The organism is Micrococcus lylae NBRC 15355 (genome assembly GCF_001570885.1).
Lineage (GTDB): Bacteria > Actinomycetota > Actinomycetes > Actinomycetales > Micrococcaceae > Micrococcus > Micrococcus lylae.
This window is the reverse complement of record NZ_BCSN01000004.1, coordinates 1-57,671: the sequence shown is the minus strand read 5'-3', so window position 1 is coordinate 57,671 and position 57,671 is coordinate 1. Positions and strand designations below refer to the sequence as shown.

The 57,671-nt window shown below is 72.4% G+C and carries 46 protein-coding genes, 5 tRNA genes and 1 pseudogene; 40 read left to right on the top strand and 12 right to left on the bottom strand.

The window, feature by feature from the left end:
* Position 1: 1 nt before the first annotated feature.
* Both MLY01S_RS02000 and MLY01S_RS01995 read right to left on the bottom strand, forming a co-directional pair.
* Positions 2-1,483, bottom strand: a complete 1,482-nt coding sequence (locus tag MLY01S_RS02000; protein WP_067188805.1) for a malate:quinone oxidoreductase — start codon at positions 1,481-1,483, stop codon at positions 2-4.
* Between the two features lie 211 nt (positions 1,484-1,694).
* A complete protein-coding gene (locus MLY01S_RS01995) occupies positions 1,695-3,380 on the bottom strand; it encodes an ABC transporter substrate-binding protein (protein WP_067188804.1) in 1,686 nt (561 codons plus the stop codon).
* Positions 3,381-3,824: 444 nt separating this feature from the next.
* Between MLY01S_RS01995 and MLY01S_RS12900 the strand changes: the two are divergent.
* Positions 3,825-4,110 (top strand): annotated as a pseudogene (locus MLY01S_RS12900) (IS3 family transposase); the annotation flags it as partial.
* A gap of 147 nt (positions 4,111-4,257) precedes the next feature.
* On the opposite strand, the gene MLY01S_RS01985 reads toward MLY01S_RS12900, so the two are convergent.
* The 5 genes from MLY01S_RS01985 to MLY01S_RS01965 form a co-directional block, all read right to left on the bottom strand.
* On the bottom strand, positions 4,258-4,968 hold the full coding sequence (locus MLY01S_RS01985; RefSeq protein WP_167635476.1) for an SGNH/GDSL hydrolase family protein: 711 nt from the start codon (positions 4,966-4,968) through the stop codon (positions 4,258-4,260).
* A gap of 342 nt (positions 4,969-5,310) precedes the next feature.
* Positions 5,311-5,392, bottom strand: a tRNA-Leu gene (locus tag MLY01S_RS01980).
* 64 nt (positions 5,393-5,456) lie between these two features.
* Positions 5,457-5,936, bottom strand: a complete 480-nt coding sequence (gene bcp, locus MLY01S_RS01975) for a thioredoxin-dependent thiol peroxidase (protein WP_067188798.1) — start codon at positions 5,934-5,936, stop codon at positions 5,457-5,459.
* Between the two features lie 132 nt (positions 5,937-6,068).
* Positions 6,069-6,141, bottom strand: a tRNA-Lys gene (locus MLY01S_RS01970).
* Between the two features lie 59 nt (positions 6,142-6,200).
* Positions 6,201-6,665 (bottom strand): hypothetical protein, encoded by a 465-nt coding sequence (locus MLY01S_RS01965; RefSeq protein ID WP_067188796.1) that lies wholly within the window; start codon positions 6,663-6,665, stop codon positions 6,201-6,203.
* A 118-nt stretch (positions 6,666-6,783) separates the two neighbouring features.
* Here MLY01S_RS01965 and ilvD point away from each other — a divergent pair, with 118 nt between their 5' ends.
* From ilvD to MLY01S_RS01915, 10 genes are all read left to right on the top strand, one after another.
* On the top strand, positions 6,784-8,517 hold the full coding sequence (ilvD, locus tag MLY01S_RS01960; protein WP_067188794.1) for a dihydroxy-acid dehydratase: 1,734 nt from the start codon (positions 6,784-6,786) through the stop codon (positions 8,515-8,517).
* A gap of 54 nt (positions 8,518-8,571) precedes the next feature.
* Positions 8,572-9,849: an N-acetylglucosamine-6-phosphate deacetylase gene (locus MLY01S_RS01955; RefSeq protein ID WP_255217995.1), complete on the top strand. Its 1,278-nt coding sequence runs from the start codon at positions 8,572-8,574 to the stop codon at positions 9,847-9,849.
* Positions 9,850-10,033: 184 nt separating this feature from the next.
* Entirely contained in the window at positions 10,034-11,902 is a 1,869-nt protein-coding gene (locus MLY01S_RS01950) for an acetolactate synthase large subunit (protein WP_067188793.1), read from the top strand.
* Positions 11,903-11,905: 3 nt separating this feature from the next.
* Positions 11,906-12,436, top strand: coding sequence for an acetolactate synthase small subunit (gene ilvN, locus MLY01S_RS01945; RefSeq protein ID WP_067188791.1), 531 nt, complete (start codon positions 11,906-11,908; stop codon positions 12,434-12,436).
* A gap of 137 nt (positions 12,437-12,573) precedes the next feature.
* Complete coding sequence (gene ilvC, locus MLY01S_RS01940) at positions 12,574-13,605, top strand: ketol-acid reductoisomerase (protein WP_067188789.1); 1,032 nt, start codon at positions 12,574-12,576, stop codon at positions 13,603-13,605.
* Between the two features lie 167 nt (positions 13,606-13,772).
* Positions 13,773-15,374 carry a phosphoglycerate dehydrogenase gene (serA, locus tag MLY01S_RS01935; RefSeq protein WP_067188787.1) on the top strand — a complete coding sequence of 534 codons (1,602 nt, stop codon included), beginning with the start codon at positions 13,773-13,775 and terminating at the stop codon, positions 15,372-15,374.
* Between the two features lie 113 nt (positions 15,375-15,487).
* Positions 15,488-17,107, top strand: coding sequence for a methionine--tRNA ligase (gene metG, locus MLY01S_RS01930; RefSeq protein WP_371327631.1), 1,620 nt, complete (start codon positions 15,488-15,490; stop codon positions 17,105-17,107).
* Positions 17,108-17,174: 67 nt separating this feature from the next.
* Positions 17,175-18,263, top strand: coding sequence for a 3-isopropylmalate dehydrogenase (locus tag MLY01S_RS01925; protein WP_067188783.1), 1,089 nt, complete (start codon positions 17,175-17,177; stop codon positions 18,261-18,263).
* Between the two features lie 193 nt (positions 18,264-18,456).
* Positions 18,457-19,548 carry a branched-chain amino acid aminotransferase gene (locus MLY01S_RS01920; RefSeq protein ID WP_067188781.1) on the top strand — a complete coding sequence of 364 codons (1,092 nt, stop codon included), beginning with the start codon at positions 18,457-18,459 and terminating at the stop codon, positions 19,546-19,548.
* Between the two features lie 197 nt (positions 19,549-19,745).
* Entirely contained in the window at positions 19,746-20,534 is a 789-nt protein-coding gene (locus tag MLY01S_RS01915; protein ID WP_067188779.1) for a fumarylacetoacetate hydrolase family protein, read from the top strand.
* Between the two features lie 26 nt (positions 20,535-20,560).
* On the opposite strand, the gene MLY01S_RS01910 is transcribed toward MLY01S_RS01915, so the two are convergent.
* The gene (locus MLY01S_RS01910; protein ID WP_067188777.1) at positions 20,561-22,342 is read right to left on the bottom strand and encodes a polysaccharide pyruvyl transferase family protein; all 1,782 of its coding nucleotides are present in this window, start codon (positions 22,340-22,342) and stop codon (positions 20,561-20,563) included.
* 38 nt (positions 22,343-22,380) lie between these two features.
* Between MLY01S_RS01910 and gltX the strand changes: the two genes are divergently transcribed.
* The 5 genes from gltX (at position 22,381) to MLY01S_RS01885 (ending at position 25,557) form a co-directional block, all read left to right on the top strand.
* Positions 22,381-23,937, top strand: a complete 1,557-nt coding sequence (gene gltX / locus MLY01S_RS01905) for a glutamate--tRNA ligase (RefSeq protein WP_067188775.1) — start codon at positions 22,381-22,383, stop codon at positions 23,935-23,937.
* Positions 23,938-23,968: 31 nt separating this feature from the next.
* A complete protein-coding gene (locus MLY01S_RS01900; protein WP_067188773.1) occupies positions 23,969-24,829 on the top strand; it encodes an HAD family hydrolase in 861 nt (286 codons plus the stop codon).
* A 208-nt stretch (positions 24,830-25,037) separates the two neighbouring features.
* Positions 25,038-25,109: transfer RNA gene (locus tag MLY01S_RS01895), tRNA-Gln, on the top strand.
* A gap of 60 nt (positions 25,110-25,169) precedes the next feature.
* A tRNA-Glu gene (locus MLY01S_RS01890) sits at positions 25,170-25,245 on the top strand.
* Positions 25,246-25,481: 236 nt separating this feature from the next.
* A tRNA-Glu gene (locus MLY01S_RS01885) sits at positions 25,482-25,557 on the top strand.
* Between the two features lie 57 nt (positions 25,558-25,614).
* On the opposite strand, the gene MLY01S_RS12310 is transcribed toward MLY01S_RS01885, so the two are convergent.
* On the bottom strand, positions 25,615-28,092 hold the full coding sequence (locus tag MLY01S_RS12310; protein ID WP_067188771.1) for a glycosyltransferase family 2 protein: 2,478 nt from the start codon (positions 28,090-28,092) through the stop codon (positions 25,615-25,617).
* Positions 28,093-28,212: 120 nt separating this feature from the next.
* On the opposite strand from MLY01S_RS12310, the gene MLY01S_RS12305 reads away from it, so the two are divergent.
* The 3 genes from MLY01S_RS12305 to MLY01S_RS01865 are packed head-to-tail and all read left to right on the top strand — an operon-like array spanning position 28,213 to position 32,901.
* Entirely contained in the window at positions 28,213-30,081 is a 1,869-nt protein-coding gene (locus tag MLY01S_RS12305) for a dynamin family protein (RefSeq protein WP_255217994.1), read from the top strand.
* Positions 30,078-31,823 (top strand): GTPase, encoded by a 1,746-nt coding sequence (locus tag MLY01S_RS01870; protein ID WP_067188768.1) that lies wholly within the window; start codon positions 30,078-30,080, stop codon positions 31,821-31,823. Before MLY01S_RS12305 ends, MLY01S_RS01870 begins: the two co-directional genes overlap by 4 nt.
* On the top strand, positions 31,810-32,901 hold the full coding sequence (locus MLY01S_RS01865; RefSeq protein ID WP_167635477.1) for a thiamine-phosphate kinase: 1,092 nt from the start codon (positions 31,810-31,812) through the stop codon (positions 32,899-32,901). The genes MLY01S_RS01870 and MLY01S_RS01865 overlap by 14 nt, the downstream gene beginning before the upstream one ends.
* Before the next feature lie 114 nt (positions 32,902-33,015).
* Here the strand turns inward: MLY01S_RS01865 and MLY01S_RS01860 are convergent, their stop codons facing one another.
* Positions 33,016-33,798, bottom strand: coding sequence for an IclR family transcriptional regulator (locus MLY01S_RS01860; protein ID WP_245232034.1), 783 nt, complete (start codon positions 33,796-33,798; stop codon positions 33,016-33,018).
* A gap of 285 nt (positions 33,799-34,083) precedes the next feature.
* On the opposite strand from MLY01S_RS01860, the gene leuC reads away from it, so the two are divergent.
* The 6 genes from leuC to MLY01S_RS01830 all read left to right on the top strand — a co-directional run bounded on the left by leuC (position 34,084) and on the right by MLY01S_RS01830 (position 40,677).
* Positions 34,084-35,550, top strand: a complete 1,467-nt coding sequence (gene leuC / locus MLY01S_RS01855) for a 3-isopropylmalate dehydratase large subunit (protein ID WP_067188764.1) — start codon at positions 34,084-34,086, stop codon at positions 35,548-35,550.
* Between the two features lie 3 nt (positions 35,551-35,553).
* The gene (leuD, locus tag MLY01S_RS01850; protein ID WP_067188762.1) at positions 35,554-36,162 is read left to right on the top strand and encodes a 3-isopropylmalate dehydratase small subunit; all 609 of its coding nucleotides are present in this window, start codon (positions 35,554-35,556) and stop codon (positions 36,160-36,162) included.
* A 291-nt stretch (positions 36,163-36,453) separates the two neighbouring features.
* Positions 36,454-37,779 carry a UDP-N-acetylglucosamine 1-carboxyvinyltransferase gene (gene murA, locus MLY01S_RS01845; RefSeq protein ID WP_067188760.1) on the top strand — a complete coding sequence of 442 codons (1,326 nt, stop codon included), beginning with the start codon at positions 36,454-36,456 and terminating at the stop codon, positions 37,777-37,779.
* On the top strand, positions 37,779-38,522 hold the full coding sequence (locus MLY01S_RS01840; RefSeq protein WP_082739522.1) for a lysophospholipid acyltransferase family protein: 744 nt from the start codon (positions 37,779-37,781) through the stop codon (positions 38,520-38,522). Before murA ends, MLY01S_RS01840 begins: the two co-directional genes overlap by 1 nt.
* A complete protein-coding gene (locus MLY01S_RS01835; RefSeq protein ID WP_067188759.1) occupies positions 38,519-39,556 on the top strand; it encodes an NAD(P)H-dependent glycerol-3-phosphate dehydrogenase in 1,038 nt (345 codons plus the stop codon). The genes MLY01S_RS01840 and MLY01S_RS01835 overlap by 4 nt, the downstream gene beginning before the upstream one ends.
* The gene (locus MLY01S_RS01830; protein WP_067188757.1) at positions 39,553-40,677 is read left to right on the top strand and encodes a D-alanine--D-alanine ligase family protein; all 1,125 of its coding nucleotides are present in this window, start codon (positions 39,553-39,555) and stop codon (positions 40,675-40,677) included. Before MLY01S_RS01835 ends, MLY01S_RS01830 begins: the two co-directional genes overlap by 4 nt.
* Positions 40,678-40,833: 156 nt before the next feature.
* Here MLY01S_RS01830 and MLY01S_RS01825 read toward each other — a convergent pair whose 3' ends face one another.
* The gene (locus MLY01S_RS01825) at positions 40,834-41,322 is read right to left on the bottom strand and encodes a DUF3515 family protein (RefSeq protein WP_306301686.1); all 489 of its coding nucleotides are present in this window, start codon (positions 41,320-41,322) and stop codon (positions 40,834-40,836) included.
* A 108-nt stretch (positions 41,323-41,430) separates the two neighbouring features.
* Between MLY01S_RS01825 and MLY01S_RS01820 the strand changes: the two genes are divergently transcribed.
* The 4 genes from MLY01S_RS01820 to rsmD are packed head-to-tail and all read left to right on the top strand — an operon-like array spanning position 41,431 to position 46,399.
* Positions 41,431-42,630 (top strand): LCP family protein, encoded by a 1,200-nt coding sequence (locus MLY01S_RS01820; RefSeq protein WP_067188755.1) that lies wholly within the window; start codon positions 41,431-41,433, stop codon positions 42,628-42,630.
* Positions 42,627-43,628 (top strand): DAK2 domain-containing protein, encoded by a 1,002-nt coding sequence (locus tag MLY01S_RS01815; RefSeq protein ID WP_067188753.1) that lies wholly within the window; start codon positions 42,627-42,629, stop codon positions 43,626-43,628. Before MLY01S_RS01820 ends, MLY01S_RS01815 begins: the two co-directional genes overlap by 4 nt.
* The gene (locus tag MLY01S_RS01810; RefSeq protein WP_067188850.1) at positions 43,615-45,828 is read left to right on the top strand and encodes an ATP-dependent DNA helicase RecG; all 2,214 of its coding nucleotides are present in this window, start codon (positions 43,615-43,617) and stop codon (positions 45,826-45,828) included. Before MLY01S_RS01815 ends, MLY01S_RS01810 begins: the two co-directional genes overlap by 14 nt.
* Positions 45,829-45,838: 10 nt before the next feature.
* On the top strand, positions 45,839-46,399 hold the full coding sequence (rsmD, locus tag MLY01S_RS01805) for a 16S rRNA (guanine(966)-N(2))-methyltransferase RsmD (RefSeq protein ID WP_067188751.1): 561 nt from the start codon (positions 45,839-45,841) through the stop codon (positions 46,397-46,399).
* Between the two features lie 140 nt (positions 46,400-46,539).
* Here the strand turns inward: rsmD and MLY01S_RS01800 are convergent, their stop codons facing one another.
* Positions 46,540-47,784, bottom strand: coding sequence for an aminotransferase class I/II-fold pyridoxal phosphate-dependent enzyme (locus MLY01S_RS01800; RefSeq protein ID WP_067188750.1), 1,245 nt, complete (start codon positions 47,782-47,784; stop codon positions 46,540-46,542).
* Between the two features lie 48 nt (positions 47,785-47,832).
* Here MLY01S_RS01800 and coaD point away from each other — a divergent pair, with 48 nt between their 5' ends.
* The 11 genes from coaD to MLY01S_RS12300 form a co-directional block, all read left to right on the top strand.
* Positions 47,833-48,300 carry a pantetheine-phosphate adenylyltransferase gene (gene coaD, locus MLY01S_RS01795; RefSeq protein ID WP_067188748.1) on the top strand — a complete coding sequence of 156 codons (468 nt, stop codon included), beginning with the start codon at positions 47,833-47,835 and terminating at the stop codon, positions 48,298-48,300.
* Positions 48,301-48,398: 98 nt separating this feature from the next.
* Entirely contained in the window at positions 48,399-49,307 is a 909-nt protein-coding gene (gene galU / locus MLY01S_RS01790) for a UTP--glucose-1-phosphate uridylyltransferase GalU (RefSeq protein WP_067188747.1), read from the top strand.
* A 115-nt stretch (positions 49,308-49,422) separates the two neighbouring features.
* A complete protein-coding gene (locus MLY01S_RS01785; RefSeq protein WP_067188745.1) occupies positions 49,423-49,992 on the top strand; it encodes a YceD family protein in 570 nt (189 codons plus the stop codon).
* Positions 49,993-49,994: 2 nt separating this feature from the next.
* Complete coding sequence (gene rpmF / locus MLY01S_RS01780; RefSeq protein ID WP_067188743.1) at positions 49,995-50,198, top strand: 50S ribosomal protein L32; 204 nt, start codon at positions 49,995-49,997, stop codon at positions 50,196-50,198.
* A gap of 73 nt (positions 50,199-50,271) precedes the next feature.
* Entirely contained in the window at positions 50,272-50,934 is a 663-nt protein-coding gene (gene rnc, locus MLY01S_RS01775; RefSeq protein WP_067188847.1) for a ribonuclease III, read from the top strand.
* A 7-nt stretch (positions 50,935-50,941) separates the two neighbouring features.
* Positions 50,942-51,835, top strand: coding sequence for a bifunctional DNA-formamidopyrimidine glycosylase/DNA-(apurinic or apyrimidinic site) lyase (mutM, locus tag MLY01S_RS01770; RefSeq protein ID WP_067188741.1), 894 nt, complete (start codon positions 50,942-50,944; stop codon positions 51,833-51,835).
* Between the two features lie 61 nt (positions 51,836-51,896).
* A complete protein-coding gene (locus MLY01S_RS01765) occupies positions 51,897-53,054 on the top strand; it encodes an LCP family protein (RefSeq protein ID WP_245232035.1) in 1,158 nt (385 codons plus the stop codon).
* Positions 53,047-54,261 carry a glycosyltransferase family 4 protein gene (locus MLY01S_RS01760; RefSeq protein ID WP_082739519.1) on the top strand — a complete coding sequence of 405 codons (1,215 nt, stop codon included), beginning with the start codon at positions 53,047-53,049 and terminating at the stop codon, positions 54,259-54,261. The genes MLY01S_RS01765 and MLY01S_RS01760 overlap by 8 nt, the downstream gene beginning before the upstream one ends.
* Positions 54,262-54,297: 36 nt before the next feature.
* Positions 54,298-56,097: a glycosyltransferase family 4 protein gene (locus MLY01S_RS01755; protein ID WP_067188739.1), complete on the top strand. Its 1,800-nt coding sequence runs from the start codon at positions 54,298-54,300 to the stop codon at positions 56,095-56,097.
* 76 nt (positions 56,098-56,173) lie between these two features.
* On the top strand, positions 56,174-57,415 hold the full coding sequence (wecC, locus tag MLY01S_RS01750; RefSeq protein ID WP_067188737.1) for a UDP-N-acetyl-D-mannosamine dehydrogenase: 1,242 nt from the start codon (positions 56,174-56,176) through the stop codon (positions 57,413-57,415).
* A 101-nt stretch (positions 57,416-57,516) separates the two neighbouring features.
* A partial coding sequence (locus tag MLY01S_RS12300) for an NAD-dependent epimerase/dehydratase family protein (protein WP_157531266.1) occupies positions 57,517-57,671 on the top strand: 155 nt, incomplete at its 3' end.

Below are 57,671 nucleotides of genomic sequence, written 5' to 3'. Positions count from 1 at the left end.
GTCAGTTCAGCTGCAGGGCGGAGTCGGTGGCCGAGCGCACCTCGTCCAGCAGGGCACGGTCCTCGTTGAGCTTGCGGCCGTAGGACGGCACCAGCGCCTCGAACTGCGGCTTCCAGGCGTCCATCTTGGCCGGGAAGCAGCGCTCCAGGAGGGACAGCATGATCGGCGCGGCGGTGGAGGCGCCCGGGGAGGCGCCGAGCAGGGCGCCCAGGGAACCGTCGCCGTGGGTGACGACCTCGGTGCCGAACTGCAGCACGCCGCCCTTCTTCTTGTCCTTCTTCATCACCTGGACGCGCTGGCCCGCGGTGATCAGCTCCCACTTCGAGCCGTCGGCCTCCGGGAAGAAGTCCTTGAGGGCCTCGACCTTCTTGTCCTGGGACTTCAGGACCTCGGTGACCAGGTACTTGGTCAGGTCCATGTTGTCCTTGGCCACGGCGAGCATCGGCACCAGGTTGTGCGGACGGACCGACAACGGCAGGTCCAGGTAGGAGCCCGACTTCAGGAAGTTGGTGGAGAAGCCGGCGTACGGGCCGAACAGGAGGGAGCGCTTGCCGTCGACGAAGCGGGTGTCCAGGTGCGGCACGGACATCGGCGGGGCGCCGACCTGGGCCTGGCCGTAGACCTTGGCCATGTGCTGGGACACGATCGACTCGTCGGTGCAGCGCAGGAACTGGCCGGACACCGGGAAGCCGCCGAAGCCCTTGGCCTCCGGGATGCCCGAGGCCTGCAGCAGGTGCAGGGCGCCGCCGCCGGCGCCGATGAACACGAAGCGGGCGCGGTCGGTGAAGGACTCGCCGGCGGCGCGGTTCTTCACGCCGACCTCCCAGCGGCCGTCGGTGCCGCGGGTGAGGCCGGTCACCTTGTGGCCGAAGCGCACGTCCACGCCGGAGTCGGCCATGCGGGTGACGAGCTGGCGGGTCAGGGCGCCGAAGTCGACGTCGGTGCCGCCGGCCACGCGGGAGGCGGCCAGGCGCTTGCCGTCGTGGCGGCCGTTGATGAGCAGCGGGGTCCACTCGCGGATCTTCTCCGGGTCCTCGGTGTGCTCCATGGTCTCGAACAGCGGCTGCGCGGACATCGCCTCGTAGCGGGCCTGCAGGTAGTCGGCATGGTCGTCGCCCCACACGAAGGACATGTGCGGCAGCGGGTTGATGAAGGACTTCGGGTCCTTCAGGGTGCCGTCCTGCACGAGGGAGGACCAGAACTGGCGGGACACCCAGAACTGCTCGTTGATGCCGAGGGCCTTGGTCGGGTCCACGGTGCCGTCGGCCTGGCGGGGTGCGTAGTTCAGCTCGCACAGGGCGGCGTGGCCGGTGCCGGCGTTGTTCCACGGATCCGAGGACTCCAGGCCGGCCTGGTCCAGGTTCTCGTAGAGGGCGATCGACCAGGTCGGCTCCAGCTTCTGCAGCAGGGTGCCGAGCGTGGCGGACATGATGCCGCCGCCGATGAGGACGACGTCGTGCGTGGTGGTGGTCTGCGTGGTCACGAAAAACAACTCTCCGAGGTCAAGGACGCGGATGCGGGTGCGGGTGGGACCCGGTCCCGACCACCGTGGACGGGAGGTCTGCGGGGTCCGTCCGCTCGGGCCCGAGTCTACTACCGCGGACGCCGCGCCCACGTCCTGTCACCGGCATGACGGGACTCACTCCGACGGGCCGGGTCTGGCGGCCCCGGACGCACTCCGGGCAGGTGCCGCTTCAGTCGGCGGAGAGCCGGACGGAGGAGTAGTGCTCGTCCAGCAGCGGGGAGGTCGGGTAGGCCTGGACCCGGGCGCCCACGGCGGCCGCGGAGATCGGGTAGACCAGCGGCAGCACCGGGAGGTCGAGGGCGAGGGAGGCGAGGATCTGCCCGAACACCTCGCGACGGCGATCGTCGTCCTCGGCCAGGGCCGCGCGCTGCAGCAGCCGCTGCACGTGGGGGTTCGCGTAGTTCGTCTCCGCGGCGTCCGAACGGCAGAGCGGCTCGATGAAGGCGTGGGGGTCGCGGAAGAGGCCGTCACGGCTCATCAGGTGCAGCGCTCGGCCCTCGCGCTCACGGACCGTGCGCTGGTAGTCCTCGTCCGCGGGCACAGGCACGGGCACGATGTTCAGCCCGATCTTCCCGAGGTCCTCGGCGATCCGGGCGTAGACGAGTTCCGGGGTGGGCAGGGACGGCCGGCCGGTGCCGGTCGGGTAGAGGAACTCGAGCGGCTCGCCCTCGTAGCCGGCCAGGTGGAGCAGGTCGCGGGCCTCACGGGGGTTGATGTCGTAGCGCTCGGCGTCCTCGTTGGCCACGCCCAGGGTCGGCGGCACCACGTCATGGGCCATCGAGGTGCCGTCCAGGAAGAGCCCGGAACGGGCGAGGGCCGGCCGGTCCACGCCGTGCGCCACGGCCTGCCGGACGTAGAGCGAGCCCATCACCGGGTGCGCCATGTTCATGCCCAGGTAGAGCACGGACAGCGGGTCACGCTGCAGGACCTGGGCGCCGGACTCCACGAGCGGGCGCAGCTGCGGCGGGGAGACCACGTCGATGACGTCCGCATGGCCGCGGCGGAACTCGCGCAGGCGGGTGCCGACCCGGCCCCAGGAGGCCACGATCACCGGGGACGCCTGCGGGCGCTCACCGCGGTAGGTGGAGCTGGCGACCAGCACGGCGCCTCGGCGCACCGCCGAGGCGGCCGAGAGGGCCGCGTGCGACTCCTGTGCCGTGGCCCAGCGATAGGGCCCCGTGCCGGCGGGGGAGGAGACGCTGCCCTCGGGGGTATGGGCGGTGCGTTCCCAGGACTGGGGCGAGGAGATGGCGAAATGCGGTGCCGTCAAGGCCATCGCCAGATGTCGCAGCGGCGTGCTGAGCGTCAGCCGCAGGGTCAGCTCGTCCTCGACCTCGACGGAGTCCAGACGGCAGTCCTCCTCGCCCAGGTGGGCGCCGAAGACGGAGACGAAGGGGGAGGCGGTGACGTCCTCGCGCTCATCCTTCGCCGCCCAGCGCTCCACGTTGGCCGCCACGGCAGCCGCATCGCACGGGGTGTCATCGGAGAACACCACCCCCTCGCGCAGGCGGAAGCGGTGGATGCGACCGTCGGCGGTCACCTCGTGGCTCTCGGCCAGGGCGGGCACGGCCTTGCCGGTCTCCGGGTCCACGCCCAGCAGGGTCTCGAACACCTGGCGGGAGAGGCGGAAGGTCTCCGAGTCCCACTGCAGGTGAGGGTCGCGGGAGGTGAGACGCCCGGGGGAGCCGACCACCAGGGTTCGGCCGCGGGGTCCGGTCGCCGCGACTGCGCTGGAGGAGGCGCTCGGCGAGGGGGTCGGCGAAGCCGGGCGGCGCAGGTCCTCGGTGCAGCCTGCCGCGGCGAGGGCGAGCCCGGACAGGCCCAGGCCCAGGGCGGCACGGCGCGACAGCTCCATGGCAGGCCTCCCTCGGTGTCGTTCGGTCTGGGCGCCGTCCCTGTGGCGGGGCACCCTGGTGCGGTGTCCTCCGGACGGACGCGGCCGTCGTCGTGACGAGTGCGGGCGGGGGCCTCGAACCCCAGCGCCGCCCCCATGGTGGGGCCCGCGAATCCGCCGTCAGGCGCACCAGCAAGCCGAATGTGAGCGCCACCAGAGGGCGGCGGACACGACACCAGACTACGCGAAAGGTGCCGCAACGACGCCGCGTGTCCTCTGGGGTCAGCCGTGCCGGCGCAGCTGATGCACGGTGAGGTGACATCTGATCTGGCTTGCCCGCAGGGCAGCCTGGACGGATGGTCCTGTGCTCGCTCCGTACCCCCAAGAGTTCCGCGACGCTGTCGTGTGCGTCGCCCGCGCCGGCGACGACGGCGTGACCCTGGCCCAGATCGCCGGTGAGACCTTCGGTCCAGGACCTTTGTGCATTCGCTGAACCGCCACCAGCTGACGGGTTCGATGGGCGAGGCCGGTGCTGCCGGTGTCAACGAGGCCATGGAATGGTTCTTCGCACTGCTGTCAGAAGAACGTTCTGGATCGCAAGAGGTGGAAGGCCGGCCAGGAGCTGCGGATCGCGATCGTCACGTGGATCGAGCCTAAGTACCACCCTGGGCGCCGGCAGTTCCGTCTGGTTCGGCTGACGCCCCTCGAGTACGAGACCATCATGAACCCGGCCGTGAGCCTCGCGGGCTGAGGCCCTGCCGGTCACCTCTCGGAACGAGTACGGACGGCGTTGTCTTCTCGGCCATCGGGCGCGCCGGCGCGGGCGGCACCACGCGGTGGATTGACATCGCGGCGATCCGCGCCGCCAGTAAGCAGTGCGTTCCGATCCTGCCGTGATTCACCGCTCGGCCAGGGCGGCGCGCACCTCCTCAGCCATATTGGCTCCTAGCACTTGCGCGCCGCTCTTGTTCGGGTGCAGGCCGTCCTCGGTGTATTCCGGCACCCAGTAGCCGTCCGCGTCCGTCAGATCACTGAACGGCCATACGTAGAGCCAGCCCTTCTCGTCCGCCAAATCCTGCGTCCGCTCGTTCCAGGCGGCGATGGCGTCGGGATCCAGCCGGTCGATCGGCCCGACACCGACCACAACAATGCCGGACGGCTCCACATCGAGGTGGCTGGTGAAGTCCTCCAGCGCTTCAGCGAAATCGCTCCACTCGCCGCCAGTGTTGATGTCGTTCGTGCCGAGTTCCACCACCACGGTGGACGCCGTCTGCTGCGGGACCACGATGTTGGACGCCTCCGACGCCGCCTCGGTCATCTTCATGCCCGGACGCGCATAACCGCCGACGAAGCGCAGCCCGTCAGGCCCGCCCAGGTGGCTGACCCATGAGGTGGGGCCCGTGTTGCCAGAGGAGAAGTTGCTGGAGTCACCCTGGCTGATGGAGTCACCGTAGACCTCGACCGTGGGCCGGGTGTCCGCCTGGTACTGAAACGGTTTCACGTCGTTGACGGCGCCCTCCGGCGCCGGCTGACGACCGGACCACCACACAGCCACGACAGCCGCCACGGTGATGAGGACGAGCAGGACAAGCAAGACCGGACGCTTCATGTGCCCATCGTAGGCGCGGCCACGCCCCGTCCCCACCAGCACAGCGGGCCCGCACCCCCTCCCGGGCCGGGCCATCGCGGTCATCCGTGACCTCATCACAGATCTGGCCGACCAAGACAGGAGGGGGTCCTGTTCGTGGCACGGCGGGGTGCGACCACACCGAAGGTCATCAGCGGTGCCAGTGCCACGGCGAACTCGAGTCAGGAAAGCAACGGACTGGGGCAACGGCACGGCGGACAGGAGCGCCTGGGCGGCGCGGTCGGTGTCGTGCTGGGCGGCTTCGAGGACGGCCCAATGGGGACAGGTGCCGCGCGCAACCGCATGATTCTGCGGCTGAATGAGTGCGGGCGGGGGGACTCGAACCCCCACGTCGTAGGACACTGGAACCTAAATCCAGCGCGTCTGCCAGTTCCGCCACGCCCGCGCGGACGGGCCGCGCTGGACGGCCCGGTCAGGGTGCCCAGTGTATCGGCCCGGACCGGGGCGGATCAGTCGACCCCGAGGGCCCTGCGCAGGCGCTCCACGTGGCCGGTGGCCTTCACGTTGTACTGCGCGAGGCTGACCTTGCCGGCCGGGTCCACCACGATCGTGGAGCGGATCAGGCCCTCGTAGGTCCTGCCGTAGTTCTTCTTCTCGCCCCAGGCGCCGTAGGCCTCGGCCACCGCATGGTCCTCGTCGGACAGCAGGGGGAAGGTCAGGCCCTCCTTCTGGGCGAAGCGGATGATCTTGCCGATCGGGTCCGGGGAGATGCCGAGCACCACGTAGCCGGCGGCCTTGAGGGAGGCGAGGGAGTCGCGGAAGTCGCAGGCCTGCTTGGTGCAGCCCGGAGTGGAGGCGGCCGGATAGAAGTAGACGATGACGTTCTTGCCGGCATGGTCGTGCAGGGAGACGGGGCGGCCGTCCTGGTCCTGGAGGGTGAAGTCGGGTGCGGTGTCCCCGACGGCAAGGCGGGTGTTCTCGGTGGTCATGGCTCCACTCTGACACATGCGGTCCGCGCCCGCCCCGGGAGGATGAGGCGTTTCTCACACCACCGATCGCGGTGCGGGCGCCCGGGACGACGAAGGGCCCGTCACCTCGCGGTGACGGGCCCTTCTGGTGTGTGCGCCCCCCGGGACTTGAACCCGGAACCTGCAGATTAAGAGTCTGATGCTCTGCCAATTGAGCTAGAGGCGCAGGCCATGCTCCGGACCGTTCCTTTCGGACTCGCTCCGTTGCAACGAGAGAAGACTCTATCAGGCCTTCTTGCGAATGTCCACATCGGCGTAGAGACCGTCGAGCTCGTCCATGAATCCGGACATGAACTCGTGGAAGTCCGCGGCGTCGTCGGACTGGTCCAGCTCGGCCACGCCGGTCTCGGAGAGGTCACCCACGTGCACGCGGCAGCGGGGGGAGACCTCGAACCAGGTGCGGAAGCCCGTCACCGTCTCCAGCTGATAGCCGCTGCCCGTGTCCGCGACGGTGGCCACGTTCCCCAGGGAGACCGTGGAGACCTCGCTCGGGTCCGCATCGTCCTCCACCACCGGGCGTGACGGATCGACCGGGCACAGCACGAGCTCCTGCGGGGCGCGCCGGTAGCCGATCACGTACGGCGTGGCCGTGCCGGAGGTCTGGCCGTAGACGAGGTTGTAGTCGCCGTGGTTGAAGACCCGAGCGTCGAACACGCCGCGCAGTCGTCGTTGGAGGGTGAGCGAGTCCATGTCTCCAACGTACGTGAGGCCGTCGGCGGGGCAGTGCCGTGACAGGTCACGATCCGATTGCATGTCATCTGGCGGACGCGACCGTCTCACTGCCGCACGCCGTCCCTATGATGTGCGCATGGACACCACCTCGAAGGCTCAGGACAGCACTGCAGGGTCGGCGGAGGTCGACGCCAGGCCTCGCTCCCGCGACGTCACCGACGGCAAGGAGCGCACCGCCGCCCGCGGCATGCTCCGCGCGGTCGGCATGGGGGACGAGGACTTCGATAAGCCGCAGATCGGCATCGCCTCGTCCTGGAACGAGATCACCCCGTGCAACCTCTCCCTGGACCGCCTCGCCCAGGCCTCCAAGGACGGCGTCCATGCCGCCGGCGGCTTCCCGCTGGAGTTCGGCACCGTGTCCGTCTCGGACGGCATCTCCATGGGCCACGAGGGCATGCACTTCTCCCTCGTCTCCCGTGAGGTGATCGCCGACTCGGTGGAGACCGTGATGATGGCCGAGCGCCTGGACGGCTCCGTCCTGCTCGCCGGCTGCGACAAGTCGTTGCCGGGCATGCTCATGGCCGCCGCCCGCCTGGACCTGGCCTCCGTGTTCGTCTACGCCGGATCGACCATGCCGGGCGTGGCCCGCCTGACCGACGGCACCGAGAAGCAGGTCACCATCATCGACGCCTTCGAGGCGGTCGGTGCCTGCGCCCGCGGCCTCATGTCCGAGGAGGACCTGCTCCGCATCGAGAAGTCCATCGTGCCGGGCGAAGGCGCCTGCGGCGGCATGTACACCGCCAACACCATGGCCTCCATCGGCGAGGCGCTCGGCATGTCCCTGCCCGGTTCCGCCGCCGCCCCGTCCGCGGACCGCCGCCGCGACGCCTTCGCACGCCGCTCGGGCGAGGCCGTGGTGACCATGCTCCGCCAGGGCATCACGGCCCGGGACATCATGACCAAGCCCGCGTTCGAGAACGCGATCGCCGTGACCATGGCGTTCGGCGGGTCCACCAACGCCGTGCTGCACCTGCTCGCCATCGCCCGGGAGGCGGGCGTGGACCTGCAGCTGTCCGACTTCAACCGCATCGCCGACCGCACCCCGCACATCGCAGACCTCAAGCCGTTCGGCCAGTACGTCATGACGGACGTGGACCGCATCGGCGGCGTCCCGGTGGTCATGAAGGCCCTGCTGGACGAGGGCCTGCTGCACGGGGACACCCTCACCGTCACCGGCAAGACCCTCGCCGAGAACCTGGCCGCGCTCGACCCCGACCCGGTGGACGGCAAGGTCATCCGCACCATGGACGACGCGATGCACCCCAACGGCGGCATCGCGATCCTCCACGGCTCGCTCGCTCCCGAGGGCGCCGTCGTGAAGTCCGCCGGCTTCGACGCCGACATCTTCGAGGGCACCGCCCGCGTCTTCGACCGCGAGCGCGCCGCCATGGACGCCCTCGAGGACGGCACCATCACCGCCGGCGACGTCGTGGTCATCCGCTACGAGGGGCCGAAGGGCGGCCCGGGCATGCGCGAGATGCTCGCGATCACCGGCGCGATCAAGGGTGCCGGCCTGGGCAAGGACGTCCTGCTCATCACCGACGGTCGCTTCTCCGGCGGCACCACGGGCCTGTGCATCGGCCACATCGCCCCGGAGGCCGCCGAGGGCGGTCCGATCGGCCTGGTGCAGGACGGCGACCGCATCCGCGTGGACATCGCCGGCCGCTCCATGGACCTGCTCGTGGACGAGGCCGAGCTGGCCGCCCGCCGCGAGTCCTGGGAGCCGGTGCAGCCGAAGTTCACCACCGGCGTGCTCGGCAAGTACGCCAAGCTCGTCCACTCGGCCGCCGAGGGCGCCTACCTGGGCTGAGGCCCGGGTCCCCAGGTCCTCGAGGCCATGACGCCGACGCCGCCGACCGCCCCCGTGCCTGACGCCGGGGGCGGTCGGCGTGTGCCGGGCGCGGGCCCCTGCATCCTGCGCGCCGCGCACGTCCATGACGGGGACGTGATGCACGACGACGGCCGCCTCGCCCTGGACGGCGACCGCGTCCTGGCCGTGTGGTCCGGTCCGGGTCTGCCGCCGGCACGCTCCGCGTCGACCGTCGTCGACGGCCCGGGGGAGGGCCCTGCGGCCGCGGGCGAGCCGAGCGCAGGCAGGGCGCTCGCCGCACGCCTGGCGGGGGCGCCGGTCCACGATCTCGGCGACGTGGTCCTCGCACCGGCGCCGGTGGACATCCACTGCCACGGCGCCGGGGGTGCGTCCTTCTCTGAGGGGCCGGAGGCGGCCCGCCACGCCGCGGCGACGCTGCGGGCCCACGGCACGGCGCACGTCGTGGCCTCGCTCGTGAGCGAGCCGGTGCCCGTGGTGGAGCGCCAGGTCCGTGCCCTGGCCCCGCTCGTGGCCGAGGGGGTGCTGGCCGGGCTCCATCTCGAGGGGCCGTGGCTCGCCCCGGACCACCGCGGCGCACACGACCCCGCGGCGCTCTGCGCTCCGACACCGGCCGACGTGGACCGGCTGCTCGCCGCCGCCGACGGGGCGCCGCTGATGGTGACACTGGCGCCCGAGCTGCCCGGCGGCCTCGACGCGGTGCGGCGGCTGGCGGAGGCGGGGGCCGTCGTCGGGGTCGGACACACCGCCGCCGACTACGGGACCACGCTGGAGGCCATCGAGGCGGGGGCCACCGTGGCGACGCACCTGTACAACGGCTGCCGCCGACCGACCCACCGGGACCCCGGTCCCGTCCTCGCGCTCCTGGAGGGTGCCCGGGCCGGGCTGGTGACGATCGAGACGATCGCCGACGGCGTGCACCTGCATCCGGCCGTGCTGCGCCGCACCGCCGCCGAGGCGGGCCGTCGGTGGGCGATGGTCTCCGACGCGATGGCGGCCGCCTGCTGCGCGGACGGCGACTACCGGCTCGGGCCCCTCGCGGTGACGGTCGCCGGCGGTGTCGCCCGGATACATGGCGAGGGCCGGGAGCCCGGGGCGATCGCCGGCTCGACGGTCACCCTGGCAGGCTCCGTCGAGCACGCCGTGGCCGCCGGGATCGGCTTGGAACAGGCGCTGCGTGCCGTCACCGCGGTGCCCGCCGACGCGCTCGGCCTCGATCTCGGCAGGCTGCGCCCGGGTGTCCGCGCACAGGTGCTCGTCACGGACCTCGACGGCCGCGCTGTTCACGATCCGGTCATGGATCCCGCATGGTGAGACGTCCCCGCGGACACATGGCCGGGGTCGCCGCGCTGCGCGGATAGTGTGACCCAGGAGACCACCCGTCGCGTCCGTCCCCCACCACAGGGCCGGCCGCGGAGGACCCCCGGCCCCACCAGGTCGGCGGGTCCGCGGATGGACCCAGAGTTCCACCACCCTCCGTCCACCGAGGTGAGCATTCATGAGCACGCCGCAGCGCGCGGGCACGGCCACGGCACCGCTGACGCCCCGCCCGCCCCGTCCCCACCGCTCCGACAACATCGAGCCGCGCGTCCCCGGCCCGTGCCGCACGGTCGAGCCGACCCGCATGACCGGCTCCGCCGGCATCGTCCGCAGCCTCGAGGAGATCGGTGTGACCGATGTCTTCGGCCTTCCGGGCGGCGCGATCCTCCCGACCTACGACCCGCTGATGGACTCCTCGTCCATCCGTCACATCCTGGTGCGCCACGAGCAGGGCGCAGGCCACGCCGCCCAGGGCTACTACCTGGCCACCGGCCGTCCCGGCGTCGCCCTGGCCACCTCCGGTCCCGGAGCCACCAATCTCGTCACCGCCATCGCCGACGCCCACATGGACTCCCAGGCCGTCGTGTTCATCACCGGGCAGGTGAACTCCACGGCGATCGGCACGGACGCCTTCCAGGAGGCGGACATCGTCGGCGTCACCATGCCGATCGCCAAGCACTCCCGCCTCGTCACCCGGGCGGAGGACATCCCGCAGGCACTCGCCGAGGCCTTCCACATCGCCGCCACCGGCCGGCCGGGCCCGGTGCTGGTGGACATCACCAAGGACGCCCAGGTCGGCGAGTTCGAGTTCTCCTGGCCGCCGAAGCCCGAGCTGCCCGGCTACCGGCCGGTGCGCCGCGGCCACCCGCGGCAGATCCGGGCCGCCGCGCGGCTGATCCGGCAGAGCGCCCGACCGGTGCTGTACGTCGGCGGCGGCATCGCGCGCGCCGACGCCTCGGCCGAGCTGCGCGAGCTCGCCGAAGTGACCGGCATCCCCGTGGTGACCACGCTGACGGCGCGGGGCGTCTTCCCGGACTCCCATGAGCTGCATGTCGGCATGCCCGGCATGCACGGCTCCGTCTCCGCCGTGGCGGCCCTGCAGCAGTCGGACCTGCTCATCACGCTCGGTGCACGCTTCGACGACCGCGTCACCGGACTGCTCGCGAGCTTCGCCCCGGGGGCCAAGGTCATCCACGCGGACGTGGACCCCGCCGAGATCTCCAAGAACCGTCAGGCGGACATCCCGATCGTCGGCGACCTCAAGGAGATCGTCCCGGACCTCACCGAGGAACTGCGCCGCGACCCCGACGGTGTGGGCATGCCCGACCTCACCGGCTGGTGGGGCGTGCTGAACCGCCTGCGCGAGACCTACCCGCTCGGCTGGACCGAGCCGGAGGACGGCCTGCTGGCACCGCAGAAGGTCATCCAGCGCCTGTCCGAGCTCTCCGGGTCCGAGGCGACCTACGTCGCCGGCGTCGGCCAGCATCAGATGTGGGCCGCGCAGTTCGTGCAGTACGAGCGCCCGCGCCAGTGGCTGAACTCGGCCGGACTGGGAACCATGGGCTACGCCGTGCCCGCCGCCATGGGCGCCAAGGTCGGCGATCCGGACCGCGTGGTCTGGGCCATCGACGGCGACGGCTGCTTCCAGATGACCAACCAGGAGCTGGCCACCTGCGTGATCAACCGGATCCCCATCAAGGTGGCCGTCATCAACAACTCGTCCCTGGGCATGGTCCGGCAGTGGCAGACCCTGTTCTACGACTCGCGCTATTCCAACACGGACCTGAACACCGGACACGGCACCGTGCGCGTCCCGGACTTCGTGAAGCTCGCCGACGCCTACGGTGCGGTCGGCCTGCGCTGCGAGCGCGAGGAGGACCTGGACGAGACCATTCGGAAGGCCCTGGAGGTGGACGACCGCCCCGTGGTCATCGACTTCGTGGTCTCCAGGGACTCGATGGTGTGGCCGATGGTTCCGGCCGGTGTCAGCAACGACGCCATCCAGGTCGCCCGCGGCATGACGCCGGACTTCACGCAGGAGGACTGAGACATGGTCAACGAGACGGAGCCCACCCAGCGCCACACCCTGTCCGTCCTGGTCCAGGACGTGCCGGGCGTGCTGACCCGGGTGGCAGGACTGTTCGCCCGGCGCGCGTTCAACATCCACTCGCTCGCCGTGGGCGTCACCGAGGTCGAGGGCCTGTCCCGCATCACGGTGGTGGTGGACACGGACCCGCGCCTGCTCGAGCAGGTGACGAAGCAGCTCAACAAGCTGATCAACGTCATCAAGGTCATCGAGCTCGCCCCGGAGGCATCGGTGCAGCGCGACCACCTGCTCGTCAAGGTCCGCGCCGACGCCACGACCCGCGGCCAGGTCGTCCAGGCCGCGGAGCTGTTCCGCGCGCAGGTCGTGGACGTCGCCCCGGAGTCGCTGACCCTCGAGGCCACCGGCTCCAGGGACAAGCTCAACGCCCTGCTCGAGCTGCTCGCCCCCTTCGGGGTCCGCGAGCTCGTCCGCTCCGGCACCCTCGGCGTCGCCCGAGGAGGCCGGTCCATGACCGAGCGGGCCCTGGCCCGCTGACGTCCCCGGCGCCGCCCGGCCCCGGACCCCACCGCCCCGTCGGCCCGCCTCCGAGCGGACCGGCACACCGAACCCGTCATCCGTCAGAGCCCCGGCCGCCGCACCGGTCGGGACCTGTGAACCGAAGGAGAACCGCCATGTCCGCGAAGAAGTTCTACGACGCCGACGCCGACCTCTCGATCATCCAGGGCCGCACCGTCGCCGTGATCGGCTACGGCTCCCAGGGCCACGCCCACTCCCTGTCCCTGCGTGACTCCGGCGTGGACGTCCGCGTCGGCCTGGCCGAGGGATCCACGTCCCGGGCCAAGGCCGAGGCCGAGGGCCTCCGCGTGGTCGACGTGGCCACCGCCGCCGCCGAGGCCGACCTGATCATGATCCTCACCCCGGACCAGGTCCAGGCGGACGTCTACAACGAGCACATCGCGCCGAACCTCCAGGACGGCGACGCCCTCTTCTTCGCCCACGGCTTCAACGTGCGCTTCGGCTACATCCAGGCCCCGGCCGGCGTGGACGTCGCCCTCGTGGCCCCGAAGGGCCCGGGCCACGTGGTGCGCCGCGAGTTCGAGGCCGGCCGCGGCGTCCCCGCCCTGATCGCCGTGGAGCAGGACGCCTCCGGCGAGGCCCACGCCCTCGCCCTGTCCTACGCGAAGGGCATCGGCGGCACCCGCGCCGGCGTCATCGAGACCACCTTCACCGAGGAGACCGAGTCCGACCTGTTCGGCGAGCAGGCCGTGCTCTGCGGCGGCGCCTCCCAGCTGATCCAGTACGGCTTCGAGACCCTCACCGAGGCCGGCTACCAGCCGGAGATCGCCTACTTCGAGGTGCTGCACGAGCTCAAGCTGATCGTGGACCTCATGGTCGAAGGCGGCCTGGCCAAGCAGCGCTGGTCCATCTCCGACACCGCGGAGTTCGGCGACTACGTCTCCGGCCCGCGCGTCATCGACGAGCGCGTCAAGGAGAACATGAAGGCCGTCCTCGCGGACATCCAGTCCGGCGCCTTCGCCCAGCGCTTCATGGACGACCAGAAGGCCGGCGCCCCCGAGTTCAGGCAGCTGCGCGCCAAGGCCGAGCAGCACCCGATCGAGGAGACCGGCCGCGAGCTGCGCCAGATGTTCGCCTGGCTCAAGGACACCGACGACGACTACACCGAGGGCACCGCTGCCCGCTGACCCGGACGGTGCGCCCGCCCTCTGATCGCCCCGGCTGATCCCCGACGACGGCGCCGTCACCCCGTGAGGTGCCGGCGCCGTCTTCATATTCCATTCCTTGCATAGAAATGCGGCTAGGCTCGGCCACGACCCGCCGCATCCGATCCGCACCCCGTGAAGGAAGAACCGTGAGCGCTGCCCAGCCCGTCGTCCTGATCGCCGAGGAGCTGTCCCCGGCCACGGTCGAGGCCCTCGGCCCCGACTTCGAGATCCGTCACACCGACGGTGCCGACCGTGCCCGCCTGCTGGCGGACCTGCCCGGTGCCGACGCCGTCCTCATCCGCTCGGCCACCCAGATGGACGCCGAGGCCATGGCCGCCGCCACGAACCTCAAGGTCATCGCCCGCGCCGGCGTCGGCTTGGACAACGTGGACGTGCCCGCCGCCACCGCCGCCGGCGTCATGGTGGTCAACGCCCCGACCTCCAACATCCTCTCCGCCGCCGAGCTGACCTGCGGCCACATCCTGGCCTCGGCCCGCAACATCGCGCCGGCCAACGCCGCCCTCAAGCAGGGGGAGTGGAAGCGCTCCAAGTACTCCGGAGTCGAGCTGTTCGGCAAGTCCCTCGGCATCATCGGCCTGGGCCGCATCGGCGCCCTCGTGGCCGAGCGCATGAAGGCCTTCGGCATGGACATCCTCGCCTACGACCCCTACATCACCGCGGCCCGGGCGCAGCAGCTCGGCGCCGAGCTGGTCGAGCTCGACGAGCTCCTCGAGCGCGCGGACTTCGTCACCATCCACATGCCCAAGACCCCGGAGACCGTCGGCATGCTCTCGGACGACCAGTTCGAGCGCATGAAGGACTCCGCGTTCGTGGTGAACGTCGCCCGCGGCGGACTGGTGGACGAGGAGGCCCTCGACCGCGCCCTGGCCGCCGGGAAGATCGCCGGCGCCGGCATCGATGTGTTCGCCTCCGAGCCTGCCACGGACCTGCCGTTCTTCGCCCACGACCACTCCACCGTCACCCCGCACCTGGGCGCTTCCACCGCAGAGGCGCAGGAGAAGGCCGGCGTCGCCGTCGCCCGCTCCGTGCGCCTGGCGCTGGCCGGAGAGCTGGTGCCGGACGCCGTGAACGTCGCCGGCGGCGTCATCCACGAGGACGTGCGCCCGGGCCTGCCGCTGGCCGAGAACCTCGGGCGCGTGCTCACCGCTCTGCTGGGCGAGCGCTCGCTCACCGCCGTGGAGGTGGAGGTCGCCGGAGAGATCGCCGCGCAGGACGTCTCCTCCCTGCAGCTGGCCGCCCTCAAGGGCGTCTTCACGGATGTCGTCTCGGACCAGGTCTCCTATGTCAACGCGCCGGTGCTCGCCGAGCAGCGTGGTGTGGAGACCCGCCTGACCACCACCGCCGAATCCAGCTCCTACCGCAACGTGGTCACCGTCCGCGGCGCCACCGCGCAGGGAGACCAGGTCTCCGTCTCCGGCACCCTCGTGGGCCCGCGCCAGCGGCAGAAGCTGGTGGGCGTGGACCGCGCGGAGATCGAGGTGCCGCTGTCCGAGCACCTTCTCGCCTTCCGCTACACGGACCGGCCTGGCGTCATCGGCATCCTCGGCCAGGCGCTGGGAGAGCAGGGCGTGAACATCGCCGGCATGGACGTCTCCCGCGAGGCCGAGGGCGGCACCGCCCTGGCCGTGCTCCAGATCGACTCGGCGCTGCAGCCGGGCACCCTGGACAAGCTCGAGCAGGCCATCGAGGCAGAACGCGCCGCCGAGGTGGACCTCGCCGAGCGCTGAGCCGGTCAGCGGGCAGACCCGCCGCGGCACACCGCAGCCGCCGCGGCCACGGCCCCGGCACGGAAGCGGCCCCGTCACCCGATCAGGGTGACGGGGCCGTCGTCGTTAGAATCGTGCGGGTGAGCACCCAGCGCGATCCCTTCTATGTCACTTCGGCCATCCACTACCCGAACGGCGAGCCGCACATCGGCCACGCCTACGAGATGGTGGGCGCCGACGCCCTCGCCCGCTTCATGCGCCTCGACGGCCGCGAGGTCTTCTTCCTCACCGGCACGGACGAGCACGGCCAGAAGATGGCCCAGGCCGCAGAGAAGCTGGGCCTGACCCCCATGGAGCTGGCCACCCGCAACTCCGCCGCCTTCAAGGCGATGGACGACGACGTGCTGAACGTGTCCTACGACCGCTTCATACGGACCACCGACGAGGACCACCACCGTGCGTCCCAGGAGCTGTGGCGCCGCATGGAGGCCAACGGAGACATCTACCTGGACCGCTACGCCGGCTGGTACTCCGTACGCGACGAGCGCTTCTTCACCGAAGACGAGACCGAGGTCCGCGAGGACGGACAGCGGTACGCCGTGGAGACCGGCACCGAGGTCACCTGGACCGAGGAGGAGTCCTACTTCTTCCGCCTCTCCGCCTACACGGACAGGCTGCTCGCCTTCTATGAGGCGAACCCGGACTTCGCCGGTCCCCGCTACCGCTTCAACGAGGTCATCCGCTTCGTGGAGCAGGGCCTGAACGACCTCTCCATCTCCCGGACCAGCTTCGACTGGGGCATCACCGTCCCCGCCCCGGCCGGAGGCGGGGCGCCCTCGGCCCACCACGTCATGTACGTCTGGGTGGACGCGCTGACGAACTATCTGACCGGCGTCGGCTTCCCGGACGAGTCCTCCGAGTCCTTCGCCAGGTTCTGGCCGGCCGACGTGCACGTGATCGGCAAGGACATCTCCCGCTTCCACTGCATCTTCTGGCCGGCGTTCCTCCTGTCCGCCGGGATCGAGCTGCCCAGGCGCGTGATGATCCACGGCTTCCTCAACAACAACGGCGAGAAGATGTCCAAGTCCCTGGGCAACGTCGTCGCCCCGGCCGAGTGGGCGGCCCGCTACGGCCTGGACGCCGTGCGCTTCTTCCTGCTGCGCGAGTTCTCCTTCGGCGCGGACGGCTCCTACAACCACGATGCCGTGGTGGGCCGCAAGAACGCCGACCTGGCCAACAACCTGGGCAACCTCGCCCAGCGCTCGCTGTCCATGGCGTTCAAGAACTGCGAGGCCGCCGTGCCCGTTCCGGGCGAGCCCACCGATGCCGATCGCGCGATCCTCGCCCAGGTGGACGGCCTGCTCGAGCATGCCCGGGCCGCCTACGCCGTGCAGGACTTCCATGGCTCGCTCGAGGAGACCTGGCGCGTGCTCGGCGAGGTCAACGCGTACTTCGCGGACCAGGCCCCGTGGGTGCTGCGCAAGACCGACGAGGAGCGCATGCGCACCGTCCTCTACGTCACCCTGCAGGCCGTGCGCCGCGTCGCCCTGCTGGTCCAGCCGGTCATGCCGGACTCGGCCACCCGCCTGCTGGACCTGCTCGGCGTCGAGCCCTCCGGCGACGCCGGCCGGACCAACGCCTCCAACGAGGGTCCGCGCTCCTTCTCCGCGTTCGTCGAGGACCTCGTGCCCGGCACCGCGTTGCCGAAGCCGGTCGGTGTGTTCCCCCGTCATGAGGAGCCCGCGGAGGCCTGAGTCCGACATGTGAGAGCCCCTGCCCGGATCATGGAATCCCGGCCGGGGCTCTCCTAGTGTGGCGCCCATGAGCCAGTTTCCCGCCGCCCCGCATGTGCCCGCCGAGGGCTCCATCGACCTCGCCGTCATCGGCGGCGACGGCATCGGGCCCGAGGTCACCGCCCAGGCGCTCGCCGTCCTCCAGGCGGCGCTGGCCGCCGAAGGCGAGGCGGAGGCCACAGTCACCGAGTACCCGCTCGGCGCCGACCACTGGAAGGCCACCGGCGAGGCCCTGAACGCAGAGACCCTCGACGCCCTGCGGCGGCACGACGCGATCCTCTTCGGTGCCGTGGGCGTCGCCCCGGGCGACACCGAGGTCCCCTCCGGCCTGCTCGAGCGCCAGGTGCTGCTCAAGCTCCGCTTCGAGCTCGACCACGCCGTGAACCTGCGCCCCACCACGCTCTACCCGGGTGCGGTCAGCCCGCTCTCCGCGCCCGGTGAAGTGGACTTCACCGTGGTCCGCGAGGGCACCGAGGGCCCCTACGCCGGCAACGGCGGTCAGCTGCGCGGCGGCACGGAGCAGCAGATCGCCACCGAGGTCTCCGTGAACACCGCCTACGGCGTCGAGCGCGTGGTCCGGTACGCCTTCGCCCGCGCCCAGGCCTCGGACCGGAAGAAGCTCACCTTCGTGCACAAGCACAACGTGCTCGTCCACGCCGGGCACCTCTGGAAGCGCGTCGTGGAGCAGGTCGCCGCCGACTTCCCGGAGGTCACGCACGACTACCTGCACGTGGACGCCGCGACCATCCTCATGGTCACCGACCCGGCCCGGTTCGACGTGATCGTCACCGACAACCTCTTCGGCGACATCCTCACGGACCTGGCCGCCGCGATCGGCGGGGGCATCGGCCTGGCCGCCTCCGGCAACATCAACGTCTCCGGCACGGCGCCGTCCATGTTCGAGCCGGTCCACGGCTCGGCCCCGGACATCGCTGGCCAGGGCATCGCCGACCCGACCGCCGCGGTCCTGTCCGCCGCCATGGCCCTGGAACACCTGGGCCGCGGTGCCGCCGCCGAGCGGGTGCACCGCGCCGTCTGGGCCCACCTTGCCGAGCGCACCGCGGGGGAGAAGGTCTCGACCGAGGCCGTCGGCCGGGACATCGCCGCCCGCCTCTGACGACTTCGCCGCCCGCCTCCCACACGGAACGGCGCCGCCGTCCCGGCCCGGCGCGTCCGGAATGTGAGCACCGCCACCGACGGGCATATCATCGTGATAAGGGCCTGGCCTGTCGCCTGCCGCCGTCTGCGCGGTGCGGGTGTGTGCCCCGCCCGAGCCGCCGCCGAATCCGCACGTCAGGAGTGAGCACACCGTGTCCGAGACCACCTTCCGCCGCATCGAGCATCCGTCCCCGCGCACCGACGCCGAGCGCGAGCAGATCCTTGCCGCCCCGGGCTTCGGGCAGGACTTCACGGACCACATGGTCTCGATCGACTGGACCAACGACGAGCAGGGCGGCTCCTGGCACGACGCCCGCGTCGAGCCCTACGGCCCGATCCAGCTGTCTCCGGCCGCGGCGGTGCTGCACTACGCCCAGGAGATCTTCGAGGGGCTGAAGGCCTACCGGCACGCCGACGGCTCCATCTGGACGTTCCGCCCGGAGGCCAACGCCGCCCGCCTGAACCGCTCGGCCGCGCGCCTGGCCCTGCCGCAGCTGCCGGAGGAGCTCTTCCTCGAGTCCATCCGCGAGCTCGTCTCCGCCGATGCCGCCTGGGTCCCCGGCGGCGACGGCGAGGCGCTCTACCTGCGTCCCTTCATGTACGCCTCCGAGGCGTTCCTCGGCGTCCGCTCGGCCAACGAGGTGGCCTACAAGGTCATCGCCTCCCCGGCCGGCAACTACTTCGGCGGCGAGCTCAAGCCGGTGACCATCTGGGTCTCCCGCGACTACGCCCGCGCCGCCGCCGGCGGCACCGGTGCCGCCAAGTGCGGCGGCAACTACGCCGGCTCGCTGGTCGCCCAGCAGGAGGCCGCGGCCCACGGCGCGAACCAGGTGCTGTTCCTGGACCCCACCCATGAGAACTCCGTCGAGGAGCTCGGCGGCATGAACGTGTTCTTCGTGTTCGCCGACGGCCGTCTGGTCACCCCGGAGCTCACCGGCACCATCCTCGAGGGCGTGACCCGCTCCTCCATCCTGCAGCTCGGCCGGGACATGGGCCTGCAGGTCGAGGAACGCCGCATCACCGTCGACGAGTGGGCCGCCGGCGTCGCCTCCGGCGAGATCACGGAGGTCTTCGCCTGCGGCACCGCCGCGGTGGTCACCCCGATCGGTCGCCTCCTGGACGGGGACGAGGTCATCGAGTCCCCCGGCGGCACCGATGTGACCCTGAAGATCCGTGAGACCCTGCTCGGCATCCAGACCGGCACGGCCGACGACATCCACGGGTGGATGCACCGCCTGGTCTGAACCGTCCGGGCCCGGACCTTCCGGGCCGGCGTCACGACGACGGTTCCGTCGCCTTCGAGGCGACGGAGCCGTTGTCATCGCCCCGTCCTCGCCGGTCGCGGGGCGAGAGGCTGCCGAGGCGGGGGAGCGGCCGCCGTCGGGAAGGGCCTGCCGGAGCGGATGCGCGGACGCGGGGGCCGGGGCATAGGGTGGGGTCCATGCGCATCGCACGTTTCGTGGACCAGGCCGAACCGCAGTACGGGCTCGTGGAGGGCCCCGCCGACGCCCCGGAGGAGGAGCTGACCGTCACGGCTCTGGCCGGCGACCCGTTCTTCCATGGGGTCCAGACCACCGGCACCACCCACCGGCTGGCCGACGTCCGCCTCGTCGCGCCGATCATCCCGCGCTCCAAGGTCATCGGCGTGGGCCGCAACTGGGCGGACCACGCCGCCGAGCTCGGCAACGAGGTGCCCGCCAGCCCTCAGTTCTTCCTCAAGCCCAACACCTCTGTGGTGGGTCCGGGCGAGCCGGTCACCCTGCCGTCCTTCTCTGACGAGGTCTCCTACGAGGCCGAGCTGGCCGTGGTCATCGGGACCATCTGCAAGGAGGTCCCGATCGAGCGGGTGAAGGACGTGGTGTTCGGCTACACGGCGGCCAACGACCTCACCGCGCGTGACGCCCAGCGCACCGACTTGCAGTGGGCCCGCGCCAAGGGCTTCGACGGTGCCTGCCCGCTGGGTCCGTGGATCGAGACCGAGCTGGACGTGGAGTCCCCCGTGCGGATCACCTCCGCCGTGGACGGAGAGCCCGCCCAGGACGGCACCACGGACGACATGGTCTTCTCTGTGGCCGAGCTCGTGGCCGCCGCCTCGGAGGCGTTCACCCTGCTGCCCGGCGACGTCATCCTCACCGGCACCCCGTCCGGCGTGGGCCTGGTGCGCGAGGGCCAGCGCGTCGAGGTGGTCGTGGAGGGCATCGGCTCGTTCAGCACGCCGTTCCGGCGCTGAGGCACACCGCTCGCCGGGGACGGCCGTCAGGGGCGTCCGCCGGGGGCGACGACGGTCTGCGGGGCGACCCAGAGCCCCGCGACGTCCTCGCCGCTGAGCGTGAGGGACACCTGCGCCGCACCGTCCCACGGCGCGGCACCCGCGGCGGGACCGTGCAGGGTGAGGCTGACGCGGACCTTCTGACCGCCCCCGGGGGTGTGCAGCAGGATCCGTCGCCGCTGCGCAGCCTCCGGCAGGGGAAGGCGGAGGGCGGCCCCGCCGCAGACCAGCTCGACCGTCGGGCCGTCGCCATCGTGTGCCGGGACGGCGGGGAGCTCCAGGACCGCCGCGGCGCCCGCGGCGGCGGTGAGGACGCCGGAGAAACCCAGCCGACGCCCCGCCGCCAGGGTCTTCTCGGACTCGGGGAAGGCGAGCGAGAGACGGTCTGCCCGTGCCCGGGTCCGGCGGTCCACGTCCCGTGCCGTCAGCCGTCCCTTCTCGTCGGACAGGACCATCCCGGAGAACGCCGCCGGCTCCACGGCCGCCGGCCCCCCGACGGCTCCGGTCCCGAGCGCGGCAGCGGCGGCTGCGGCCCCGACGGCGGGACCCCGCGGGCGGGGGCGGATGCCGGCGGCGACGATCCGCCGCGCCACGTCGTCCACGACGGCACGGGACTGCGCCTCCAGGTCCCGGATGCGCTGCACGCACGTGCCGGGCAACGGTCCGTCCAGGGCCGCACGCAGGGCGTGCTCCAGGGCCGCGGCGTCGGCGTCCAGCGGCAGGCAGGCGGAGGCGCGGTCGGCCTCCCGGAAGTGCCGGCCCACCTTCGGGTCGTAGTCCAGGCCGACCGTCGGCGTCCCGCAGCGGTGCGCGAGCAGACAGGCGTGCAGGCGCATCGCCACGACGGCGTCCACCCCGCGCAGCAGCGCCGTCAGTTCGGCCAGGGGCGGCGGCTCCGCCAGGTCGATGCGCTCGACGTCCTCGGGCAGCAGCGCGGTGAGCTCCGCCAGCGCCTGCGCATCCCGGCCCGGCCCCGCCTGGAAGGGGAGCGTCACCACGGTGAGGGGCCTCGTCGTGGCGACGGCCGCCAGGGCCGCGGCCAGCCGGGTCCGCAGGCGCGCCATGTCCCCGTCGGCCCAGGAGCGCAGGTTCACCGCGACGACCGCGCGGCCCGCTTCCCTGGCCCTGGCGACGGACGCGGCAGGCGAGCGGGCCTCGTCGTAGGAGGGGCCGCCGTCGGGAAGGGAGAGGGAGTACACGAGGTCCGGAGCGAGGCGGACCTCCGGCAGGTCGGCGGCGAACGGCTCCAGGATCCGGGCGCTGTCCTCGTCCCGCACGGTCAGGGTCTCGGCCGTGCGGGCGACCGCGCGGACCGCCCGGGCGGCGTCCTCGCTGCGGATCGGCCCGGCGCCGATCCCGAGGACGTGGACCGGGACGCCCAGCATCTCGGCCAGCATCGCCGGGATCCCGTAGCCGGGCATGGACACCTTCGCCGCGGTGACGAAGCCCAGGAGCCCGCCGGCCCGTTCGAAGGAGTAGTCGTGCCACAGCCCGCCTCCGCCCAGGACGAGGGCGTCGGAGCGGCGGACGTGCTCGAAGGTCGCGGCGTGGTCCAGCCGCGAGTGGGCGGACAGACCCGGCAGCGCCGCCACGTGCTGCGGATGCTCGGCGGCCACCTGGACACGGACCTGCGGGTCCGCGCGCCGCAGCCCCTCATGGATCGCAGACAGCAGGAGGTCGTCTCCCAGATTGCGGGCGCCGTAGTAGCCCACCACGGTGACCCGACGGGGCTCGGCGGCGGAGGCGGCGGTCGGTTCGGCGGAGATCACGGGTCCTCCAGGGCGTCGGGAGTAGGCTGAGGACCACTATGTCTGATGCCATCGCGACCGACCACCTTCCCGCCTCCCGTGCCGCGTCCGCCGACGTCCCCCAGGTGGATGCGGACACCCCCGTCCGCGTCCGATTCTGCCCCTCTCCGACCGGCACCCCGCACGTGGGGCTGATCCGCACCGCCCTGTTCAACTGGGGCTGGGCTCGTCACACCGGCGGCACCCTCGTGTTCCGCATCGAGGACACCGACGCCAAGCGCGACTCCGAGGAGTCCTTCCTGCAGCTCGTCGAGGCCATGACGTGGCTCGGCATCGACTGGGACGAGGGCGTCCAGGTCGGCGGCCCGCACGAGCCCTACCGCCAGTCCCAGCGCAAGGACATCTACGCGGACGTCATCGACAAGCTCAAGGACGGCGGCTACATCTACCCGTCCTACTCCACCCCGGAGGAGACCGAGGCACGCCACCGCGCCGCCGGCCGCGACCCCAAGCTCGGCTACGACGGCTTCGACCGCGACCTGACCGCCGAGCAGATCGCGGCCTTCGAAGCCGAGGGACGCGTCCCGGTCTGGCGTGTGCGCATGCCGGACGAGGACATCACCTTCACGGACATGGTGCGCGGCGAGATCACCTTCAAGGCCGGCTCCGTGCCGGACTTCGTGGTGGTGCGCGGTGACGGGTCCGCGCTCTACACGCTGGTGAACCCCGTGGACGACGCCCTCATGGGCATCACCCATGTGCTGCGCGGCGAGGACCTGCTCTCCTCGACCCCGCGGCAGATCGCCCTGTACCGCGCCCTCTACGCCGTGGGCGTGGCGGCGTACATGCCTGAGTTCGGCCACCTGCCCTATGTGATGGGCCAGGGCAACAAGAAGCTCTCCAAGCGCGACCCGCAGGCCAACCTGTTCCACCACCGGGACAACGGCTTCATCCGTGAGGGCCTGCTGAACTACCTCGCCCTGCTCGGATGGTCGCTGTCCGCCGACGAGGACATCTTCACCCCCGAGCAGTTCGTGGAGCACTTCGACGTGCACAAGGTGCTGGCGAACCCGGCCCGCTTCGACGAGAAGAAGGCCGTCGCCATCAACGGCACCCACATCCGCATGCTCGACGAGGACGACTTCCGTGGGCGCCTGCTGCCCTACCTGCAGGCCGCAGGCCTGATGGCCCAGGAGCCGACCGATCGCGAGAAGGAGATCCTCGCTGCGGCTGCCCCCCTCGTCCAGGAGCGCGTGCAGCTGCTGGGCGAGGCCGTGGACATGCTCGCCTTCCTCTTCACCGCAGACGCGGACATCGCCACCGCCGAGGGTGCCATGAAGGGCATGCCGGCGGACCTGGGCGCCGCCGTCTCGGCAGCCCGCGAGGCCCTCGACGCCCTGCCGGAGGACGGCTTCACCACCGAGGCGATCGAGCAGGCCCTGCGCGCCGCGCTGATCGACGGCCTCGAGCTGAAGCCGCGCCAGGCCTTCGGCCCGGTGCGCGTGGCCGTGACCGGCAAGAAGGTCTCCCCGCCGCTGTTCGAGTCCCTGGAGATCCTCGGCAAGGCGTCCGCGCTGGCCCGCCTGGACCGATTCGCCGCCGAGCAGGGCCTCTGAGCCTGGTGCCGACGCCGAGCGGAGGGACGCGATGACCGACCGCCATGACGGCCGGTCCCAGTCCGGAGCCCCGGAGGCCGACGCCTCCGGGGCTCCGGCGTGGGACGGCGTCCTGTTCGACCTCGACGACACCCTGCTGGACCTGAAGACCGCCCAGCGGGCCGCCTTCACCGCCACCGTCTGCCGACAGTGGCCCGGCGTGGACGCCCTGGGAGAGGGGCCGCTGCGGGCCGCGGCCGTCGACTTCGCCGCAGACGTGCGCGGGCACTACCAGCGGTACATCGCCGGAGAGCTGACCTTCGCGGAGCAGCGCCTGGCACGGGCCGCCGACGCCCTGCAGGGGCTCGGGGCGCCTGGCGCCGCGGCGGTGCCGGATGCGCAGCTCTGGGTGACGGAGTACGAGCACCTCGTGCGCTCCCACTGGAGGCTGTTCCCCGAGGTCGCCGCGGTGCTCGAGCAGGTCCGGGCCTCGGGGCGCCCCGTCGGGATCGTCACCAACAACGTCGAGGAGTACCAGCGCGGCAAGGCCGCGGCGATCGGCCTGGGGTGGATCGACGTGGTCGTGGGGTCCGACACGGTCGGTGCGCCCAAGCCGGATGCGGCCCCGTTCCTGGCCGGCTGCGCAGGGCTCCGCACCGAGCCGGCGCGGACGCTCTTCGTCGGGGACAGCCTGAAGCACGATGTCGCCGGCGCGAGCGGTGCCGGGCTCGTGCCGGTCTGGTCTGTCCGCGATGCCGCGGACACGGCGGACGGCTCCGGGGAGGGCGCCGGCACGGAGCCGGTGGACCCAAGCGGGCATGAGATCCGTCGTGCCACGGCTGCGCCGGTGCGGGAGCCGGAGCGGGGCTGCTGGCGGATCGGCTCGCTCGAGGCATTGCGTGCCTGGCTCTGAGGAGGACTCGGCTGGCGGCGCGCAGGCGCGAGGGGCGCGGCCGGCAGAGGCGTCCGGGCGCGCCGCTGCGACGGATGGTGGAGATCACGCGCCGCCGGTTTTGCACTCGCAGGGAAGGACGTGTAGAGTTCTTACTCGTTGCCGGGGGAACCCGGGAACACACGTTCGTGAATAACGTGCTGACGGTCAGTCAAGCATTGACCGGCAGTGGGGTATGGTGTAATTGGCAACACAACGGTTTCTGGTACCGTCATTCTAGGTTCGAGTCCTGGTACCCCAGCTCGCAGAAGCTGTGGTAGGCTTCTCGAGTTGCTCCGACGCGAGTCGGGACAACGCTCTCGGCCCCATCGTATAGCGGCCTAGTACGCCGCCCTCTCACGGCGGTAACGCGGGTTCAAATCCCGCTGGGGTCACCAACCCGCGAAAGCCCCGGTCTTCGGACCGGGGCTTTCGTGCGTCCGCGATGCCGTTGCGCCGGACGTGCCGTCAGTCCGGCGGGGGCCGTCCGTCCGGGCGCTCGCGGGGCCGGCAGCCGGTCCCGTTGCCGGGGACGGCGCGCCGCTGCCTCGACCGCCGATTTTGCCCGGAGGCGGGGCCCTGCTACATTTGTGGAGTTGCCGCGGACGGCACACGTCGCCCGGAGCAACGGCTCGGCCCCATCGTATAGCGGCCTAGTACGCCGCCCTCTCACGGCGGTAACGCGGGTTCAAATCCCGCTGGGGTCACCATCGTGACGAGAGCCCCGGTCTTCGGACCGGGGCTCTCGTGCGTCTGCCGGACGCGGCTCAGCCGTCGTCGGACGAGGACGGGGCGCCGCCGGCGGCCTGCTCGGCCGCAGGCGCCCCGGTCGGGTACAGGGCCACGATCTCGGCGAGCACGGACTCCGCCTCGGCCCGCTCCTCGGGAGCCACCTGCTCGAGCAGCGGTGCGTACCAGGTGTCGAGGGAGCGCTGCAGCTGACCGGAGCAGAAGGTCTCCAGCAGGTCGTTCTCCTGCAGCCAGGCGAGACGGGCGTGCTCCACCACGAGGTGCTTGTGGAACAGTCGTGCGGAGGCGTCGTTGGTGACGGAGCCGGCCCGGTCCGCCACGTAGACCAGGTGTGCACGGTCCGTGAAGACCGCGTTCTCCGCTGCGAGGAGGACCTCCCAGCCGTACAGCGTGTCCTCGCCGGAGGCCGACTCGACGAAGCGGATGCCGGCCGAGCGCAGGAACTGCGTGCGCAGCACGGCCGCCTGGGTCGACACGGTGGGGAAGTGGCGCCCGCGGAAGAACTCCCGGCGCGCGTCCGCCACCTCACGGTCCCCGAAGGCGTGGCGGGCCATCACCCGGGCGTCGTCGCCGATCTTCACCTGGAAGCCCGAGACGAGGTCCGGCGTCCGCTCCTCTGCCCGGCGGGCGACGTACAGGTCGAGAAGCCGGTCGTAGCCGCCGGGGCTGATCTCGTTGTCCGGGTCGAGGAAGGAGACGAGCTCCGTGCGGACCTGCTCCACGCCCCAGTTGCGCGGACGCGACGCGGAGCCGGACCCGCCGTCCTCGAACAGGTGGACCGTGATCCGCGGACAGTGTTCCGCCAGCGAGCGGCACACGTCCGGGGTGCGTCCGTCCGTGGAGCCGTCGTCCACCAGCATGACGTGCATCCGGGGCCAGCACTCCTGACGGGCCAGCGAGGGCAGAGCCGTCTCCAGCAGGTGCCGTCCGTTGTTGTAGACCGGCAGGACGACGGTCAGGTCGGGACCGGAGGCATGGGCGGTGTCCTCGGCCGGATCCGGATCTGCGAACAGCTTTCCCGGCGGGCAGTCCAGCTCGAACGGGTCCACGGCGAAGGCGCGACCGCCGTCGGGCACGCCCCACAGCCAGGCGGAGGCCGGCGCCGCCGACAGGGAGAGTCCGCTCGTCCAGACGTCGCCGCGGTCGTGGACGCCCACATGGCAGCCGGCCAGGATCTCGGCAAGGGGCTCTCCGTCTGCTTGGCGGCGCTCGAGGTCCGCCATCGTGATCGGCTGGACGACCCGGTCGACCTCCAGGGACAGGAAAGGCAGCACCCTGCTGTGCAGGTACCGACGTCCGTGCCGGTCGCCGGCGCGCAGCGGCACGAGCACATCGACGCCCTCGGCGCGGCAGAAGGCGTCCAGGGCCTCCGGCAGAGGGAAGTCCTCCACGGTGCGGACCAGCAGGTCTGCGCAGGCCGGCGCCTCGGGGACATCCGTCGTCGGCGCGCGGTCGTACAGCGCCAGCACCGTCAGGCGCGGTCGGGTGGGGGAGCCGGACTCCAGCCGGTCCGCGGCCTCCCAGGCGGCCGCCGTCCGGGCGGCCGCCTCGTAGCGGCGCAGGGGGCGGTTCAGGTAGGCGAGGTCCTGATCCACCGGGACCGCATGGATCTGCGGGGCGGTCCGGCGCACCCACGCGCTCTGGTCCGTCACCACCGACAGGCCGTGGGCCAGGAACCCCTCCAGCCGGCGGCGAGCGGCATCGTCTCCGGCGGTCGCGATGACGTGGTGCGCGGCCGCCGCCTCGACGACGTCGTCCGAAGCGGCCGCCAGGGCCTCGCGTCGGATCCACTGTTCGCCCGAGGACTCGAGCGAACGGGCGAGCATGGCGGTGCCGCCGTCCTCGTCGGTGTCCACGGGCCACAGGACGGTGCCGCCTGCGGTCGGATCGAACATGCCCCAGGTGGTGGGGCCCCCTCCGGCGCGGCGCCAGGCCTCGGCCTGCGAGCGCTGGGCGAGCGGCGCGGCACGGCGCAAAAGCGCGGCGACGAACGGCGCCACGCCCGCCGGTGTGTTCCAGGCGGCGCGGGAGCGGTCGGTGAGGGGAGCCACCCCGACATGCTTCAGCCGGATCCGTCCGGCGCCGCGGATCCGCAGGGCCAGACGGAACCGCTCGCAGTCTCCGCGGAGCACGTGAACCGTCGGGGCGTTGGCGGGCACGAAGGTGACCCGTGACTTCGTGCCCCGGTCGTCGAACTCCACCACCGCCACGTCGACGACGATCGCCTTCGTGCTCGGTGCCTCCGTCACGAGGTCGACCGCGAGCCCGGTCGTCTCCCCCCGAGGGGGGAGGCCCGGTCCGGGGCGGGAGAGGTCGCCCAGCGTGCCGGCGTGGACCAGGTAGTCGCTGCCTGCGCGCCGATGCTCCAGGACCTCGGGGGCGTCGTCGGCGCAGCGCAGGTACCGCACGGAGGGTCCGGTCCACGACTCGTCGGAGAGCAGGCCGCCCGACAGCGACGGAGGAGACCAGTGCGGAGGCAGAGCGATGAACGTCACACCGTCCACTATAGGGAGCAGGCCGCGGAGGCACCGTCGGTGACCGGGCACCGACGCGCGGTGCGCGGAGGGGATCTGACAGGGCGTGGCCGGCGCCCGCCCACGTGCCATCATGGGCGGGTGACGAACACTTCCCACCGCGACGCCGCTGCGCTCGAGGCGGTCCAGGAGACCGTCCGGGCCGCGCGCTCCCACGCCGACGCCGTCGAGCTGTCCCTCGAGACCTCCGGCGTGGCCGATCAGCGCGCCCTGCGTGAACGCACGCTGCACCAGATCGACGACTACGTCCTGCCTCGGCTGGACTCGCTCGACGCGCCTCTGCTGGCCGTCGTCGGCGGCTCCACCGGCGCCGGAAAGTCCACCCTCGTGAACGCCCTCGTGGGCCACGAGTTCTCCCGCTCCTCGGCGCTGCGCCCCACCACCCGCCAGCCCCTGCTGCTGCACCACCCGGACGACGAGCACTGGTTCTCCGGTCCACGGGTGCTGCCCGAGCTCGCCCGCGTCCGTGTGCACCGCTCCGTCTCCGCCGGCCCGGTGGAGCCGGACGGCAGTGCCATGGACACCGTGGCCCTCGTGGCGGAGCCCGCGCTGCCGGCCGGCATCGCGATGGTCGACGCCCCGGACATCGACTCCGTCTCGGACGACAACCGCGCACTGTCCCGCCAGCTGCTCGAAGCCGCAGACCTCTGGATCTTCACCACCACCGCGCACCGTTACGCGGACGCCGTGCCGTGGCAGCTGCTGGGTGAGGCCGCCGCGCGCGACATCACCGTGGCCATCGTCCTGGGACGCGTCCCGGACGGTGCCGAGCAGGACGTCGTCCCGGACCTGCGCCGGATGCTCTCCGAGCGCGGCCTGGCCGACTCCCCGGTCCACGTGATCCCGGAGACCCGGTTCGACGAGCGGGGCCTGCTCCCCGAGGAGCACGTCGCAGGGCTGCGCCGGTGGCTCACGGAGCTCGCCGAGGACGCCGCCGCCCGCTCGGCGGTCGCCCGCCGCACGGTGGACGGCGTCCTGGCCCAGCTGGCCCAGCGCGTCGACGCCCTGGCGGACGCCGAGGCCGAGCAGCAGTCTGCGGCCGACGCCCTGGCCCGCATCGTGGCCGAGGCCACCGACCGCGCCGCCACGAAGGTCGAGGAGGCCACGTCGGACGGCACCCTGCTGCGCGGTGAGGTCCTCGCCCGCTGGCAGGACTTCGTCGGCACCGGCGAGTTCTTCCGCGGCCTGGAGTCCGGCATCGGCCGCATGCGCGACCGACTCGCGGCGTTCGTCCGCGGCCGCCCGGCTCTGCCGGAGCAGGTCGAGACCGCTCTGGAGACCGGACTGCACGCCGTGATCGTGGAGGCCGCCGCCGACGCCGCCGAGGACATCGAGCGCCGCTGGAAGGCCGAGCCGGCCGGCAGCGCCGTCCTGTCCGGCCGCAACCTCGGCGCCCTGCCGAGCGGATTCTCGGAGGAGGCGGCCGGCGTCATCCGCGCCTGGCAGCAGGACGTGCTCGCCCTCATCCAGGAGGAGGGCGCCGGTCGACGCACCAAGGCCCGCCTGGCCGCGTTCGGTGTCAACGGCGCCGCGGTGGCCCTCATGGTCCTCTCCTTCGCCTCCACCGGCGGCCTCGTCGGCCTGGAGGTCGGCATCGCAGGCGGCACCGCCGTCGTCGGCCAGAAGCTGCTCGAGTCGATCTTCGGCGAGGACGCGGTGCGACGCATGGCCAAGAAAGCGAACGACCTGCTGGACATGCGCGTCCGACGACTGCTCGACGGCGCCCTGTCCGACCAGTTCCTGCCGCTGGTCGAGCGGAAGCGCACCGCCGAGGACACCGCCGCCCTGCGCCGCCTGGCCCCGTCCCTGCGCTCCGGCCTCTCCGGAACCCCGACGACCGTCGGGGCGCCCGGCACCGACACCGACGCGGCCCGATCCGGCGGGCACCACGCCCAGGACCTGGATGACGAGGCCGTGTCCATCGTGGACCCGGAGGAGGACCACGCATGAGCCGCAGCACCGCCCCGAGCCTGCACGACCGTCTGGCCGCCCTGGGCGAGGCCGCGGAACTCGGCCGTGACCGCCTGCCGGACCCCGTGGTGGACGACGCCCACGCCGCCATGGACGCCGCCTCCGTGCGGACCTCGCTCTCTGCGGACCACACGGTGGTGGGCTTCTTCGGGGCCACCGGCTCCGGCAAGTCTTCCCTGTTCAACGCCCTGACCGGCCGCGAGCTGGCCCGTGTGGCGGCCACCCGTCCGACCACCTCCGAGGCGCTCGCCGCCGTCTGGGGCGTGGGCCGCGGCCAGGACCAGACGGGCGAGGGCGGCGGCGCCGCCGCGCTGCTGGACTGGCTCGGCGTGAAGCAGCGCCACCTTCTGGACGACGCCCCGCACCTGGACCAGGGCCGTCAGGGCTTGTTCGGGATCGGCCGCCGCGAGGGTGCCGACGCCACCGGCCTGATCCTGCTGGACCTGCCGGACGTGGACTCCGTGGTCCGCGAGAACCGCACGGTCACCGAACGTCTCGCCGGACACGTGGACGTGCTCGTCTTCGTGGTGGATCCGGAGAAGTATGCCGACGCCGTGCTGCACCGCGACTTCCTGGCCACCATGGGCTCCCACGCCGCTGTAACCCTGGTGGTCCTCAACCAGGTGGATCGCATCCAGGTGCGCGACCGGGACGAGGTCATCGCCTCCCTGCGTCGCATGCTCACCGGCCACGGGCTGGGAGATGTGCGGGTCATGGCCGCCTCCGCCCGCACCGGAGAGGGCCTGGACGAGGTCGGCGCGCAGATCGCCCGCATCGTCGCCGAGCGCGGCGCCGCCTCCGCACGCCTGTCCGCGGACGTCGCCGCCCACGCGGACGCCTTGGACGCCGCCTCCGGCAAGGGAGAGCCTGCCGGCGTCGGCTCCGGCAGGGCAGAGCGCCTCGGCCGTGACCTCGCCGTGGCCGGCGGCGTGCCCGCCGTGGTCCGTGCGGTCGAGGGGTCCTACCGCCTGCGCGCCACCCGCGCCACGGGCTGGCCCCTGCTGCGCTGGACCCACCGTTTCCGCACGGACCCGCTGCGTCGGCTGCACCTGCTGCCGTCCCGTCCGCTGCCGCAGCGGGACGGGGACGCCCCGGAGCACGATCCGTCGCTGCACCGCACCTCCCTGCCGGAGCGCAGCGGCACTCAGAAGGCCGCCGTGGCCGCCGCAGTCCGTTCGCTCGTCATCGATGCCTCCGCCGGCGCCCCCGAGCCGTGGGAGGCCTCGACCCGCCGGGCCGGCCGCAGCCGCCAGGAGCGGCTGCCGGACGCCGTGGACCAGGCCATCGCCGGCACCGACCTCCAGGCCGGCAAGGGCTCGTGGTGGTGGCCGGTGTTCAACGTGCTCCAGTGGCTGGCCCTGCTCACCGCAGTGGTGGGCGCCGGCTGGCTCGGTGTCTATGCGCTGGCCGCGTACCTGCAGTTCCACCTGCCCGAGGCACCGCAGGTGGAGGGCTTCCCGCTGCCGACGCTCCTGCTGGTCGCAGGCATCGCCCTCGGCATCCTGTTGGCGCTGATGGCGATCCCGCTCGCCCGGCTCGCGGCGCGCGGACGGGGCCGCAGGGCGCGCCGCCGCCTCGAGGAGGCCACCACCGAGGTCGGCCGCCGCGAGGTCATCCGTCCGGTGGAGGAGGAGATCGCCCGGCTTGCGGACTTCCGGGCCGCCCTCGCCCGGGCCCGGGGCGCAGATGCCGGGCGGGGAGGCCCCCGTGCCCGCCGCTGAGCACCACGACGACGGCGCCCGGACGCTCGCCGGTCTGGGCGAAGCCGGAGTGCTGCGCCTGATCGGCCGGGAGCTGGCCGTGGTCGAAGAACGCCGTCCGTGGCCGGAGGGCAGCGTGGGCATCGGGGACGACGCGGCCCTGCTGCCGGTGTCGCCCGGCGGCACCCTCGTCTCCACGGACTCCATGGCCGAGGGCCACGACTGGCTGCCGACCTGGCCGGCCGGCGTCCGCACCCGTGGCTTCGACGTCGGCTGGAAGGCCGCGGCGCAGAACCTCTCCGACATCAACGCGATGGGCGGAGTGCCCACGGCACTCGTCATGGCTCTGACGGGACCGCGGCGGACCGAGGCGGCCTGGATCGCCGGCGTCGCCCGCGGCCTCGCCACCGCCCTGCTGCGTCTGGGCGCGGACGAGTGCCGGGTGGCCGGCGGCGACCTCGGCGGCGCCGACCGTGCGGGACTGGCCGTCACCGTGCTCGGCCGGCCCGGAGCCCACGGCGTGCTGCGCCGGACCATGGGGGAGCAGGACCTCGCGGCGGTCCGCAGCGAGGGCGGCGCCGTGGTCCACGCCGGGAGCGCGCCGGGCTGGGCGGCGGCGGGGCTCGCCCTGCTGCTCACCGACCGCGCCGAGCTTGAGGAGCGCTGGCATGCACTGGCGCCTCAGGACCGTCCCGGTCCACGTGAGCTCGTCCGTGCCGTTCGCGCCCAGCTGCGCCCCCGGCCGCCGCTGGGGGCCGGGCCCGCAGGCGCCGGCGCACTCGCCTGCGGGATGGACGTCTCGGACGGGCTCGGCCGGGACGCGGACCGGCTTGCAGCGGCCAACGGCGTGCAGCTCTGGGCTGACGAGGCCTGGGTCGCCGAGGCGGCCGCACCGCTGCGCAGGCTCGGCCGGCTGCTGGACATCGCCCCGGAGGAATGGGTGCTCGGCGGGGGAGAGGACTACGGTCTGCTGGCCGTCCTGCGACCCGGCCACGGCGTCCCGCCCGGCTTCCGGGTGATCGGTGCGGTGCCGTCGTCGGGACGCGTGCCGGCCGGCCATCGGCTGCTGGGCGAGGCCGGGTGGGACCACTTCGCCTGAACCGCATCGGCGCGCCGAGGCACCGGGGCCGGCCGGCCGCCGGCGGAGCCTGCACACCGACGCACCAGGGGCCCCGACCGAGACGGTCGGGGGCCCTGGCCTGCTATGGGGCGCTCAGGCCTCGCCTGCGCGGATGAGCTCGGTGAGCCGGGTGGCCGCGGCGACCACCGCGTCGGCGTGCACGCGGCCGGGCTGACGGGTGAGGCGTTCGAGCGGCCCGGAGATGGACACGGCGGCGATCACGCGGCCCGAGGGCCCGCGCACCGGGGCGGACACGGAGGCGACGCCCGGCTCGCGTTCGGCCAGGGACTGTGCCCAGCCGCGACGGCGGACCGCGGCCAGGACGGTCGGCGTGAAGACGGCGCCGGCCAGCCCGTCGACGAGGCGTTCGTGGTCCTCCCAGGCCAACAGCACCTGGGCGGCGGAGCCGGCCTTCATGGACATGCGCGTGCCGACCGGAATGGTGTCGCGCAGGCCGACGGGCCGCTCGGCGGAGGCCACGCAGACGCGGGCGTCGGCCTGGCGGCGGAAGACCTGGGAGCTCTCGCCCGTGGCGTCGCGCAGCCAGAGCAGGACGGGGCCGGCGGCGGTCGTCAGCCGGTCCTCACCTGCCGCCGAGGCCAGTTCCGTCAGGCGCGAGCCCAGGACATAACGGCCGTGGAGGTCCTTGCCCACCAGCCGGTGGTGGGTCAGCGCCGCGGCGAGACGGTGGAGGGTCGGGCGGGCGATCCCCGTGGTGGTCACGAGCTGGGCCAGGGTCGCAGGGCCGGACTCGAGGGCGTCGAGGATCGCGGCGGACTTGTCCACGACGCCCACGCCGCTGGGCTCACGGTGGCCCAGCAGGTCCGTCTGGGCGGTCGTGGCCGGACGGGGAGGCAAGGAGGAGGCATTGCTCATGATGTGAGGGTATCCATCTCACCATGCGGAAGTCGCTGTATGACGCGTCTCGTCCGCATCATGACGCGGAATCGGCGGCCCCGGGGTGAGGCGGGGACCTCGCTGCAGTGTCCGCATGGCGGAACCGAGGCGACCGGATGTCGACACGCCTGGGCTCGAGGATGACAGTGAAGACAGTGACGGGCCGCCACCTCTGGCCCCGCACCGGGCCGCCATCCCTGGCCTGGACGACAACCCGGGGCCAGGCCTGATCGGCCCGGCCCGAAACCGACGAAGGAGCGCCGCATGACCGGCACACACGAGACCTCCCGCGGGCGCACGCTGGCGGAGAAGGTCTGGGACGAGCACGTGGTCGTCCGCGGAGAGGGCGAGGGAGCGGCCCGCGGCCGCGACCTGCTCTACATCGACCTCCACCTGCTCCACGAGGTCACGAGCCCGCAGGCCTTCGAGGGCCTGCGACTGGCCGGCCGCCCCGTGCGCAGGCCGGACCTGACGATCGCCACCGAGGACCACAACACCCCGACGCTGGACATCGACCGGCCGATCGCCGACCCGACCTCCCGCACACAGATCGAGGCCCTGCGCTCCAACGCCGAGGAGTTCGGCATCCGCCTGCACTCCCTGGGCGACCGGGAGCAGGGCATCGTGCACGTCGTCGGACCCCAGCTGGGCCTGACACAGCCCGGCATGACGGTGGTCTGCGGCGACTCCCACACCTCCACGCACGGCGCGTTCGGCGCGCTGGCGTTCGGCATCGGCACCTCCGAGGTCGAGCACGTGCTCGCCACCCAGACGCTGCCGCTCAAGCCGTTCAAGACCATGGCGATCACCGTGGAGGGCACCCTCCGTGAGGGCGTGACCGCGAAGGACCTCATCCTCGCCGTCATCGCGAAGATCGGCACCGGTGGAGGGCAGGGGTACGTGCTCGAGTACCGCGGCGAGGCCATCCGCGCCCTCTCCATGGAGGCGCGCATGACCATCTGCAACATGTCCATCGAGGCCGGAGCCCGCGCCGGCATGGTCGCTCCGGACGACACCACGTTCGAGTACATCAAGGGCCGCCCCCACGCTCCCGAGGGCGCCGACTGGGACGCCGCCGTCGAGCACTGGAGGACCCTGCGCACCGACGAGGACGCCGTCTTCGACGCCGAGGTCGTGATCGACGCGGACGCGCTCGAGCCGTTCGTCACCTGGGGCACCAACCCCGGCCAGGGCGTCAGCCTGAACGACGCCGTCCCGCATCCGGAGTCCTTCTCCGACCCGGACGAGCAGGCCGCCGCCGCCAAGGCGCTGCAGTACATGGGCCTCGAGGCGGGAACCGCCATGAAGGACATCGCGGTGGACACTGTGTTCATGGGCTCGTGCACCAACTCCCGGATCGAGGATCTGCGCGCCTTCGCCTCCGTGGTGGAGGGGCGGAAGAAGGCCGAGGGGGTGCGCGTCATGGTCGTGCCGGGGTCCGCCCGCGTGCGTCTGCAGGCGATGGAGGAAGGCCTCGACCGCATCTTCGAGGACTTCGGCGCCCAGTGGCGCTTCGCCGGCTGCTCCATGTGCCTCGGCATGAACCCGGACCAGCTGGAGCCGGGGGAGCGCTGCGCATCCACCTCGAACCGCAACTTCGAGGGCCGCCAGGGCAAGGGAGGCCGCACCCACCTGGTCTCGCCGGTCGTGGCCGCGGCGACCGCCGTGCTGGGCCGTCTGGCGAGCCCGTCCGACCTGCCCGCCCTCGACCGCGTCCCCCAGGAGGCCTGAGCCATGGAGAAGTTCACCACCCACACCGGCATCGGCGTCCCGCTGCGCGCGTCCAACGTGGACACGGACCAGATCATCCCCGCCGTCTACCTGAAGCGGATCACCCGCACCGGCTTCGACGACGCCCTGTTCGCAGGCTGGCGCCAGGACCCGGAGTTCATCCTCAACACCGAGCCGTACTCCGCCGGCACCGTGCTGGTGGCCGGACCGGACTTCGGCACCGGCTCCTCCCGCGAGCACGCCGTCTGGGCGCTCAAGGACTACGGCTTCCGCGCCGTGCTCTCGCCGCGCTTCGCGGACATCTTCCGCGGCAACGCCGCCAAGCAGGGCCTCGTGGCGGCTCAGGTGGAGGCGGCGGACATCGAGCGGATCTGGAAGGAGCTGGAGAACCAGCCCGGCGCCTCCGTCACCGTGGACCTCCTCTCCCGCACCGTGACCTGTGGCTCCTTCACCACGTCGTTCCAGCTGGACGACGAGACCCGGCACCGCCTGCTCGAGGGGCTCGACGACATCGCCGTCACCCTCGGCGAGGAGGAGGCCATCGCCGCCTACGAGTCAGGGCGACCGGACTTCAAGCCGACGACCCTGCCGGCCCGCACGGCCGCGAGCTGACGCAGACCGGGCCCGAGCCGGTCCACCCTCGGGCCCGAGTCGGTCCACCCGGAGGAGCCGTCCCGGACGGACCGCCCCGCCCGGCGCGGTCCGGTGTGACCATTCGCGCACAGCGGACTGCGTGCCGGAGCGGGGCGCCACTGTGTCGGGACCGGCGGTACCGCCTATGCTGAAGGGTGATTCCCGGCCCGGGCGCCCCCGCGCGTCCCGGCTGGCAGAGACCTGGCCCGCCGCCCGGCGGTGGGCATGAACCGACGCTGCGCCACCCCGCGGCGAGGGAGGACCACTGCTATGGCCAAGTTGCTCACGATCCAGGGCGGCAAGCCCCTGACCGGAGAGGTCACCGTCCGCGGCGCCAAGAACCTGGTGCCGAAGGCGATGGTCGCCGCCCTGCTGGGCAACACCCCGTCCGTGCTCCGCAGCATCCCGGAGATCAAGGACGTCGACGTCGTGAGCGCCCTGCTCGAGCTCCATGGTGTGACCGTCGACTGGGACAGCCAGGCCGGCTCCATCACCATGGACCCGGCCGGGGTCAGGCAGGCGAAGTCCGCGGAGATCGACGCGCACGCCGGCGACTCCCGCATCCCGATCCTCTTCTGCGGCCCGCTGATGCATGCGATCGGGGAGGCCTTCATCCCGGACCTCGGCGGCTGCAAGATCGGCGACCGGCCGATCGACTACCACCTCGAGGTCCTGCGCAACTTCGGCGCGGTCGTGGACAAGCGCCCCGGCGGCATCTCCATCTCCGCTCCCAAGGGCCTCCACGGCGCCAAGCTTGAGCTGCCCTACCCGTCGGTGGGCGCCACCGAGCAGGTCCTGCTCACCGCCGTGAAGGCCGAGGGCATCACCGAGCTCAAGGGCGCCGCCGTCGAGCCGGAGATCCACGACCTGATCGCCGTTCTCCAGAAGATGGGTGCGATCATCACGGTCCAGACCGACCGCACCATCCGCATCGAGGGCGTCTCCACGCTGCGCGGCTACAACCACACGGCCCTGCCGGACCGCAACGAGGCCGCCTCCTGGGCCTCGGCGGCCCTGGCCACCGGGGGAGACATCTTCGTGCGCCACGCCTCCCAGCGCGACCTCACCGCCTTCCTGAACACGTATCGCAAGATCGGCGGCGAGTTCGACGTCACCGACGAGGGCATCCGCTTCTGGCACGCCGGCGGTGAGCTGAACCCGCTCGTGCTCGAGACCGACGTGCACCCCGGCTTCATGACCGACTGGCAGCAGCCTCTCGTGGTGGCGCTCACCCAGGCGACGGGCGTGTCGATCGTGCACGAGACGGTCTACGAGAACCGCTTCGGCTTCACCGACGCCCTCGTCCGCATGGGCGCCTCCATCCAGCTGCACCGCGAGTGCCTCGGCTCCATCCCGTGCCGGTTCGGCCAGCGCAACTTCCTGCACTCGGCCGTGATCTCGGGTCCGGTCCGGCTCAAGGGCGCCACCTTCGACATCCCGGACCTGCGAGGCGGCTTCTCCCACCTCATCGCCGCCCTGGCGGCCGAGGGGACCTCGAAGGCCACCGGCCTGGAGATCATCAACCGCGGCTACGAGCACTTCATGGACAAGCTGCTCGCCCTCGGCGCGGACGTCGAGCTCTCGGACGAGTCCTGATGGCGCGCCGGGAGAAGTCCCCGCGCTCGCGGGCACCGTTCGGCGTCCGCGCAGGCTACGCCGCGGCAGCGGCCATCGTGCGTCCCGCCATGCGCCTGCTGACCCGCCAGCAGTGGCTGCACACGGAGCGGCTGCCGAAGACCGGTGCGATCGTCGTGGCCAACCACATCTCCGAGCTCGATCCGCTGGACATCGCCCACATGGTCTACAACCAGGGCCTGGTGCCGACGTTCCTGGCGAAGGCCGAGTTGTGGAAGGTCGCGCCGCTGCAGCAGATCCTCACGGGCCTGCGCCAGATCCCCGTGGAGCGCGGCGGGGACGCCGCCAAGTCCCTGGACACCGCGCGGGACGTCCTCACGGAGGGCGGTGTCATCATCGTCTACCCCGAGGGCACCGTCACCCGCGACCCGGAGGGCTGGCCGATGACCGGCCGCTCCGGTGCCGTGCGCCTGGCGCTGCAGACCGGTGTTCCGCTCGTGCCCGTCGCCCAGTGGGGCACGCAGGAGGTGCTGCCGTACAAGGGCAAGCCGTCGCTGTTCCCGCCCAAGCGTCTGCGCATTGCGGTCGGCGAGCCCGTCGATCTGTCCGACCTGCGTGGCCACAGGCCCACCCGGGAGGACCTCAAGGCAGGGACCGACCGCATGATGGACGCGCTCACCGCTCTCGTGGCCGAGCTCCGCGGCGAGCATCCGCCGGCCGGCAGGTGGGACATGCGCACCGGCCGACGCGAGGGCGCCGCGTGAGCCGCCCCGGACGCGTCGCCGTCCTCGGCGCCGGCAGCTGGGGCACCGCCTTCGCCGCCGTGATGGGCTCCAGCACCTCCCCGGAAGGACGCCGTGCCGACCGGATCGTGCTCTGGTCCCGCCGCCGGGAGATCGCGGACGCCATCACCCTGGGGTATCGCAACCCGGAGTATCTGCCGGACATCGATCTGCCGGAGAACATCTCCGCGGTGACCGACATCCACCAGGCCGTGACCGACGCCGCCGTCGTGGTGGTCGCCGTGCCCGCCCAGCACGTCCGCGAGACGCTCACCACCGTCAAGGACTCCATCGCCGAGGACGCGATCGTGGTCTCCCTGGTGAAGGGCCTCGAACGCGGCACCGGCGAGCGTCCGTCCCAGGTGTGTGCCTCTGCGCTCGGCGTGCCCCCGGAGCGCTTCGCCGTCGTGTCCGGTCCGAACCTGGCCCTCGAGATCGCCCGTGGCGAGCCGACCGCCACCGTCGTCGCATCCGAGTCCGCGGAGACCGCGGAGGCCATCGCCGCGATGACCGCGGGGCGCACCTTCCGCCCCTACACCAACACGGACGTCGTGGGCGTGGAGATCGGCGGCATCGTCAAGAACGTCATCGCCCTCGCCGTCGGCATCTGCGACGGCCAGGGCCTGGGGGACAACTCGAAGGCCTCCGTGATCACCCGCGGCCTGGCCGAGACCACGCGTCTGGCGATCGCCGTGGGCGGCCGCCCGGAGACGATGGCCGGCCTGGCCGGTCTCGGCGACCTCGTCGCCACCTGCGCCTCGCCGCTGTCCCGCAACCGCAGCGCGGGACGCCTCATCGGCACCGGCATGGGCGTGGACGAGGCCGTCGCCTCGATGAAGCAGACCGCCGAGGGCATCAAGTCGGTGTCCGCCGTGGTCGACCTGGCCCGCCGCCACGACGTCGAGATGCCCATCAGCGAAGCCATCAACGCAGTCGTGTCCGGCCGTCTCGAGGTCGCGACACTGGCCGACCTGCTGCTCTCCCGCAACCTGAAATCGGAAGGACACCGCGCATGACCACCTCCGCCGTCACCGAGCGTCCGCGCGTCCTTCTGCTGTTCGGCGGCCGCTCCAGCGAGCATCCCGTCAGCTGCGTGACCGCGGCGAACGTCCTGCGCGAGATCGACACCGAACGGTGGGAGCCGGTTCCGGTGGGTGTCGCCCGCTCGGGCCTGTGGTCCGTCGAGGACATGGACCCCACGCAGTGGAGCCTGCGCGACGGCTCCCTGCCGGAGGTCCCCGAGCCGATCCGTCCGGTCTCGCTGCGCGCGGCCTCGGACGGCACGACCGAGCTCGTGGACGCCGACGGAGCCTGTCTGGGTCGGGTGGACGTCGTCTTCCCGTTGCTGCACGGTCCCTTCGGCGAGGACGGCACCGTCCAGGGCCTGTTCGAGACGCTCAACCTGCCGGCCGTGGGCTGCGGCGTGCTCGCCTCCGCCGTCGGCATGGACAAGCACTTCATGAAGGTCGCCTTCCAGGCCGCCGGCCTGGAAGTCGGACCCTGGGAGACCATCACGGACCGCGACTGGCAGCGCGACGCCGACTCCGCCCTGGAGCGCGCGGGCTCCCTCGAATACCCGCTGTTCGTCAAGCCTGCGCGTGCCGGCTCGTCCTTCGGCATCACCCGCGTGGCCGAGCCCGCCGAGCTGCGCGCCGCCGTGGAGGAGGCGCGCCGGTTCGACCCGCGCGTCGTCGTGGAGGCAGGCATCCTCGGCCGGGAGATCGAGTGCGCCGTCCTGGACGGCCACGGCACGGACGTCCCGCGCGCGTCGTTGCCCGGCGAGATCGTGGTGGTGGAACAGACCGGCGACCACCAGTTCTACGACTTCGAGGCCAAGTACCAGGACGACGACGCCGCGCAGCTGTCCTGCCCCGCAGAAATGCCGGAGGAGGAGATCTCACGCCTGCAGGAGCTCGCCGTGCGGGCCTTCGAGGCCATCGACGGCGCCGGCTTGGCCCGCTGCGACTTCTTCTACACCCCGGACGGCCGCTGGGTGATCAACGAGATCAACACGATGCCCGGCTTCACCCCGATCAGCATGTACCCGGCGCTCTGGGAGCGCAGCGGCATCCCCTACTCGCAGCTGATCACCGAGCTCGTCGAGCTGGCCCTGGAGCGCGGCGCCGGCCTGCACTGAGGACCGGCCCGGCCGCATCCCTCCGCTGGAGGACGGGACGACGACGGCCGCGCACCCGCACCGGTCCCCAGGACGTCGGACCGGTGATCAGCGCGTCAGTGCCGGGGTGCACCCGCGTCAGTGCTCCAGTACACCATGGAGCGCCTCGACGTCGGTTCAGCCGACCTCGTCGGCGTCCTGCAGGTTCACGCAGCCGCGCTCGGCCGGGATGCGGCCGACCGCCGAGGCGAGGGTGACCATGACGCTGTCGGAGCTGACCCGATCTTGGGCGAACAGCACCTCCACGGCGGGGGAGCGGCCGTAGGTGGTGATCCGCCAGTTCTCGCCCTCCTCGCTGACGACCCAGTCGACGCCCTCGGCGGAGATGCACTGATCCGTGGTGGGTGCCGGCGGCTCCACGCCGCAGCGCAGGACGACGGCGGCGGGATCGCCCCAGGCCGCGGTGGCCTGGCTGTCCGTGGGACGGAGCGAGTGGTCGCCGATCTCGTCCGGCATGGCGATCATCGCCGGGGCGCAGGCCGGGTCTGCCGCGTTCTCGGCCGCGGAGACGGAGGCGATGCGGCCGTCCGCACAGCCGGAGACGAGCAGGACGACGCCGGCCAGGACGAGGCCGGCCCGGGCGTTGGAGGCGGGGAGGGGACGCACGACGTCCAGTCTAGTCTCGGGAACGGCCGCTAGCATGGAGGCGTATTCCTGACACGTCCGCGCCACGGGAGCGCGGCCATGACCTCCCGAGCCCCAGGAGCGCACCACGTGAGCCATTCCACTGAGCAGACGACCGAACCGAACACCGGGCGGCGTCCGCGCCGGCGCCGCCGTGGCCTCATGGTGGTCGTCGGCGTGCTGCTGCTGGCGCTCATCGCGGCCGGCGCCGTGGTGGCCGTCTACGTGGGCGGGATCGCGAAGACCGTGGACGACGTCAAGAAGTTCGAGGGGAGCGTGTTCCCCGAGGAGTCCCTGCGCCCGCAGTTCGGCGGCGGTGCGGGGCAGGGCCGCGGCGACGGGGCGGAGGACGGCTCCGGCGGCGGCACTTCCGAGGGCTCCGGCGGAGCCGAAGCAGGCGGGAACAACGGCTCCGTGGTGATGCCCGAGGCCACCGGCCCCGGCGATGTCCAGGGCCCGGAGGCCTCCAGCTCAGACGAGGAGATCGACGGCAAGGCCGTGAACTTCCTGCTGCTGGGCGCCGACTCCGGCGATCTCACGGACGGCGAGGACACGGACATCGCCCGCATCACCGGCATCGGCCGCTCCGACACCATGATGTGGGTCCACGTCCCCGGCGACCGGGAGAACATCCAGGTCATGTCCATCATGCGTGACACCTGGCTGCCGATCCGCGGGCACGGCGACCGCAAGCTCAACGCCGCATACCAGCTCGGCGGCGTGCCGCTGGCGGTCTCCACGATCGAGAACATGTTCCAGGCCCGCGTGGACCACGTGGTCGCCGTGGACATGGTCGGCTTCCGCGACCTGGTGAACGCCCTCGGGGGCGTCGATCTGTACAACCCGCGGGCCTTCACCAGCGGGCGCCATTCCTTCGCTGAGGGCAACATCCACCTCAGCGGCGAGGAGGCCATCGTCTATGCCCGCGAGCGCTACGCCTTCGGCGACGGCGACTACTCCCGCGTGGAGAACCAGCAGCGCCTGGTGAAGGCGATCATCACCAAGGCCATGTCCCGCACGACCCTCACGGACCCCAACTCCGTGCGGAACTCGGTCAACGCGCTCGCCCCCTACCTGACGTTCGACGAGAGCCTCGACTCGGGCAGGCTGTTCGATCTGGCCTGGTCCATGCGCAACGTCCGAAGCGACGACATCAACGTGAGCACCGTGCCGACCCTGGGCGCGGGATGGGCCGGCGATCAGGCCGTCGTGTGGCCGGACTGGGCCTCCATCCGCCGCATCGGCGAGGGCATCCGCACCGGCACTCTGGACGAGGTGCTCGATCAGTGACGCACACCCCCAGGCCCCCGCGCATCGTCCGCTGGCTGGCCTGCTCCGAACAGCTGCTCGGGCAGGCCGCCGAACGGCTGAACGCGTTCAACGTCTTCCCGGTGCCGGACGCGGACACCGGCAGCAACATGCACGCGACCATGGCTGCCGCCCACGCCGCCGTGGACTGCCAGGAGGACGGCCCCGTGGACATCGGTGCCACGCTCGCGCGCGCCGGAGCCGCGGCGCTGTCCTCCGCGCAGGGCAACTCCGGCACCCTCCTGGCCGTCATGGTGGCAGGGATGGCGGATCCGCTGCGCGGCCTGGAGGCCCTGACCGCACCGGCGCTGGCGGCGGCCCTGCACCGGGCGGACACCGCGGCGCGGACGGCCCTGTCCGACCCCAGGGAAGGCACGATGCTGTCCGTCCTGGGCGTCGTCCGGCAGAGCGTCGCGCAGACCCTGCGCCGAGCCGTCGCAGAGGACCGGCCGGTCGAGACGAGGGCCGTGCTCGAGGAGACGGTGAGCGCCTGCGTGCGCGATGCCCGGACGGCCGTGGAGGCGACCGAGTGGCAACTGGACGAGCTCAGCAGGGCCGCGGTCGTGGACGCGGGCGCCGTCGGGCTGCTCCTCGTCTTCGAGGCGCTGCGCGCCGTGATGCTGGACGAGGACCCGGACACCGAGCTCACCGAGGGCCTGCACGGCTATGCGGAGGGAATCACCGCCGAGGCCGCGGGCGCCGAGGGCGGCGTCGAGGTCATGTGCACGATCGAGCTCGACCCCATCGGAGCGGCCACGCTCCGCCACCGGCTCACCGAGGTCGGAGACTCGGTCATCGTGGCGCCGACACGCCGCGGGGAGGACTCCCAGAGCCCCGTCCCGTGGCGCGTGCACGTGCATGTGCCTCAAGCGGAGGCCGTCGAGTCGCTGCTGCACGAGGCCGGCGAGCCGCAGGACCTGCGCGTCAGCGACCTGACCGGCGGCCACGACGACCACGCCCATGCCCATGGCGGGCGCTGAGGCCGGCGTCGGCGCGGCCACCCACCCGTTCGACCTGCCGCTGTCCGGCGTCCTCGGCGGCAAGACGGCGGACCGGATCGCCCGCGAGCTGAAGATCACCACCGTCGGCGGGCTGCTCGACCACGTCCCGCGGCGCTGGATCGAACGCGGCGAGCTGACCCGGATCGCCCAGCTGCCGATCGACGCCGAGGTCACCGTCGTGGCCGAGGTGCGCTCCGTCACCACCCGCCGGATGCGCAGCCGCAGCGGATTCATCGTGGACGTGACCGTGGCGGACCCGGACACCCCCGCCGGCCCCGGGGCGTCCCTGTCCATGGCCTTCTTCAACGGCCACGACGCCCGACGCCGCCTCGTGCCGGGACGGCGTGCGATGTTCCAGGGAAAGACCACGGTCTACCGGGACCGGGTGACCCTGAACAACCCGGACTTCACGCTCCTGGCCGACGACGCCGAGGCCACCGAGGCCGACCTGCGCCCCCTCGCCCTCTACCGCGCCACCGGCAAGCTGCCCAGCTGGGTCGTCCGCACCGCGGTGATGACCGTCCTGGACGCGGTGGACTGGTCCGCCGTGCCCGAGGTCCTCACCGATGACCTGCGCGCCCGCGCCGCCGCCGAGCTGGACCTGCCCGCGCCGCTGCCGCCCATCGATCAGGCCTATCGCGACCTGCACACCCCGGCGGAGCTCGCCGACGTGGGCCCGGCCCGCCGGGCGCTGGCCCTGCGCGAGGCCTGCGTGGTCCAGGCGTCCCTGGCCGTGCGCCGCGCCGATGCCCGCACTGTTCCGGCCACCGCGCGCCCGCTGCGGCCCGGCGGACTGCTCGAGGCGCTGGACGCCCGGCTGCCCTTCGCGCTCACCGAGGGCCAGGAGGAGGTCGGCGCCGCGATCGCCGCGGACCTCGACTCCAGCGAGCCCATGAGCCGGCTGCTCCAGGGGGATGTGGGAGCGGGCAAGACCGTCGTCGCGCTGCGCGCCATGCTGCAGGTGGTCGACGCCGGGGGGCAGGCAGCCCTCGTCGCCCCCACGGAGGTCCTCGCCCAGCAGCACCACCGCAGCCTGCTGGCCCTGATGGGCGAGCTGGCCGAGGGCGGCACCCTCGCCGCCGCGGACGGACCCGCCACCGAGGTCGTGCTGCTCACCGGCTCCCAGCGCACCGCCGAGCGGCGGCAGGCCCTGCTCAAGCTGGCCTCGGGGGAGGCGGGCATCGTCGTGGGCACGCACGCCGTGCTCTCCTCCACGGTGGGCTTCTTCGACCTCGGTCTGGCCGTGGTGGACGAGCAGCACCGCTTCGGCGTGGACCAGCGCCAATCCCTGCGCGAGGCCAACCCCGGCACCCACCTGCTCGTCATGTCCGCCACGCCCATCCCGCGGTCGGTGGCCATGACCGTCTTCGGCGACCTGGACCTCACCGTCCTGCGCGGTCTGCCGCGCGGTCGGCAGCCCGTGTCCACCCACGTGGCCCGCATGGCCCATGGTCCGCGGATCATCGCCCGCGTGTGGGAGCTGATCGCCGAGCACGTGGCCGCGGGGAACCAGGCGTTCGTGGTCTGCCCGCGCATCGACCCGGACCCCGGGGACCCCGCCCATGCCAATGTGGAGGAGATGGTCCGCCGCCTGGAGCACCTGCCGGCCCTGTCCGGCGTGCGCCTGGACATGGTCCACGGCCGCATGGACCAGGCGGAGCAGGAGGACGCCATGCGCGCGTTCGCGGAGCGACAGACCGACGTCCTCGTGGCCACCACCGTGGTGGAGGTCGGTGTGGACGTCCCCAACGCCACCGTCATGGCCGTCCTGGACGCCGAGGACTTCGGCCTCTCCACGCTCCACCAGCTCCGGGGCCGCATCGGCCGCGGTCCCGACCCCGCCGTGTGTCTGCTCGTCACCCGCCTGCCGGACGGACACCCCTCGCTCGACCGGCTCCAGGTCCTCGAGCGGACCGACGACGGCATGCTCATCGCGCAGGAGGACCTGCGCAGCCGCGGCGTCGGCGACGTGCTCGGCGCGGCCCAGTCCGGCATGCAGTCCGGTCTGGCCCACCTGGACGTCGTGGCGGACGCCGGCCTCGTCTCCCTGGCCGCCCACGCGGTCTCCGCCGCGCTCACCGCGGACGCCGGCCTCGAGGGCTGGCCCGGTGCCGTCGCGGAGGTCCGGCGCTGGGAGGCGGCCCACGCCCACGCAGCCGACTACGCCGAGAAGGGATGACCGACCTGCCATGAGCCGCATCATCGCCGGCGCCGCCTCCGGCATGCCCCTGGCCTCCGTCCGTGGTTCAGACACCCGTCCGACCACGGACCGGACCAAGGAGGCCCTCTTCTCCTGGCTCCAGTCCCGCGACTGGTGCGAGGACACGGTGGTGCTCGACCTCTACGCCGGCTCCGGCGCACTGGGCCTGGAGGCCCTCAGCCGCGGCGCCCGCTCCGCCACCCTCGTGGAGCGGGACCGGACGGCGCTCGAGGTCTGCCGCCGCAACACCGATGCCGTCAACCGGGCCCTCGGCCGGCGTGCCGGCACAGCCCTCGGCCAGTCGGTCGAGCGCTTCCTCGCGCGGCGGACGGAGGCCGACCTCATCCTGGCCGATCCTCCCTACCCGCTCGACGGCCCGGAACTCGACGGCGTCCTCGTGTCGGCGGCCGCGTCACTGACCCCCGGAGGGCTGCTCGTGCTCGAGCGCTCCGCACGCAGCGCGCCGCCGACCCGTCCCGAGGGGCTCGAGGAGGTCGACGTGCGCACCTACGGCGAGACCGCGCTCTACTTCTGGCAGGACGTGCGCTGAGCCGTGGCCGTCGGGCACCCCGGCCCTCCGGGCCTGCCACCACGACGACGGCGCCTCGGCCCAGGCGGTCGCCGCCTGGCCACGAGACCGGGGGAGGCAGAGGCCGGGGCCGAGGGGCCGTCGTCGGAAAGGAGGCGGGCTCAGCCGCGCAGCGAGGCCGCGTGCCGGACCAGGCGGTCCATGCCCTCGCCGATGACCGAGGCGTCCTTGCAGAAGGCGAGGCGGAGCCAGGAGCGCATGGTGTCGCCGTCCGCGCGACACAGGGCCGAGACCGGGATGGAGCAGACCCCGGCCGTGCGGATCCAGTCCTCGGCGGCGGCCCGGGCATCCTCCACTCCCCACGGGGAGAGGTCCACCGTGACGAAGTAGCCGGCCTGTGGCACCACCGGGTCCAGCCCGGCGGCACGGAGACCGGAGACGAGCAGGTCTCGTCCGGCGCGGTAGCGCTCACGCTGCTCGGCCAGATAGGCGTCCGCGCGGGGCAGGTACTCGGCGACCGCCAGCTGGTACGCCGGCCCGGAGGAGAACGTCAGGTACTGCTTCACGGCCCTCACCGCGGCGACGAGGTCCGCCGGACCCGTCAGCCAGCCGACCTTCCAGCCGGTGACCGCCAGCGACTTGCCGGCCGACGACGCCGTGAGCACCACGTCTTCGGCACCCGGGACGGCGCGGCCGGTCACGTGTTCGCCGTCGAAGACCAGGTGGTCGTAGACCTCATCCGTGAGCACGAGGACGTCCCGCTCCGCGCAGAGGGCCACCAGGCGGGCGAGCAGCGGCCGAGGGTAGACGGCTCCGGTGGGGTTGTGCGGCGTGTTGAGGATGAGCATGCGGGTGCGGTCCGTGAAGGCCGCAGCGACCTCGTCCGGGTCCGGGAGGAAGGACGGCGGGCCCACAGGGACGGTGACGTGGCGGCCGCCGGCCAGGGCGATCGTGGCGGCGTGGGCGTCGTAGAAGGGCTCGACCGTGACGACCTCGTCGCCCGGGGAGACGAACGCGAGGACCGCGGCGGCGATGGCCTCGGTGGCGCCGGTGGTCACGAGCACCTGCGTGTCCGGGTCCACGTCCACACCCCAGTGGCGGCGGCGGTGCTCGGCGACGGCCTGCCGGAGGGCGGGGGAGCCGGTGCCCGGCGCGTACTGGTTGGAGCCGGTGCGGACGGCATCGGCGGCCAGGGCGAGCAGCTCGTCCGGCCCGTCCTGGTCCGGGAACCCCTGGCCCAGGTTCACGGCGTCGTGCTCGAGGGCGAGGGACGTCATGGTCTCGAAGACCGTCGGCGCGGGGACGCCGTGCCTCAGCAGGCCGGCGGCCTCCGCCGTCGCCCGCCAGCGTGGGGCAGGGGCGTCGGCGGACGGGGTGTGGACATCGTGGGACGACGGGGGTGCCATGGGCTCGACTGTACTGAACGCTCCGGGCACGTGGGATAGGTTGGATCCATGCTCAGAGCCGTCTGCCCCGGATCCTTCGACCCGCTCCACCACGGCCACGTGGAGGTCATCGCGCGTGCGGCCAACCTCTTCGACGAGGTCGTCGTGGCCGTGTCCGTGAATCCGGCGAAGACCTACCGCTTCTCCATGGAGGAGCGCATCGAGATGGTCGAGTCCACCTTCTCGTCCCTGGCGGGCGTCGTGGTCAGACCCATGGGCGTCGGGCTGCTGGCCGAGTTCTGCCGCGAGGCCGGCGCGAACGCCATCGTCAAGGGGCTGCGCAACGGCACGGACCTGGAGTACGAGCAGCCGATGGCCACGATGAACCACCATCTGACGGGTATCGAGACGGTCTTCCTCTCCGCTGATCCCCGCTACACGCATCTGTCCTCCTCGCTCATCAAGGAGGTGCACGGCCTCGGCGGCGACGTGTCCGAGTTCGTCCCGACCGCCGTGATGCAGCGGTTCGTGGGCTGAGGCCCTCTCATCGGCGCGTCATCCGCGCTCGCATAGACTCGACACAGACCACCGCACCCGAACTCGACGGCGGCACCCGGCCGCCTGGAAGGGGAACCATGTCTGCTCCGGACTCCGCCCGCCGCGCCTGCAAGGCCGTCATCCCGGCCGCCGGCCTCGGCACGCGCTTCCTGCCGGCCACCAAGGCGATGCCCAAAGAGATGCTGCCGGTCGTGGACCGCCCAGCCATCGAGTATGTCGTGCGCGAGGCCCGGGCCGCGGGCCTGGACGACATCCTCGTCATCACAGGCCGCAACAAGCGCGCCCTGGAGGACCACTTCGACCGTCACCCGGCCCTCGAAGCGACTCTGGAGAGGAAGGGCGACACCCGTCGCATCGAGATGATCCGCGAGTCGGACCTCGTCGGTGACATGCACTACGTCCGCCAGGGTCAGGCCCTCGGCCTCGGCCACGCGGTCGCCTGCGCCCGGCGCCATGTCGGCCAGGAGCCCTTCGCCGTGCTGCTCGGGGACGACATCATCCACTCCGAGGACGCGCTGCTGGAGCGCATGCTCGAGGTGCAGGCCCGCTACGGCGGCTCCGTGGTGGCCCTCATGGAGGTGCCGGAGGAGGCCGTCTCCTCCTACGGCGTCGCAGCCGTCGAGGCGGTGGAGGGCGAGGAGGACGTCGTCCGCGTCACAGGGCTGGTGGAGAAGCCGGCCCGGCAGGATGCCCCGTCCACCCTCGCCGTCATCGGCCGCTACGTGCTGGATCCGGCGGTGTTCGACGTCCTGGACCGGACTCCCCCGGGCCGCGGCGGCGAGATCCAGCTGACCGACGCCCTGCAGACCCTCGCCGCCGGCGACGGCGAGGGCTACGGCGTGCACGCCGTGGTCTTCAGGGGCCGTCGCTACGACACCGGCGACAAGCTCGGCTACCTGCAGGCCGTCGTGGAGTTCGCCACGGCCCACCCCGAACTCGGCGCGGACATGACCGCCTGGCTCAAGGAGTTCAGCGCCGACCTCTGAGCGTGCCGCGTTGCCGCGAGCTCGCGCGACCGGTTATGATGGACAGTCGGTTCTCCCTGGGCACCGGTGTGCCCGGGGTACGGTCTGCCCCACGAGACGAGAGGAGCGTCAGCAGATGAGTGCACCGCACCGCGACGCCGCCTCCCCGTGGGTCATCTCGGTGAAGGACCTGCTGCACAGCACGGGCCTCCAGCGTGAGGTCGCTGAGCAGTGGCCCGCCCCCGAGGGGCTGTCCATCCCCGTCCTCGGCGTCCCCGCCGGGGATCCCGTGGACGTGGACATCCGCCTGGAGTCCGTGCACGAGGGCGTCCTCGTCACGGGGACGGCGGACGTCGAGCTGCGCGGCGAGTGCGCCCGCTGTCTCGACCCGCTCGAGGTCGGCTTCACCGTCGACCTGCAGGAGCTCTACCTGACCGACCCGTCCGAGACGGACGACGAGGACCAGCAGGCGGTCGTCGACGAGACGATCGACCTGGAGCCCGTGCTCCGCGATGCCGTGGTCACGGCCCTGCCGTTCCAGCCGGTCTGCCGACCGGACTGCGAAGGGCTGTGCGCCGACTGCGGCATCCGGCTCGAGGACGCGCCCGAAGGGCACGGCCACGAGCGAGTGGATCCCCGCTGGGCGGCCCTGGCCGCCCTCGCGGAGACCGAACAGACCTCCACCCCCGAGACAGAAGAGAGATAGTCGTGGCAGTCCCGAAGCGGAAGATGTCCCGTGCCAACACCCGTGCCCGCCGTTCCCAGTGGAAGGCCCAGGCCCCGACCCTGATCAAGTCCGTCGAGAACGGTCGTGTCTCCTACCGTCTGCCGCACCAGGCCGAGCTGAAGACCGACTCCGCAGGCACCCCGCTGTTCTTCGAGTACAAGGGCCGCAAGGTCGCCGACGCCTGAGATGGCGCCCGCCTCCCCGCGGCAGGGGCGCCACGCGGCGCCTGACTCCGACCCGCTGTTCGAGCGTCTCGGCGTGACGATCACGTCCGAGACGCTCGAACTGGCGTTGACCCACCGTTCCTTCGCCTATGAGCAGGGCGGCCTGCCGACCAACGAGCGCCTCGAGTTCCTCGGGGACGCCGTCCTCGGGTACGTGGTCACCGACCACCTCTTCAAGTCCTTCCCGGCCCTCTCCGAAGGCGACCTGGCCCGCCGCCGGGCGTCGATCGTCTCCACCCATGCGCTCGCCCACGTGTGCCGCGGGCTCGGAGTGGGGGCCCACATCCGCCTCGGCGAGGGCGAACGCCGCACCGGTGGCGCGGACAAGGACTCCATCCTCGCGGACACCTTCGAGGCGTTGATCGGCGCCGCCTACATCGACCACGGCCCCGTCGCCGCAGCGGCCCTCGTGCACCGCCACGTGCTGCCCCTGCTGGACGACCCGCAGATCGCCCGTGCCGGCACCGACTGGAAGACGAAGGTGGCCGAGGCTGCCTCCCGACATTCCCTCGGTGACGTGCGCTACGAGATCGTCGGGCAGGGCCCGGCGCACGACCCGCGATTCCGGGCCACCCTGTGGGTCGGCGGCACCGAGTACGCCTCCGCCGTCGCCTCCTCGAAGAAGCAGGCTGAACGCGACGCCGCGGCCGAGTCCTGGGCGCGGCTCGAGGCCGACCTGCCGACCGCACGGGACTGATCAGGCGATGCCTGAGCTGCCCGAGGTGGAGGTCGTCCGCCGCGGACTCCTCCCGTTCACGGCCGGCGCCCACGCCGGCCGCCTCGATGTGCTCGACCCCCGCAGCCTCCGCCGCTCGCCCGGCGGCGAGGAGTCGCTCCGGGCGGCTCTGGACGGCCGTCTGCTGGGGGCGCCGATGCGCCGCGGCAAGTTCCTCTGGATCCCGTTGGCCGAGGCGGGGGAGGCGGCCGTCGTCGTGCATCTGGGCATGTCCGGTCAGGTGAGGGTCGACGACGCGACACGCCCGGATCCGCCCCACCTCCGACTGCGTCTGCCCGTCATCGCCGCCGACGGCCGGGAGGCGGAGCTGCGCTTCGTGGACCAGAGGATCTTCGGCGGCTGGTGGTTGGACCGCCTCGTCACCGACCCGGCGACCGGCGAGCGGATCCCGACGACGGCCGCCCACATCGCGCTCGACCCCCTCCACCGGCAGTTCGATCCGGACGCGGTCCACGACCGCTGGCGCCGCTCGCGCACCCGGCTCAAGCGGGCGCTGCTGGACCAGTCCCTCGTCTCCGGGATCGGCAACATCTACGCCGACGAGGCCCTCTGGGCCTCGCGTCTGCACCCCGAACGACGCACCGCGACCCTGTCCCGGGCCCAGGGACACGCTGTGCTCACCGCAGCCGCCACCGTCATGGAACGGGCCCTCGCCGTCGGCGGGACCAGCTTCGACGCGCTCTACGTCAACGTGGACGGCCGCTCGGGATACTTCGCCCGGTCGCTCAACGCCTACGGTCGGACAGGGGAGCCCTGCCCCCGCTGCCGGGACGAAGGGCGGGACGGGGTGATCGTACGGGAGGCCTTCATGGGCCGCTCCTCCCATCGCTGCCGCCGCTGCCAGCCGCGTCCGCGCACCTGAGGGGCACCACGCCCGCCTACACTGATTCCCAGCCCCCGCCCGTACGACAGGAGAGATGCCGGTGACCTCCCGTGAGCCCGCAGAGCTCGACGAGCTCAGCGACCGGCACGCCGAGCCGGACCGCCGCCGGCGGCGCCGCTGGCCCTGGGTGCTCGGGGCCCTGGCGACCGTCGTGGTGGTCGCTCTCGTGCTGGTCGCACTGTACGCCGGAGCTCTGGCACGCAGCTACGACGACAACCGCCGCACCGTCTCCGCGCCCAACGTCACCGACGGCGAGGGTGGAGCGGTCACCGTCCTGCTGCTCGGCTCCGACTCTCGCGGCGAGGAGGGCTCGCCCGACGTGGAGGGGGAGCGCTCGGACACCATGATGGTGGTCCACATCCCGGAGGACCGCAGCGGCGTCTACGTCATGTCGATCCTCCGCGACCTCTACGTCGACATCCCTGGCCATGGGAAGGGCAAGATCAACTCGGCCCTGGCCAAGGGCGGCTATGAACTGACCGTGGACACGGTAGAGGAGCTGCTGGACATCGAGGTCAACCACCTGGTCGAGATCGACTTCCAGGGCTTCCGCGGCGTCACCGAGGCCCTCGGCGGCGTGTCCGTCTGCAACCCCACGGCCTTCTCGTCCGGTGTCAGGAACCCCAGCTACTTCCCCCGCGGCGAGATCCTGCTCCAGGACACCGCGGCGCTGCGGTACGTGCGCGAGCGGCACGCCTTCGCCCGCGGCGACCTCACCCGCGTCGAGAACCAGCAGCGCGTCGTGTTCGGCGCGCTCGACCGGTTCCTCAGCGTCGACGTGCTCGCCGACCCCCGTCGCACCATGGACGTGGTCTCCACCCTCTCCCGCCACCTGACGGTGGACGAAGGACTCGACTCGCGCCGGGTGGCCGGATACGGCTGGGACCTGCGGTCCATCGGCAGCGACGACGTCGAGATGTTCACCATCCCCAACGCCGGCGGTGCCGTCGAGGAGTCCGGCCAGCAGGTCGTCCTCCCGGACGAGCAGCAGCTCGACCGGCTCAAGGCCGCCTACGCGCGCGACGACCTCGGAGGCTACCTCCGCGAGGTGGAGCGCGAGGAGAAGGAAGCGGCCGAGCGCCGCAGGGCCGAGCGCCGCGCCTCCGAGTCCGCCGCGCCCTCCTCCTCGGACGGCGCGTCGAGCCCCGCGCCGGCGACCCCTGCTCCCGTGCCCGCCGTGGAGGACCCCTGTGGCTGACCGCGAGACGGCCCCGAGGGTCCTTCTGCTGACCCATTCCTACGCCCCGGAGGCCACGCCGCCGGCCCGGCGGTGGGAGGCGATCGTGCGCGGACTCGTCGCCGAAGGCTGGTCCGTGACGGTCCTCGCCCCCGGAGCCCCGGACCACGCCGCGCGGAGCGAACGGGGCGAACACGGCGAAACCGTCCTGCGCACGCGCTCACGGCGCGCCGAGTCCGGCGGGCGCAACGCGCGGTTCGCCGACGCCGTGATCCACGCCATCCAGAGCATCCCGCTCGGGCTGGCCGCCACCCGGCCCGACGTCGTCGTGGCCACCGTGCCTGCACTGCCGACCGTCGTCGCCGGCCGGGCGCTCGCCGTGCTGCGGCGCCTGCCCCTGGTCCTCGAGATGCGCGACGCCTGGCCGGACCTCGCCCGGGACGCCGGCCTGCGCAGCGGACCACTGGGGCGGCTCATGGAGCGCATCGTCGGAGGCGCCCAGCGCCGTGCAGACCTCGTGGTGACCGTCACCGCAGGGTTCGCCGAGACCCTCCGTGCACGCGGCATCGCCTGCGTCGAGACCCTCGGCAACGGCGTGGCGCTGGACGCCATCCCCGTCCTGCCTCCCCGGGACCGCCGTCCGGGCGAGCTCCACGTCCTCTACCTGGGCAACCACGGTGAGTCGCAGGGACTGGAGCGACTGGTCGAGGCCGCCGCACGCCTGCGCTCGTGCGCGCCAGGGGTGCGTGTCCGCATGGTCGGCTCGGGCACCCGACGCGAGGAACTCCTCGCGCTCAACCGCAGGCGGGGCGAACCCGTCGAGATGCTCGACGCGGTCCACGGGCAGGCCGCCCGAGAGCACTACGCCTGGGCGGACACGGTGATGGTGTGCCTGCGCCCGGACTGGGCGAGCTTCCTCCACACCGTGCCGTCGAAGACCTACGAGCTGCTCTCCATCGGCCGGCACGTCACGGCCCAGGTCCAGGGGGAGGCGGCCGCAGTCGTCGAGGCCGCCGGTGGAGGAGACGTCGTCGGTCCCACGGTGGACGACCTCGTCGCGCACCTCGAGGCGCTGTGGGCCGACCCCGCGTCGACCCGGACCACGGGCGCAGCCCGCGGCTGGGTGGCGAGCCACGCCGACCTGAGCACCATCGGCCACCGCTACGCCGAGCTGCTCTCGCGCACCGTCCTCCGGCGCCGCGGCCTGTCCTCCCGGCCGCGGATCTGAGCCTTCAGGAACCGTCCCGTCACCCCGAGGAGCCCCATGTCCCCGTCCGTGCGACGCCTCGTCTCCAACGCACTGCTGGCCGCGACGACCGCCGTGGACCATGTCCGCGACGATCCGGTCGTCCTCGCCCTGCAGATCTCGCGCCGCCTCCCGCCCGCCGTGCGGATGCGCCTGGGGGCCTGGGGAGCCGGCTGCTCCGCGGGCCTGCCGGTGCCCGCCGCCGTCGCCCTCGCCGCCGGGGGGCGGACAGAAGAGCTCGAAGAGCTGGTCGACCAGGTCCTGCGCAGCCCCCGGACGCACGGCGCGGACCCGGTGACCCGGGTGCGCCTGGCCGACGTCCTCCTCGCCGCCGACCGCCCCGACGGGGCCGAGCAGATCCTCGCGACGACATCCTCCGCCACGCCCGGATGGGCGGCGGCCCGTGCCCGTTCGCACTGGTATCACGGCCGGATGCGGCAGGCCGTGGCCGTCCTGGGCGGTTCTGCGCGCGAGAGGGCAGTCCGCGAGCGGCTCGGCTCGGAGCTGCGGGCGATGGAGGGGTGGATCCCGACCCTGCAGACCCCGGGCGCGCCGTACCGACCGGTCGCGGACCGGGTGCTGTTCGTGCTCACCAACTCCCTGCCGCACACCGGTTCCGGCTATGCGCAGCGGTCCCACAGCCTGATGCTGGCCGTGCGCGACTGCGGGTGGGACCCCGAGGCCGTCACGAGACTCGGGTGGCCGGTCCAGACCGGCGTGCTCCAGGCGGCCGACCGGGACGAGGTCGACGGGATCCGCTACCACCGTCTGCTGGCGCCGAGGCTCCTGCCGGGCTTCGACCGACGCCTCCAGCAGAACGCTGAGGAGCTCCTGGCCCTCGTGCTGGAACGGCGTCCCGCCGTCCTGCACACGACCACCCACTGGGTCAATGCCGTCGTCGTCCGTGCCGTCGCGGAGGCCGTGGGGATCCCCTGGGTCTACGAGGTGCGCGGCCAGCTCGCCGACACCTGGGCCTCCACCCGGGGGACCGCCGCGCTGTCCTCGGTGCGGTACCGGCTCTTCACCGCCCGCGAGGCCGACGCCGTCCGCTCCGCGGACGCGGTCGTGACCCTGGCCGAGACCATGCGGGCCCGGGTCGCCGCCGACGGTGTCGACCCCGACCGCATCGTGCTGAGCCCGAACGCCGTGGGCGGGGCCTTCCTCGACCCGTCCGGAGACGCCGCGCAGGCGCGACGCAGCCTGGGCCTGGACCCGGACGCGGAGTACGTGGGGACGGTCAGCTCGGTGGTCCCCTACGAGGGGCTCGACGACCTCGTGCGTGCCGTCGCCCTGCTGACCGCCTCCCGTCCCCGCCTCCGCCTGCTCGTCGCCGGAGACGGCACGGCGCTGCCGGGGCTGCGGCGCCTGGCCGATGAGCTGGGGATCGGCGACCGCGTCGACCTGCTCGGCCGCGTGGACCGCAGTCTTGCCCCGACCTGTCACCGTGCCCTGGACGTGTTCTGCGTCCCCCGAAAGGACACCACCGTGACCCGCTCGGTCACCCCGATGAAGCCTCTGGAGGCCATGGCGTCCGCGCGCGCAGTCCTGGTCTCCGACCTGCCTGCGCTCAGGGAGATCGTGCGGGACGGGGAGACCGGCGTCCTCGTCCCCGCCGAGGACCCCGAGGCCTGGGCGGAGGCCCTCGACGCGGTCCTCACGGACGGTGCCCGGCGGCGCGCACTGGGCGCAGACGCGCGCGCGTGGGTGCTGGCGGAGCGGACCTGGGCCGCGAACGCCCGCCGCTACGTCCAGATGTACGCGGAGATCACATCCGGGCATGCCGCCGGGGACAGGGCCGAACCGTATACTGGCCGGTGACCCCTGACACGTCGTGCGCCCAGGCGCAGCGATCGGGGTCGCGTGACTCCCATAGACAGGAAGAGGAACACCACGGATGTCTGAGATCCAGAGCGTTGCCGTCATCGGGCTCGGCTACATCGGCCTGCCGACCGCCGCCATCCTCGCCGAGAACGGCGTGAAGGTGCACGGCGTCGACGTCAGCGACCGCACCGTCGACGCCGTCAACGAGGGTCGAGTGCCCTTCGTCGAGCCGGACCTGGCCGACTTCGTCAAGCGCGCCGTGGACAAGGACATGCTCTCCGCCTCCAAGGAGACTCCGAAGGCCGATGCCTACATCGTCGCCGTGCCGACCCCCTTCAAGGGCGACCACGTCCCGGACCTGAGCTACATCGAGGCCGCCGCCCGCGGTCTGGCCCCGCAGCTGACCGGCGACGAGCTGGTCATCCTCGAGTCCACCTCGCCCCCCGGCGCCACCGAGCACATGGCCGAGGTCATCTACGCCGAGCGCCCGGACCTGCGCGAGGCCGGCCTCGACTTCGCCCACTGCCCGGAGCGCGTGCTCCCGGGCCGCGTGATGGTCGAGCTCGTCACCAACGACCGCATCGTCGGCGGATCCACCCCGGAGGCCGCGCAGCGCACCGAGGCGCTCTACCGGACCTTCTGCAAGGGTGAGATCCTGCTCACCGACTGCAGGACCGCGGAGATGGCCAAGCTCGTGGAGAACTCCTTCCGCGACGTGAACATCGCCTTCGCCAACGAGCTGTCCGTGATCTGCTCCGAGCAGGGCATCGACGTCTGGGAGCTCATCGAGCTCGCCAACCACCACCCGCGCGTGAACATCCTGCAGCCCGGCCCGGGCGTGGGCGGCCACTGCATCGCCGTTGACCCGTGGTTCATCGTGGACGCCGCTCCCCAGAGCGCTCGCATCATCCGCGCGGCCCGCGAGATCAACGACGCCAAGCCGCAGTGGGTGATCGACCAGGTCAAGGCCGCGGCCTTCGACGTGCAGCAGGAGACCGGCCGCGCTCCGGTCGTGGCCGCCCTGGGCCTGGCATTCAAGCCGAACATCGACGACCTCCGCGAGTCCCCCGCGCTGAACATCGCCCACGATCTGGCGGACCAGTTCTCCGGGTCCGAGGTCCTCGTGGTCGAGCCGCACGTCGAGGAGCTGCCGGTCAAGCTCGAGGGCAAGCCCAACATCCGCTTCGTCTCCGCCGAGGAGGCCGTGGAGAAGGCCGACATCGTCCTGCTCCTGGTGGACCACGATGCCTTCGCCGACCTCGGCTCCGAGGTCGAGGGCAAGCACGTCATCGATACCCGAGGCCAGTGGCGCTGACCGCTGCATGACATCGGGCGACGGGCTCCCCCGGAACGGGCGGCCCCGTCGCCCCGCCCGTCCCGCGGACCGGGACGGAGGACGCGAACGAGGAGGACGGCATGCGGCTGTTGGTGACCGGCGGAGCCGGCTACATCGGATCCCACTTCGTCTCCGCGGCCCGACGGCGGGGCCTGGAGGACATCACCGTCGTCGACGACCTGTCGACAGGTCTGCGACGCCGGGTCCCGGCGGAGGTCCCGCTGCACGAGATCGA

Excerpts from the sequence above, each read along its gene's own strand:
- murA (WP_067188760.1), top strand. The coding sequence starts at position 36,454 with ATGGCCAAGTTGCTCACGATCCAGGGCGGCAAGCCCCTGACCGGAGAG.
- MLY01S_RS01915 (WP_067188779.1), top strand. The coding sequence starts at position 19,746 with ATGCGCATCGCACGTTTCGTGGACCAGGCCGAACCGCAGTACGGGCTC.
- ilvN (WP_067188791.1), top strand. The coding sequence starts at position 11,906 with ATGGTCAACGAGACGGAGCCCACCCAGCGCCACACCCTGTCCGTCCTG.
- wecC (WP_067188737.1), top strand. The coding sequence starts at position 56,174 with ATGTCTGAGATCCAGAGCGTTGCCGTCATCGGGCTCGGCTACATCGGC.
- MLY01S_RS01965 (WP_067188796.1), bottom strand. The coding sequence starts at position 6,665 with ATGGACTCGCTCACCCTCCAACGACGACTGCGCGGCGTGTTCGACGCT.
- MLY01S_RS01830 (WP_067188757.1), top strand. The coding sequence starts at position 39,553 with ATGACCACCTCCGCCGTCACCGAGCGTCCGCGCGTCCTTCTGCTGTTC.
- coaD (WP_067188748.1), top strand. The coding sequence starts at position 47,833 with ATGCTCAGAGCCGTCTGCCCCGGATCCTTCGACCCGCTCCACCACGGC.
- ilvC (WP_067188789.1), top strand. The coding sequence starts at position 12,574 with ATGTCCGCGAAGAAGTTCTACGACGCCGACGCCGACCTCTCGATCATC.
- leuC (WP_067188764.1), top strand. The coding sequence starts at position 34,084 with ATGACCGGCACACACGAGACCTCCCGCGGGCGCACGCTGGCGGAGAAG.
- bcp (WP_067188798.1), bottom strand. The coding sequence starts at position 5,936 with ATGACCACCGAGAACACCCGCCTTGCCGTCGGGGACACCGCACCCGAC.
- MLY01S_RS01950 (WP_067188793.1), top strand. The coding sequence starts at position 10,034 with ATGAGCACGCCGCAGCGCGCGGGCACGGCCACGGCACCGCTGACGCCC.
- MLY01S_RS01785 (WP_067188745.1), top strand. The coding sequence starts at position 49,423 with ATGAGTGCACCGCACCGCGACGCCGCCTCCCCGTGGGTCATCTCGGTG.
- MLY01S_RS01925 (WP_067188783.1), top strand. The coding sequence starts at position 17,175 with ATGAGCCAGTTTCCCGCCGCCCCGCATGTGCCCGCCGAGGGCTCCATC.
- gltX (WP_067188775.1), top strand. The coding sequence starts at position 22,381 with ATGTCTGATGCCATCGCGACCGACCACCTTCCCGCCTCCCGTGCCGCG.
- MLY01S_RS01840 (WP_082739522.1), top strand. The coding sequence starts at position 37,779 with ATGGCGCGCCGGGAGAAGTCCCCGCGCTCGCGGGCACCGTTCGGCGTC.
- MLY01S_RS01985 (WP_167635476.1), bottom strand. The coding sequence starts at position 4,968 with ATGAAGCGTCCGGTCTTGCTTGTCCTGCTCGTCCTCATCACCGTGGCG.
- MLY01S_RS01810 (WP_067188850.1), top strand. The coding sequence starts at position 43,615 with ATGGCGGGCGCTGAGGCCGGCGTCGGCGCGGCCACCCACCCGTTCGAC.
- MLY01S_RS01900 (WP_067188773.1), top strand. The coding sequence starts at position 23,969 with ATGACCGACCGCCATGACGGCCGGTCCCAGTCCGGAGCCCCGGAGGCC.
- galU (WP_067188747.1), top strand. The coding sequence starts at position 48,399 with ATGTCTGCTCCGGACTCCGCCCGCCGCGCCTGCAAGGCCGTCATCCCG.
- rsmD (WP_067188751.1), top strand. The coding sequence starts at position 45,839 with ATGAGCCGCATCATCGCCGGCGCCGCCTCCGGCATGCCCCTGGCCTCC.
- MLY01S_RS01995 (WP_067188804.1), bottom strand. The coding sequence starts at position 3,380 with ATGGAGCTGTCGCGCCGTGCCGCCCTGGGCCTGGGCCTGTCCGGGCTC.
- MLY01S_RS01800 (WP_067188750.1), bottom strand. The coding sequence starts at position 47,784 with ATGGCACCCCCGTCGTCCCACGATGTCCACACCCCGTCCGCCGACGCC.
- leuD (WP_067188762.1), top strand. The coding sequence starts at position 35,554 with ATGGAGAAGTTCACCACCCACACCGGCATCGGCGTCCCGCTGCGCGCG.
- MLY01S_RS01755 (WP_067188739.1), top strand. The coding sequence starts at position 54,298 with ATGTCCCCGTCCGTGCGACGCCTCGTCTCCAACGCACTGCTGGCCGCG.
- MLY01S_RS01870 (WP_067188768.1), top strand. The coding sequence starts at position 30,078 with ATGAGCCGCAGCACCGCCCCGAGCCTGCACGACCGTCTGGCCGCCCTG.
- mutM (WP_067188741.1), top strand. The coding sequence starts at position 50,942 with ATGCCTGAGCTGCCCGAGGTGGAGGTCGTCCGCCGCGGACTCCTCCCG.
- MLY01S_RS01860 (WP_245232034.1), bottom strand. The coding sequence starts at position 33,798 with ATGAGCAATGCCTCCTCCTTGCCTCCCCGTCCGGCCACGACCGCCCAG.
- ilvD (WP_067188794.1), top strand. The coding sequence starts at position 6,784 with ATGGACACCACCTCGAAGGCTCAGGACAGCACTGCAGGGTCGGCGGAG.